We start from the raw sequence: 57671 nt of genomic DNA, 5'->3' as shown, positions 1-57671 counted from the left end.
GGCCCGGCGGTCCGGCGGCTCGGGGTGGATGTCGTGCAGCACCAGAAGGTGACCGAGGAGCTCGTCCTCCACCAGGACCTCCCGCAGGGGCTGCGCCGCGTGGTCCAGCACCCGGGCGAGGGCCTCGCCGTAGACCTCGGTCAGCAGCCGCACCGCCTCCATGGCCGGTCCGGGAGCGGATTCCAGTGCGGCGAGTGCCTCGTCAAGGCGGGCGAGCCGCGCCTCCACCGCCGGGTCCGCCAGCCGTACGGTGGTGTCAGCCATGGTCGGCTCCGTACGTCGGCGAGTGCACGGTGGTCAGGGTCTTGCCCTTGCCCATGTACATGTGGACGCCGCACGGCAGACAGGGGTCGAAGCTGCGGACCGTGCGCATGATGTCGACGCCCTTGAAGTCGTCGGGCCCGTTCTCCTCGAAGATCGGCTGGCCCTGCACGGCGTCCTCGTACGGGCCCGGGGTGCCGTAGATGTCACGGGGGCTGGCGTTCCACGGGGTGGGCGGGTACGGGTGGTAGTTGGCGATCTTCTTGTCCCGGATCACCAGGTGGTGCGAGAGGACGCCGCGTACGGCCTCGTGGAAGCCGCAGCCGATCGACTCGTCCGGCACCTCGAAGTTCTCGTACACCTTCGTGTCGCCGCTCCTGAGCATGCCCATGGCCTCCTCCAGGAACTGAAGGGCCATGGCGGCGGCGTAGGCGATGAAGTACGGCCGGGCGCGGTCCCGCTCCAGGGTGTTGCTCCACTTCGGGATGCGCCACTCCAAGGTGGTCTCCGGCAGCTTCTCCCCCTTGGGCAGGGTGATGCGGATACCGCCGCCCGTCGCCTTGACGTACGGCGTGTCCACCAGGCCGCTCAGGGCGGTCGACCAGAGCCGGGCGAGGGGGCCGCCGCCGGTGTCCAGGGCGAGGTGGTCGCCGGTCTCCTGGTGGTACCAGCGGGGGCTCATCACCCAGCTGTAGTTGCCCTCGAAGTCCCGCTTCTGCGGCACCGGCACGGTGGTCTGGTTCCACGGATGGCGCATGTCGACCGGGTTGCCGAGCGGGTCGTGGGTGACGAAGGGGTCCTCGTTGACCCAGTCCTCGTAGAACGAGCTGCCCAGCATGATGCGCAGGCCGAGGTTGATGTCGATGAGGTTGTTGGTGACCAGCTTGCCGTCCACGATGATGCCCGGGGTGACGTACATCGCCTTGCCCCACTCGTTCATCGTCGCGTACCGGTAGTCGACGACGTCCGGGTTCTGGAAGGCGCCCCAGCAGCCCAGCAGGATGCGGCGCTTGCCGACCTCCTCGTAGCCGGGCAGCGCCTCGTAGAAGAAGTCGAAGACGTCGTCGTTCATCGCCACCGCCTTCTTGATGAAGTCGATGACGCGCATCAGGCGGCTGAGGTAGTCGGTGAAGGTGTTCGGCTGCGGCATCGTGCCGACCCCGCCGGGGTACAGCGTGGAGGGGTGCACGTGCCGCCCCTCCATCAGGCAGAACATCTCCCGGGTGATCCGGCTGACCTTCAGCGCCTCCTTGTAGACCTCGCCCTCGAAGGGGTTGAAGGCCTTCATGATCTCGGCGATGGTCCGGTAGCCGTGGATGTCCCCGCGGGGGGCGTCGGTGCGCTCGGCGCGGGCCAGGACACCGGGGTTGGTTGCCTTGACCATCGCCTCGCAGAAGTCCACGAAGACCAGGTTGTCCTGGAAGATGGTGTGGTCGAAGATGTACTCCGCCGCCTCGCCGAGGTTGGTGATGTGCTCGGCCAGCTTCGGCGGCTTGACGCCGTAGGCCATCTGCTGGGCGTAGTTGGAGCAGGTGGTGTGGTTGTCGCCGCAGATGCCGCAGATCCGCGAGGTGATGAAGCCGGCGTCCCGCGGGTCCTTGCCCTTCATGAACACCGAGTAGCCGCGGAAGAGCGACGAGGTGCTGTGGCACTCCACGACTTCCCGGTTGGCGAAGTCGATCTTCGTGTAGATCCCCAGGTTGCCGATGATCCGGGTGATCGGATCCCAGGACATGTCCACGAGCTGGGCGGGTTTGCGTCCCGTGGACCGGGAGTCGGTGGTGGTCATCTGCGGTACTGCCCCTCGCTGTTCGGGTTCGGCTGGTGGATGGCGGGATGCGGGACGGGCGCGGGCGCCGGGGGTGTCACGCGCGCCAGTGCGGGTCGTAACCGCTGGTCAGCTCGCGCTTGTTGTGGCGCCACTTGGGCTCGCGGTTCACCATGTCGTTCGTCAGTCCGCGCAGCCGGCGGATGACCGCCCCGTACGGTCTGATCACCATCGTCGACAGCGTGCCGCCCGGGGGCTCGTCCATGAACGGCATGAAGGCGTCGGGGAAGCCCGGCATCGTGCAGCCGATGCAGATGCCGCCGACGTTCGGGCAGCCGCCGATGCCGGCCATCCAGCCGCGCTTGGGCACGTTGCAGTTGACGACCGGACCCCAGCAGCCGATCTTCACCTGGCACTTGGGGGAGTTGTAGTCCCTCGCGAAGTCACCCTGCTCGTAGTAGGCGGCCCGGTCGCAGCCCTCGTGCACGGTCTTGCCGAACAGCCACTGCGGACGCAGCATGTGGTCCAGCGGCGGCGGGGGAGCGGCACCGGCCGCGTGCTGGAGCACCCAGATCAGGGTCTCCATGAAGTTCTCCGGCTGGATCGGACAACCCGGCACATTGACCACCGGCAGTCCGGAGCGGGCCTTGAACTCCCACCCCAGGTAGTCCGCGAGGCCCATGCACCCCGTCGGGTTGCCCGCCATCGCGTGGATACCGCCGAACGTCGCACACGTACCGGCCGCGACCACCGCCCAGGCCCTGGGCGCCAGCTGGTCGATCCACTCGTTGAGTGTCTGCGGCTCGCCCGTCTCCGGGTCGTTGCCGAACGACGTCCAGTAGCCGTCGCCCTCGATGATGTTCTGGTTCGGGATGGAGCCCTCGATGACGAGGATGAACGGCTCCAGCTCACCGCGCGCCGCCGCCCGGTAGGGGGCGAGGAAGTCCTCACCGCCCAGGCTGGGTGAGAGCACCTTGTTGACGAGGTTCACCTTCGGCAGCCCCGGGATGAGCCCGAGCACCACGTCTTCGATGGACGGCTGGCCCGCGGCGGTCAGCGACACCGTGTCGCCGTCGCAGCTCATGCCCTCCGAGATCCACAGGATGGTGATCTCGTCGAACCCCTCCCGGGCCTCGGCCCTGGCGGGCTCGCCGCCGACTTCGGTGGTACCGCTCTGTGTGGTCATCTCTGGCCTCCGTTGTGCAGCCGGTCTCGAGAACCGTTCAGGCCGCGGCCGACGGGGCCGCGAGGGTCGGTGCGGGGGGTCCGCCGGGGGTGCCGGCCGGCCGGTGGTGGCTTGCGGGCCCTTCAGGCGTGGGCATCGGACCGTCCCCTTTCGGGGTGGTCGGCCGGGCGCGCGGGACGCGGGGCTTGCGACCCGGCCGGGCCGCTCCGGTCCGGTGCGTCCGCGACGGCGAGCGGTTCGACCTCGTTGGGCCGGAAGTAGTGGAACCGGCCGTACCAGCCGTGCAGTTCGGCGGCGGGGTCGTCGTCCACGGTGACGGCCAGGTGGACGCTGCCGTCCACGTCGTGGAAGAGCGCCGAGACTCGCGCCGACCGCCCTTCCAGGAACATGTCCTGGGCGTCGGCGCCCCGGACGCGCGGGCGCAGCCGCACCCGGCTGCCGCCGCCCACCGGCACCCCGTCCACCAGCACGGTGTCCGTCGTGGGGAAGAGACCGTCGTCACCGCCCTCCTGCCACCAGGCCGGCCGGGCCGCAGCCGGTGCCGGAGCCTGCGCCGGGGCCAGCGAGCGGATGGTGCCGTGCAGCCGCGCGAAGACCTCCTGCGGCATGGTCTCCACACGGTCGACGATCCGGGCGGCACGCGGATCGGTGGCCCGCGCCTCGGCCTTCTCCTCGTCGGTCAGCAGCATCGTGCGCAGGGTGAGGATCTCGTCGATCTCCGCCGCGTCGTGCAGATCGCCGGGACTCTCCGGCGCCACCTGCGGATGGTCCGGCAGGATGATCGGCGCGGACAGCAGGGACGCGGCGGTGGCCCCGTCCTCGCCGCCGGACTGCTGCGGCGCCCCGCCGAGCACCGGGAACGTGAAGGCGTTACGGCAGCCGCGCACCGCTTCCGCGAGGCCGGCAGGCGGATCGATCAGCGACACGAACTCCACGCCGTCGCCGACGAGAAGGGTGTGCGTGGCGAGGAGTGCCTGACCCAGCACCGCACCGCGCGGGGCCGCCGGATCCGGCGCCCGGCCGGTGTTCTCGGTACGCACCCGCAACCGGTACAGCTCCGGGGCCAGGGGCTCGGCCACGACCGTCGCCCCGGCCCGTACCTCCTGGCGCCGCCGCGCCGTCCGCCCCGCTCCGGCGGGCAACGGCTCGTACTCGGCACCGGCCGGTGCCCCCACGGCGACGGTCCGGCCGCCGTGCAGAAGCTCCGCCAGGGTGAGCACCAGCTCGGTCTCGCGGGGCACCGCTTCCTCGAAGGACAGATGGGTGACGCCGTCCGCCGTCCGCAACGACTCGACCGGCCGGTGCCCCCCGTCCTCGTCGGCCGCCTCCACCTGCTTGTGCTGGAGCTGCAGGTAGCGGACCAGCACCCGTACGGTGGCGTCCTCGCGCCGCGCCCGGACCAGGCACTCGGTCTGCTGGTACCAGGAGTCGGCGGAGCCGGAGAGTCCAGGCACGACCGGACCGTCCCGCTCCACCCAGTTCCGAGGCAGCAGTACGCCGAATTGCCAGCGGACCCGGTTCTTCGCCGAGGACCGGCGGTACGGGTAGAGCAGGTATCCCTCGTACAGCACGGCGTCCGCCACGGCACTCAGCGGCGCACAGCCCTCGCCGACTCCGTCCACCACGCTCGCTCCTCGCCACTCCTGGTCCGCGCTTGTCTCCCCACGGTCACACCCACCACGCCGGCCCGCCCCTCCGGCGCACCGACATTGGGCCGGACAGGGGAACCGCCGCCTCGACAGCGGGCTGCGGTGACCGTGCGGAGGCGGGGGAGGGGGCGGCCGGGGGCGAGCAGCGCGGCGCCGGCCTGATCGACTGGCCGGCGCGCCCTGATGATCCGCAGGTGAGGGCAGCCGCCCGACCGGCAAGGGCCCTGCTCCAACGGATGGAACCGATGATTGTCGAGTTCCCTCTGATGAAGTGGCTCGCATACGTTGGTATGGCGGACGGTCCAGCCGGCACGACCCGCTGCGTCCTGGTGGAGAAAGGTGGTCGCGTGTCCCTCACCGGAACGTCGTTCTTCATCGTCCTGGTCGCCGCGACGATCCTGGTGATGATCGGGACGATCGCCTTGTGGACCAAGGTCCGCGGACCGAGGCCGGTGCGGTGGCTGGCACATGCGGTGATGATCGCCGTGTGCCAGCTGACGGCCATCAGTGTGGTCGCCGCCTGGATCAACAACAGCTATGGACTGTACGCGTCGTGGGACGACCTGCTGGGCACCACGAACAACACGAACGCGGTTGCGATGCCCGGGCCGCCGGTGCAGCGGGCGAAGTTCACGCACAGCACCAAGGGCGGTGTCCTCGACACGTACTTCCACGGCCAGAAGTCCGACCTGTCCGGGCAGGTGCTGGTCTGGACGCCGCCGCAGTACGACGAACCGGCCTACCGGCACCAGCGCTTCCCGGTGGTGGTGCTGCTGCACGGGGTGCCCGGGTCTCCGCAGTCCTGGTTGGAACACGGCGGGATGCCGGGTGCCTTCGCGGACCTGCTGAAGCAGAACAAGACGCTTCCGTTCATCCTGGTGATGCCGGTGGTCAACCCGGGCAGCGTGGACACCGACTGCACCGACCTGCCACACCGTAAGGTCGCGACCTGGATGGCCCAGGACGTGCCGGACCTGGTCAATCACAGGTTTCGGACCATACGGGATGCCAGTGGCTGGGGCCTGCTGGGCTTCTCGACCGGTGGTTTCTGCGCCGTCAAGCTGCCGTTGCAGTATCCGAAGGTCTACGGTGCCGGCGCGGCCCTCGACCCCGACCCGCTGACCGGTGACGCGTCGGTCCTTCCGGACGCGAGGACACGCCGGCTCAACAGCCCGACCTCTCTGGTCCGGCACGTGAAGTCGCCCGTGAGCCTCTTCCTCGCCACTTCGCGCGAGGACCGCCTCAGCCCGCCCTCCTACATCACCGAGTTCCGCGCCGCCGCGGCTTCCTCGCCGGTCACGGTGCGGACCCTGTTCCTGCCGACCGGCGGCCACAACTACCACACCTGGTCGGCCGAGTACCCGCCGGCCTTCGCCTGGCTCAGCCAGTGGCTGGCCGCCCCCCACTGATCCGGATGCCGCGGACGCCGGAGGCAGGCAGCCCGCACGAGCGTTTCAGAGGACCTCCTCCTCCTCCGGGACGACGACCTGGTCGACCATGTACTGGATCCGCTCGCCGGGGAGAGCGACCGCCATGGCCCAGTAGTAGATGATCAGGCTGAACACCGCCGTCACGCCGATGTCCCACCACAGCGGGAACCACGGGTGCTTGAGCGGACCGAAGTCGCTCAGATAGACGATCAGCCCCATACCCACCAGGTAGGCCGGCAGCCACTGCGCGGCGCGCAGATCGAGCTGTGGGGTGATGGGGTTCATGTTGAACACCCTGTTGGCGACCAGGATCACGTAACCGATGAGGATGGCGACGCCCAGTTTCCAGTCGGTGGTCCAGCCCGACCAGAGGATCAGCAGGTTGGCGACGATGAAGGCGAGCGGCGACATCACACGGCCGCCAGGCAGCCGGTAGGGCCGGTGCGCCTCGGGCAGCCGGTTGCGGAACACCCCGAACGACAGGGGGGCGCCGGCGTACATCAGCACACTCGCGCTGGTGATCAGGCCGACCAGGGAACGCCAGCTGGGGAACGGCAGGAAGCAGATGCAGCCGATGATGAACGCCGTGATGAGACCGACCCACGGAACACCGCGCCGGTTGGTGTTCTCGAAGACGGACGGTACGTAGCCGTTGCGGCTCAGGCCGTAGGAGACCCGCGAGGAGCCCGTGATGTAGATCAGGCCGGTGCCGGCCGGGGAGATCACGGCGTCGAGGTAAAGAATGGTGGCGAGCCAGCCCAGACTGATGAGCGTGGCGACTTGCGCGAACGGTCCGCTCAGCGCGGTGAACGCCGAATTGGCCCAGTGATGGCCGATCTGGGAGGCGGGCAGCGCGGCGAGGAAGGTCACCTGCAGCAGGATGTAGATCAGGATGCCGAGGACGATGGACCCGATCACGGCCCGCGGGATGTCCCGTTTCGGGTTGGCACTCTCGCCGGCGAGCTGGTCCGCCTGTTCGAAGCCCAGCAGCGCGAAGATGATGCCGCTGGTGGAGACGGCGGACAGGATTCCCTTGGCCCCATAGGGGTTGAAGCCGTCGGCCGCGGTGAAATTGGCGGTGTGGAACTGAGCGATGGCGAAGACGAAGATCGTCAGCAGGGGGACGCCGACCTTCCACCAGGTCGCGGCGCTGTTGGTGCGGGCCAGCAGCCGGATGCTGAGGAAGTTGATGGCGGTGATGACGGCCATCAGTCCGACCGCGACGGCGATGCCCGGCGGGGTCAGGACGTGCTGGCCGCCCTTGATCTTCTCCCAGCCGCTCGCCCACGAGTAGTGCTGGCCGTAGGTGATCATCGCCAGCACCTCGATGGGCGCCACCGTGGCTGCCTGCAGCCAGGAGAACCAGCCGAACGACGCACCCGCAGCGCCGCCGAAGGCGTAGTGCGGGAAGCGCGCGGTGCCGCCCGAGACCGGGTACATGCCGCCGAGTTCGGCGTGCACCAGCGCGAGAATCAGGATCGCCAGGCCGCCGATGGCCCATGAGATGATCGCCGCCGGTCCGGCGGCCGCCAGGGCGCCTTGTGCGCCGAAGAGCCATCCGGATCCGATGATGGACCCTTCCGAAGCCCAGATGAGGCCGATGAAGCCGATCTCGCGCCTGAGGCCGGGCTTGTGTGTCCGTGGACCGGGTTTCGCCTCTGACACTGTCATGACCCACACCCCCTCGAAAGGGTGGCACCTGCATCACCATGCTGCCACGCGGCCCCGGCGGGGTCACCAGTCGGCCGCCCCGCATTGTTCCTGTCCAACAACTTGCAGCCGCCGGAGACGGCCGATCGCACGGCGGCCAACGTGCCAGGGCGGTAGCAGAGGTAACAGTTGGTTGCAGGAGGCAAGAGTGACCAGTGATGCGAACTTTTGGAATGGCCCGCCGTACGCCGGTGGGCGCCGGACGAGGATGGCCGCCCCTCAAGGCGCGGCGGGCTCTCCGGTGATGTCGGCGGGGGGCAGTGCGGCCAGTGCCTGCAGGGCGCGCAGGAAGCCGCGCCGGTCCTCCTTCGGAAGCCGCGTCAGCAGCCGCTCCTCCCGCTCCCGGATCGCAGACTGCGCCGCGTCGCGCACCCGGCGCCCTTGGGCGGTGAGCGAGAGCAGACGGGCGCGCCGGTCGCTCGGATCAGGCTGCCGACGGATGAGCCCGCGCTCCTCGAGGTCGTCGAGGACGCCGATGATCCGCGTCTTGTCGGCGCCGATGTCCCGGGCCAACGCGGCCTGGGTGCGCACGGGTTCGTCGTCGAGCCGTAGCAGCACGCCGTAAGCCCACATCGTCAGTCCGTGTTCGCGCAGCAGCGGCAGCTCCGCGGCCACCAGCGCGCGACCCAGCGGAACGATCATGGCCGCGAGGTCAGGGCGCTTGTCCGATCCGGTGTTCCCAGCCATGGAGAGACCATACTCGTTGACACACCATAAACATCTGCTTACCGTAAGCGGATGCATACCAAATTATCCTCTGTCAGAGCCTTGGACGCCCGCGCCGTACGCGACAGCGTCGCCGTGGTCCGTCGCGCGACCTTGGAGGACCTCGCGCGTCCCACCCCTTGCGTGGCGTGGGATCTGGGCGAGCTGATCGAGCACATGACGGTCCAGCACCGGGGTTTCGCGGCAGCGGCACGAGGGGAGGGCGCCGACCTCGCACAGTGGAAGGCCGATCAGCCAGGGCCGGGAACCATCCGGCGGTACATGACCGCCGCGGACGCGGTCATCGAGGCCTTCGCCCAAGTGCGCTCCGCCGACCAGGACTTCACCCTGCCGGAATTCGGCACCGAGTCCGCCTTCCCAGCGGTCCGGGCCATCGGCTTCCACCTCCTTGACTACGTGGTGCACGCCTGGGACGCGGCCCGTGCTCTCGGCCTCCCCTTCACTCCGGCCCCCGACCTCCTGGACGCGACCCTCCCCATCGCACTCGCCGTCCCGGACGGCGCTCACCGCCTACGACCCGGCGCCGCGTTCGCCACGTCCCTTCCCGAGCCCGTCGCCCGGGACCCCCTGTCCCGCATCCTGCTCCACCTCGGCCGATCACCCTCCCGGGCCCCTCCGCCGCAGCGTGCTTCCACCGACCGGTGAGCCGGCAGGCGTCCCCTGAGCCGGTATAAGCTGGGCGTTCTGAAGGGCCGTCAGCTGGACGCGGGACTGCTCGTACTCCGTTCGCCGGCGTGTTCGGCCGGCGTCGGCCGGCCGCAGCCGAAGGCGGACTCCACGAAACACTGGTGGTACGCCGCCTCAGTGCCCTGCCGCAGGGCACGTTCCATGGCTGCCGGGGCCGGCGGCATCCGCCGGGACCATCCGTCGCGCAGGAGCGACACGACGAACCCGGCGAGGAAGGCGTCGCCGCACCCCATCGTGTCGCGCAGGGCACCGGGGTCGGCCGCGCGGGTCGGCGCGGTGAGCGTGACGCGGCCGTCGTGCACGAGAGCCCCGTCCAGGCCGCGAGTGGCCAGCGCCAGCCCCGCACCCCGGCGGGTCACCTCGGTCAGCAGCGCCGCCGTGGCCGCCTCGTCCAGGTGCGAGCAGGACAGCAGGGCCAGGTCGACGTGCGGGCAGACGCGGTCGAGGTAGGCAGGTGTGCGGTACTCCTCCTCGTCGGAGAAGTCGAAGCTGATCAGCGGGCCGGCCGCGGCGAGCCGGGGGAGTTCGGCCTCGGTGCCGGAGTAGACGCTGGAGTGCACGAGCGTGAACGACGCGGCGTAGGCAGACAGGCCGGGGTCGAGGACGAGAGGTTCGCGCACCAAGTCGCCGCCGGGGTCGTAGCCGAGGAAGACCCGGTCGCCGCCTTGCACGTGCAGGGTGGAGACCGAGGTGGCGCCGTGACGCACGACGCTGCGGTCCACGGCGACGCCCTGTGCCGCCACCGCCGTGCGCAGGAACGCGCCGAGGTCATCGTCACCGAACACTCCCAGATAAGCGGAGTCCAGGCCGAGTCGTCGGGCGTAGACGGCGACGTTGACGCAGTTGCCGCCGGGGTAGTCGGTGCCGCGGTCCACGAAGCGGTCGATGGTGTTGTCGCCGAAGCCGAGGACGTTCATCAGGGTCTCCCGAGACGCGGACGCGGCGTACGACGGACGCGGCGCCCGCCATGGGCGCGCCGGTACCGGGGCACCGGCGCACGGGGTGGACGGACGGGGGGAACCGAGCCGACGGGTCAGTAGTCCATGACGCGGTAGTAGCGGCGCAGGTCGAGCGAGTGGTCCCGGACCCGCTCCAGGTGCTTGCTGACCCGGTCCATCACGGTGTCGAGCACCAGCGGGGCGAGCAGTCCGCGGAACTGCGGGCTGATGCCCTCCAAGGGGTAGTCGCGGGTGTCGAAGACGGTGACGTTCTTGGAGACGCGCTTGGCGAAGGCCTCGGCCCGGTCGGTCAGCGCCCGCGTCTCGTCCTCCCCCTGGAAGACGACGACGCTGGTGTCCTCCTCCAGGAGTTCCAGCGACCCGTGGAAGAACTCCGCGCTGTGCACCCGCGTGGTGCGCAGCCACTGCATCTCCTCGAGGATGCACATGGAGTACAGGTAGGTGAACCCCCACAGGTTTCCGCCGCCGATGAGGAAGTGGTAGTCGTCGTCCTTGTGGGCCTCTGCGAAGGCCGCCGCCACCGGCTCTGCCTGCCGGGCGACGTCCACCAATACGCGCGGCAGGTCCGCGAGTTCGGCGGCCAGGTCCTCGTAGCCCTCGAACTCGCCCCGGCGGGAGAGCAACCGGCCCATGAACAGCAGCAACTGGACGTCGAACGGCCAGGCCTTGGGCGCGGAGATCAGCGCGGTGTCGACGTTCTGGGCGACGGGGGAGTCGGGGATGCCGGTGAAGCCGATGGTGTGGGCGCCCCGGGACTTGCAGTAGTCGATGGCGCGCAGGCTGTCCTCGGTGGTGCCGGAGACGGAGGTGAAGACGGCGGCGGTGCGTTCGCCGAGGCGGGCGTCACCGGATGCGACCAGTTCGGCGGCGACGGCGGCCCTCACCGGCAGGAGCGAGGAGCGCCGGGCAAGGTGTTCGTAGGGCCACATCTGCGCGTACGTCCCGCCGGCGCCCACGAGGAGGACGTTGTCGTAGCCCTCGTCGATCAGGCGGTCGACGAGCTTCTCGATCTGGGGGCGCAGTGCCACGAGGCTTTCCGTCTGGGAGACGAACTCGGCTTCGTTGAACTTGAGCACGGTGAGATTCCTTTGAGGTTGTTCCGCACCGGCCGGCGGGTGCCGGGGAACCGGTGTCCGAGGGGCGCGGGGGACCGGAGCGGGTCAGACCGCGCGGCGCCGCGAGAACAGGACGTTCGCGCCGGCGATGATCAGGCCGCCGATGAAGATCAGCGTTCCCATGACGTTGACCTGCGGGGGGACGCCGGTGCGGCTGGCGCTGTAGACCCACAGCGGGAAGGTGACCGTACGGCCGGCGTTGAAGCTGGTGACGACGTAGTCGTCGATCGACAGGGCGAAGCACAGCAGCGCGCCGGAGGCCACACCGGGCAGCAGCATCGGCAGGGTGACCAGCCGGAACGCCGTCCACGGGCCCGCCCCCAGGTCACGGGCGGCCTCCTCCAGCGTCGGGTCGTGCCCGGCCATGCGCGCCCGCACGGTGATGGCGACATAGGGGATGCAGAACGCCACGTGCGCGATGACGACCGTCCAGTAGCCGCGGGGCACGCCCATGACGATGAACAGCGACAGCAGGGCGGCGCCGAGGGCGATCTCCGGTGCCGCGATGGCGGCGAACATCAGCAGGTCCACCGAGCCCCGGCCGCGGAAGCGGTAGCGGCCGAGCGCCAGCCCGATCGGGGTCCCGAGGAGGGTGGCGACGACGGCGACGACCAGGGCGATGGTGAGGCTGTTGACCAGGGCGGAGGTCAGATTGGGGATGGCGAACAGGTGCCGGTACCAGGTGAGGGTGAAGCCCTGCCAGGTGAAGTTGACCTTGCCGGCGGTGTCGTTGAAACCGAAAAGGATCATGACGGCGATCGGCAGCAGCAGCCAGGCCAGCACGAGCAGGGTGTACAGGGACAGCGTGGGGCGGCGGTGACGCGCCTGCCGGACGGGACGTGACCGAGGGGTGGCGGGGGAGAGGGTCTGTGAGGTCATCGCGCGGCCGCCTCCAGGACCTCGTCGGTGCCCAGGGCCCGGGCGTAGGTGAACACGGCCAGCAGCAGCGCGCCCATGAGAACGAAGGACAGGGCGGCGGCGCCGGGATAGTCGAGATTGGTGAAGTACTCGGTCTGGATGATGTTGCCGATCATCGTGGTGGAGGGGCCGCCGAGGATGCCGGCGTTGACGTAGTCGGCGGAGGCGGGCACGAAGGTCAGCAGCACTCCTGCGAAGACGCCGGGCAGCGACAGCGGCAGCACGACGCGCAGGAAGGTGGCCGTCCGCGAGGCGTACAGGTCGGTGGCGGCCTCGATCACCTTGGGGTCGACCCGCTCCAGGGCCACGTAGACGGGCAGCACCATGAACGGCAGGAAGTTGTACGTCAGTCCTCCGATCACCGCGTACGGCGTGGCCAGCAGATGGAAGTCCGCGGAGAGCACGCCCATGTCCTTCAGCGGTCCGAGCAGGACGCCGTGGTCGGCGAGCACCACGTTCCAGGACTGGGTGCGGATGACGAAGGAGACGAAGAACGGCAGCAGGAGCAGGAAGAGGAACGCCGACTTGTGCCGGCCGGCCCGGAAGGCGATCCAGTAGGCGACCGGGTAGCCGACGAGGGCGCAGGAGACGGTGGCCGCGGCGCCGTAGACCAGGGAACGCACCAGTTGCACGTGATAGGTGTGGACCACGTCGGCGTAGGTGCTGAAGTGCCATGTCTGGCGGAAGCCGTCGATGAAGTCGCCGGTCTGCAACGACAGCGACACCATCACGATCACGGGGGTGATGAAGAAGGCGGCCAGCCACAGCCAGCCCGGCAGGATCATCCAGTAGGGGGCGAGTGCGGCCCCGGGACGGCGCCGCCGCCGGGTCAGGCCTGGTAGATCGGTTCGAACAGTGCGTTCCACTGCTTCTCCTCCTCCTCGTCGAGCACCCGCAGATGGCGCAGCTTCGCTTCGTCGCTCTTGGTCGGGAAGACCAGGGGGCTGGTGCTCAGCGCGTCGAGCACCGTGTGCCGCTTGCCGGTGGCGGCGGCCGCGTCGCGCGCGATGACCTGCTGCGCGTCGGGGACGGGGCAGACGAACTGCACGGTCTCGCTGATCTTCGCGGCGACCTCGGGCCGGTAGGCGTAGTCCATGTAGGCCAGGGCGTCGACGGGGTGCGCGGCCGTCGAGGGGATGCACAGGTTGTCGGTCCACAGCAGACCGCCCTCGTCGGGGATGACGAACTCCAGCTTCGATCCGCTCTGGTTGGCCTGGAAGACGTCGCCCGAGTACACGAGCGACGCCGCCAGGTCACCGCGCTGGAGCGAGGACTGGTAGGTCGCCGTGGAGTAGGAGCGGACCATGCCGGCGTCGCGCTGTGTGCGCAGCCAGGCCGCTGCCTTGCGCCAGTCGGCGGGGGTGGAGGTCTCCGGGTCCACGCCGACGGCGAGCAGGGCGACGTTTCCCATCTGCACCGCGTCGTTCCACATGCCGACCTTGCCGCGCAGCTTGGGGTCGAGCAGGTCCTGCCAGCTGGTGATCTTCCGGCCGACCTGGTCCGGGTCGTATCCGATGCCGGTCATCCCGGACTGCCAGGGGACGGTGTACACGTTGCCGGGGTCGAAGGAGGAGTTCTTGAACGCCGCTCCGCCGTACCGGGCGAAGTTCGGCAGCCTGCTGTGGTCGAGCGGGGCGAGGTAGCCCAGCTGGATGTACTTGGTGAGGTAACTGTCGCCGCCGACGACCATCAGGTCGTAACCGATGCCCTGGCCGGAGGCGAACTCGGGCTGGATCTTGCCGAACCAGGAGGCGCTGTCGTCGATCAGCTCGTTGTACGTGACCTGGATGCCGCTCTCGCGGGTGAAGGCGGTGAGCGTGGGGTGCTTGCTCTGGTCGGCGGGGTCGACGTCGATGTACTGCGTGTAGTTGACGAAGTCCAGCTTCCCGGACCTCTTCCTCCCGGCCCAGAAGCCGCTCACCGCCTCGGCGATCTCGGCCTTGCCGGTGGGGACGTGCACGCGGGCGCCGGGGACGCTGCACGCGGCGAGCGGGGCCAGCGCGGCGGTGCCGAGCGCGGCGCGCAGCAGGGCGCGCCGGGACAGGCCGCGTGGAGTCGGTGTGCGCGGCCGGGGCGCGAAGGGTGTGGAGTGCTCGGACATGGTGTCTGCCTGTCGTCAGCGCGAGGTGAGGGAGTCCGCCGGCTCCGCGGCGGTCGCGGGGGCGGGTGCGGTGGTGAGCAGGTAGGAGTGGTCGGCGGACCAGGAGAGCCAGACGGTGTCGCCGCGGGCCGGGTTGACGGTGGCGGTGCCGTCGTTGGGCTGGAAGACGGTCATCTCCGCGCCGACGGCGGTGTCCACGGTGTAGCTGGTCGAGGTGCCGAGGTAGACCACCTCCCGGACGGTGCCGCGGATCCGGCTGGTCGTGTCGACGGGAGCGGTGGTCAGCGTGACCTTCTCCGGCCGCACGGTGAGTTCGACGGCCGCTGCGGCGGTACGGGTGCTGCCGCGCAGCGGGACCGTGATGCGCTGGCCGTCGCCGAGGTCGAGCACCCCGGTCCCCGCCTCCACGGAGGTCAGCCGTCCGCAGATCAGATTGGAGGTGCCGATGAACCCGGCGACGAACGCGGTGGCGGGCCGTTCGTAGACCTCCTGGGGCGGGGCGACCTGTTCGACCAGGCCGTGGTTCATCACCGCGATCCGGTCGGACATGGTCAGGGCCTCGGCCTGGTCGTGCGTGACATAGATGAAGGTGATGCCGACCTCGCGCTGGATCCGCTTGAGCTCCAGTTGCATGGACTGCCGCAGCTTCAGGTCGAGAGCGCCGAGGGGTTCGTCGAGCAGCAGGGCACGGGGCCGGTTGACCAGGGCGCGGGCGAGCGCGACGCGCTGCTGCTGGCCGCCGGAGAGCTGGCGGGGGCGGCGGTCGGCCTTGTCGGCGAGCTCGACCGTGCGCAGCATCTTCTCGACCCGGTCGCGGATCTCGTCCTTGGGTAGGCGCTTGCGGCGCAGTCCGAACGCCACGTTGTCGGCGACGCTCAGATGGGGGAAGAGGGCGTAGGACTGGAACACCATGTTGATGTCGCGCTTGTTGGCCGGCACGCCGACCATGTCGCTGCCGTGCAGCAGGATCTGTCCGCGGGTCGGTTCCTCGAAGCCGGCGATCATCCGCAGTGTGGTGGTCTTGCCGCAGCCGGAGGGGCCGAGGAGCGAGAAGAACTCGCCCTCGCCGATGGAGAGGCTGACGCCTCGGACGGCCGCCGCGTCCCGGGCGCCGCCGAAGTCCTTGACCACGTCGACGAGGGTGATGGCCGGGCCTGCGGCCGACGGCGGCGAGAGGGTGTCGGTTGCCATCCGTGAAACCTCCGGTGATCGGGGCGTGGGACCAGGACGACCGCGGGCACAGGTGTGTCGTGGTCGGCGGCCCTGGGAAGGGCGGGCGGGCGGGGCGCCGGTGAGTTTTGGTAACGTTACCAACGGGCTCGTACCTTACCCACCCGCAGCCGCCGCCCGTCAATGGTTGAATGGCGGCAGATTTCATCGACCCCGTCCTCGGCGTTGGCCGAGCCGTCACTCACGAAGAGACCGCCATGCCGAACACCCCACGGCCGCCGCGACGCGTCACCATCCCCGACGTCGCCCGGCACGCCGGCGTGGGACAGGCCACCGCCGCCCGGGTCCTGGGCGGATACGGCTCGTCGAGCGCGGCCACCCGGGAGCGGGTGCTGGCCGCCGCCGCCGAACTGGGTTACAGCACCAACGCGGTGGCCCGGAGCATGATCAGCGGACGCACCCACACGCTGGGCGTGGTCGTCGCCGACGTCGAGAACGCCTACTTCGCCCGCGCGGTGCGCGGGGTCACCGACGTCGCGGCCAAGGCCGGCCTCCAGGTCGTCCTCGCCAACAGCGACGAGAACGGCGAGACGGAGAAGTCCGCGGTGCAGATGTTCATCGAGCGGCGCGTGGACGGCCTGGTCGTGGCGCCCGCGGCGGCCGACCACGAGCACCTCGACAAGGCCGTCGCCTCGGGCATTCCGGTGGTCCTCCTGGACCGTGTGGTGAGCGGCGCCGCGCTGGACACGGTCGTCGTGGACAACCGGGGCGCCGCCCAGGCCGCAGTGGCCAGGTTCACCGACGCCGGGCACACCCGCATCGCGGTGATCACCTCGGCGTCCCCCGACGAGAACACGGCGCGGCTCGCGCCGGGCGCGGACATCTGGACCACGACCGAGCGGCTCACCGGCTACCGGCAGGCACTGCGCGCCGCGGGCATCCCGCGCGGAACGGAGCTGATCAGGCACACCGGATACGACCGGGCCCGGGCGCGCTCAGCTGTCCTGGAGCTGATGTGCTCCGAGAACCGGCCCACCGCACTGTTCACCACGGACAACGTCGCCACGCTCGGGACCCTCGACGCCCTGCTCGACCTCGACGCCCGCATCCCCGACGACGTCTCGGTCATCGGCTTCGACGACGCCGAGTGGGCCACCCTCGTCAGGCCGCGGCTGAGCGTGGTCAGCCAGCCGGTGCAGGACCTGGGCAGGCTCGCGGCGGACATCCTGATCCGCCGCATCGACGGCTCCACGGCCCGGCCCCGCCGCCACACCCTGCGCACCACCTACGTCCCGCGCGAGTCGACCGGCCCGGCCCCCGCGCACGTCCGGCCGCTGCGAGCGCCGGGGGAGTGACGGAACCGGCCTCCGCACCGGCCGCAACCCGCCACCCCCCGGCCGTGCGGTGAGCCGGGGTCAGCCCGCGGCCAGGACGTCGACGACGAAGACCAGGCTGGAGCCGGCCGGAATCCCCTGCTGGGCCTGGGAGCCGTAGCCGAGCGCAGGGGGTACGACGACCAGCAGCCTGCTGCCCACGTTCGCGCCCACCAGGGCCCGGTCCAGGCCCTCGATGAGGTTGTGCCGGCCCACGACCACCGGCGTGGGGCCGGTCGTCCAGGAGGCGTCGAACAACGGCGCGTCGTCCGTGCCCCGGTTGCCGTTCCAGACCGCGCCCGCTCGCCGGAGCACCACCGTGCGGCCCGCGCCGACCCGTGGTCCCGAGCCGTCGACGATCCGGCGTACGACCAGGCCCGCCGGCGGCGCCGTGTCGGGTACGCCGATCGAGACGGCCAAGGCGCCGGCGCGGACGCTCGGCAGACCAGCACCGGCGGCGTGCTGCCGGCCGTGGACGGTGGCCCTGGCCGGCACGGCGTCGACGATGTCCACCGCGAAGACCACCGTCTCGGTCGGGGACACCCCGAGGGCGGGGTTGCCCGAGGTGCCGTAGGCGGCCGAGGGCGGCGCCACCACCAGGACGCGGCTGCCGACGCTCTGCCCGCGCACGGCCGCATCCAAGGCGGGCAGCACCGAACCGGTGCCGACCGTGAACAGCACGGGGTGAGCGGGCTTTCCACCCCCGGCGAAGGTGGAGGGCAGTTCCTTGCCGGCCTTCCACGCGCGAGCCGAGTAGTCGACGACCGCGATGTCGTGGTCGGCGACCACACGGCCGTGACCCGTGAGCGCGGGGGCCACCACGAACTTCCCGGTCGGGCCGGCCTTGGGGAGGGTGATGACCGGCTTCTTCCCGAAGTCACCGCTCACCTCGGGCAGTACGGCGTCGGTGTGCACCACGGGCGGCACCGGCCGGCGGGCCACGGACACGGTCGGAGCCGGCAGGGGACGGCGGCTGTCGTGACCGGTGGGTGAGGTCTTGGTGGCGCTGCAGCCGACGAGGGCCAGCGCGCAGGCAAGCAGAGGGAGGGCGATTTTGCGCATGTTCTTTCCCGGTCTACGTGGAAGGCGGTGACCGCCGCTTCGGATCAGCGGCGCTGCTTGGCGGCCTGGCGCGTGTGCAGCAGCCCGGCGAGCCAGGCGCCCGCCAGCAGCGCGCAGGCGGACTCGATGAACGCCCTGGGGCCGTCGCCACCCGTCGTGAGGTCGGCGACGTAGAGGATCGCGAACACGGATCCGAAGACGAACAGGATGACGGAGGCGGCGCCGAAAGCGGGTCCTCGCTTCATCGTGGGTCCTTGAGGGGTGTAGGGGGAGGGGGATGGGGAGTGCCCGCCCGGTGGCCGACAGCGGCCACCGGGCGGGCTCACCGCTTCGCGGTGGTGTCAGCAGGTCAGCAGCGGACGTACGCGTAGGACACGTAACCCACTGGGTAGGTGCCGACCCACTTCTGTGTGCTGAACAGCTTCAGGCACTTGCCCCGTTCCTTGGCCCGGTACGCCGCCCACACGATCAGTGCGGCGTACAGACCGAGAATGGCGGCCACGGCTCCCGCGTACACGTTGATGCACGCGATGATGCCGGCGATGAAGCCGTAGGCCGTGAGGACGTACGGGCCCTCGTTGGCCATCTTCTTCGTCGCCCACCAGTTGAAGTAGACGCGGACGGAGGCGCCGATGTGCAGGCCCGCGTCCCAGCCCCAGTAGTCCCAGTACCGCCACGAGTGGCCGACGACCTTGCCGAAGAAGTAGTGCTTGGTGCGCCAGCGGTGCCACTTGCCGTCGAGGTCGACCTGGTTGATCGGGTCGGCGCCGGCGTATTCGTAGGCGTTGTCGCTGCCGCCCGGGACCGGGTCCATCGACAGGAAGCGTCCCTGCGTGGGGTCGTACAGGCGAACGCCCATCAGCACGGCCCCGGCCGGCGTCTCGGCGGAACGCGCCTCGCTGCCGAGCCAGCCGTAGCGGGCGGAGGCGCTGCCGGCGACGGGGTTGCCGTACTCGTCCTGGCGCAGCACCGTCGGCGCCTGGGTGGCGTCCAGCGGAAGCGTCAGACCGATGTCGCCGTGCAGGCCCGCCAGTTGGAGGACGACACCTCCGGTGGCGCCGGTGACCGCCTCCAGTTTGCCGGTCAGGCCGTGGACGTTGCGGGTGATGAGGCCGGAGGAGTTCTCCGTCACCCAGTCCGGGCTGTCGTCGGCCGAGCCGTAGTGGTTCGTCTTCTGGCCCGTCTGGGTCCACGTGCCGTCGGTGTTCTGCGTTTCCGTGGTCCACGAGGCCAGGCGTCCGGCCGCGTCGAGGTCCCACGTCTGACGCTGGGTGCCGGCGGTCTGCCGGCGCACCAGGTCGTGCGCGTAGTACTCGATGGAGGTGCCGCTCGCCTGGGAGGTGGTCCGGCCGAAGGCGTCGTAGGCCACGCCCGTGCCGACGATCCGGTCGGCGCTGTCGTAGGCGCTGGTCACCGTGGTGGCGCCGGTGTCGGTGCAGCCGTCTCCGGGTGCGCTGACACTGGTGGTCAGACCGGTGCGGTTGGTGTTGCCGTCCAGGGCGTAGACGCGCCGCGTGCAGGTCTGGTCCGCGGCGGTGTCGTCCGTGCGGGTGAGCCGTCCGGCGTTGTCGTAGGTGTAGTTCTGCTCGGTGGTGTCTCCTGCCGTGCCGTTGTGGTGGACGATCTGCCCGTGCGTGGAGAAGTCCGCGGTGTCCGCCAGCACGATCGCGCCGTCGGTGTCACGGGTGTAGATCCGGGAGGTGTTCTCGCCGATCTCGTTGAAGCCGAGGTTCAGCGTGTAGCCGCCGGGCAGGGTCTCGGTCGTGAGCTGCCCGTCCGGGCCGTACGCGGCGGTGAAGGTGCCCGCCACGGAGTCGGTCAAGGACGTGGGAAGCCCGCGGGGTTCCTTCGTCGTGTCGTAGGCGTAGGTCGTCGTCGACGGGGACGAGTCGCTGACCTTCAGCGGACGGCCCAGGACGTCGTACTCGGCGGTGCGGGTGTTGCCGGCGCCGTCGTTGTAGGAGATGACCCGGCCGAGCTTGTCGTAGACCGTCGTGATGGTCTTGCCGTTGGACGTCACCGTGGTGGTGCGACCCGTCGCCGGGTCGAACGTGTTGGTGGTGTCCGGCACCGCCGTTCCCACGCCGCCGGTGAGCGACGCCTTGACCGTGCGGCCGGCGTTGTCAGCGGTCAGAGTGGTGGTGCGGGTCACGCCGTTGGCGGTCTCGGTCACCTTCGCCGGGTTGCCCCACCAGTCGTACTCGACGGTCCGGGTGGGCACCTGGCTCGGGTTGGAGCCGCCTCCGGTGACGGCGGCGGCGGGCGCGGTGGAGCACTGCAGGTCGGCCCACTCGGGCCGGCCCTGGCAGGCACCGGTGCCGGTGGCCGACCAGTAGGTCGTCACCGTCGCCCCGGCGTCCGAGCCGTTCGACTTCGGCAGGGTCGCCTTGACCACCCGGCCCTGGGCGTCGTACGAGGTGGTCCGGGTGAGGTTCAGACCGCCCGCGTCCTTGATGGTGGACGTCTGCAGACCGGAGGCCCAGTCGTAGGTGGTCTTGTCGACCCGGACGTCGGCGTCGGACGGGTAGCCGTCGACATGCGCGCCCACGCTCACCTGGGTGGGCAGATCGGACGCGTTGGCCGATCCGTCGGTGGGGCGCCCTGCGTCGTAGGCGGTGACGGTGTGCGTGCGCGCGGCGACCTCGGTCCCGGCCGGCAGGTCGGTGCCGCCCGTGCCCGCCTTGAGGGCGGAGGTGAGGGTGGTCAGATGCAGCGGCCCGAACTCCTCCAGCTGCAGACGGCCGTCACCGCTGTACACGTACGAGGTGGACAGCTGCTGTGCGCGCTCGGCCGGGGAGGCGTCGCTGATGCCCAGCAGAGTGAGCCGGTTCAGGTCGTCACCGGAGGTGGCCAGCGCCAGCCGGCGGTCGCTCGCGGAGAGCTCGCGGACCTGGTTGCCGAGCGCGTTGTACTCCGTGACGTCGATGTGACCGCCCGGGTCCGCGGTGTTGACCCCGCGGCCGGAGGCGTCGATGTAGGAGATGGTGGCGCGCTTGTAGTCGCCGGCGGACAGGGTCCGGCCGTCGTTGGACGCGACCGTGACATCGGCCGGGAAGACGGCCGTGGCGTCCGTCGGAACGTCCGTCTGCCCCCAGGCCTGCACATCGGTGGCGCCCATCGGGTACGGCGCCGTGGTGCCGGTCAGCGGGACGTCGTAGACGACGTTGGTGTCCGCGCTGCCCTCGGTGACGTCGGCGCTGCCCTGGTGCAGGGCGGGGCGGGACGTCTTGAGCAGCATGCCGTCACCGGCGGTCGCCGCGTTGCCGGCCTTGCCGTAGGAGAAGGTCCACGGCAGTTCACCGGGCGGCGTCAGCTTGGTGACCCGGCCGGCGCCGTCGTACTCGTAGGCGGTCTTCAGCGACGGCGTGATCTGCGGGTTCCACGCCTCGCGCAGATGCCCGGCCGTGTCGTAGGCGAAGGTCTGCACCGCGACGGCCGTCGACGCGGACGCGCCGGGCGCGGTGGAGCGCAGCCTGATCTCCTTCACCTGGCCGGCGAAGTCACCCAACGCCGAGGACGTGGCCGTCGTCGTCGTTGCGTAGACGTACTCCAGCATCCGGCAGCCCTTGGTGGCGGGCGTCGCGGCGCAGGTGTCGGCGGAGACCGCCGAGGTGGGCGCGATCACGTACTTCGGCCGGGCGAGGGTCTGCGTCCCGGAGACGACCTTCTCCGAGACGACCATGGTCGTCGAGTTGGAGGTCGGCCGGTACGACGTGGTCGCCTGCCATGTCGTCGCGGCGGGGTCGACCTTGGCGAACGACGTGGTCGTGCCGGCGGTGTCCTTGAGAGTGAACGAGCCGGTCAGCGACCCGGTCAGGGTCAGCGACTCCGAACCGGGCTCCGGCTTCCAGCCACCGGCGTTCGTCGCGGTGAAGCCGATGCCGCGGCCCTGCGAGTCGACCAGCTCCACGGAGGTCGCGGACGTCTTGCTGATGCTGTTCCACTCCGACCCGCTGGCGTCGGCAGTGATGCCGGAGATCCAGTCCGGGCCGAAGATGGCGGCCTGGCCCTCGATGCCGTCGTCGGTCGTCGCCCGGCGGGACGAGGTGCTGCGCGAGGCCGTCAGGCCGAAGCCGCCCGCGTCGTTCTCCGTCAGGGAGAAGTCACCGGTCAGCAGGTTCACCTCGCCGGGACCGACCTCCTGGGTGGGCGCGTCGCCCGCCTCGCGGTCCACGGTGACCGTGACGGGCTGGCTGTAGCCCGTGGTCGTGCCGTCGGTGAACGCGGCACGGATGTCGATCGGGCCGTCCTGCGCGATGGAGGTGGTGATGTTCCACGTCAGCGCGGCAGGCGCACCGTTCGGCGCGGGCAGCGGCCACGAACTGACCGCGGCGCCGCTGGAGTTGACGCTCACGTCGGCGAGCGGCACGTTCTGCCACGTGTCCGTCTCGCCGCGGCGGTACTGGTACGTCACACCGGTGTAGCTGGTGCGGCCCGTCGAGGTGAGCGCGACCCGGCGGGCCGGCCGGTCGCCGTCACGCGGTGAGACCATCGCGGCCCCGTCGGCACCCACGCCGAACCGGTACTCGGTCGTCGTCGTGGACAGGTTGCCGCCGGAGTCGATCGTCTTGGCGTACAGGCTGTGCCAGCCGTCGCCCGGCTGCACGGTCACGGTCAGCGGGTCGCCGCCGCTGCCGTCCGTGGTGTCGTCCACCCGGTTGGGTGCGTTCGGGTCGTCCAGTCCCCAGTAGTAGCCCTGACCGTCCGTGGAGGTCGTGTCCAGGGTGCACTGGGCGCCGCCGGCCGCCTTCGCCGTCCATGTGTCCTTGGCGTACGGCGTGCAGGAGACCGTCGGCGCCACCGGCTTGGCCGTGTTGAGGACGAAGGTGGTGTAGCCCGTCCAGGAACCGTAGTCCGTGCCGTCGTAGCCGCGCACACGGAAGCGCAGGTGCGCACCGGCCGGGAAGGCGTTGGCCGAGGGAATGGTCAGCTGCGCGGTGCCACCCGAGGCCACGGACGCGGTGGTGGCCGTGTAGGTGTAGGTGGTGTCGTTGTAGGCCGGGTCCGGGGTCACCTCGAACTGCGCCTTGACCGTGCTGCCGTCGGCGTCGCTCGTCTTCGCCGAGAGGACCGGCGTCAGGGAGGTGACGTAACGCTTGCCGTTGTAGGCGTTGGCGGCACTCGGCGAGATGGCCGCACTGGCCGGGACGGCCGGGTACGAGTTGTACGTCACCGTCAGGTGCGGCTCGACGGAGTTGTCCCCGCTGATGTAGTTGGCCGAACGGAAGCGCCGCCAGGTGGTCGGGTCGGTCTCGTCGGCACCGGCGATCCGCAGGCCGTAGTTGGCCGAGCCGTTCGCCCAGGCCTGCACGATGGCGTCGATGTCGAAGTTCATCGTGCCGCCCGGGCAGCTGGAGCTGTAGCCCAGGGCAGCCTTGTTGACGACCGCGCCGGTGGCCGTGGTCGCGGGCTGGGCGCTCCAGGTGACGGCGGAGGAGCTCCAGTCGGCGGTGACCCGCCGCACCTCGGTACCGGCTCCCGTCGTGGCGCACGTCGAGGAGTAGTACGAGTACAGGGCGAGGTTCGTGTCCAGGATGTGTTTGCCCTTGAAGGCCGACACGTCGAACTTCAGATAGGAGCGGGCCTTGTCCGCACCCGTGTCGTACGTGCCCGACTTCAGCTCGGGCGAGGAGACCTGGGAGTCCGGGTAGTCCGGCGTCTGCACCCAGGTGTCGGTGGTGACGGCGAGCGTGGACGTCGGGTCCACCGTGACCGGGTACTTCAGGTCCTTGCGGGCGAGGTAGTGCGCGTCCGGGGAGAGGACCAGGGTCTGCGATCCGTCGGCGGCCGTCTCGATCGTCGTGCCGACCGGGGCCACGTTCTTCGACTCACCGGAGCGGGAGTCCTTGGAGGAGTCCCACATACGGGGTGCGGGGGCCTCGGCGACCAGCCGGCCGGCGGTGTCCTTCAGCAGCAGGTGCCCCGACGGCGCCTTGGACAGCTTCAGGCCGTCCAGGTGCAGCGGGATGCGGTACGACACCGCGGCATCCGGTGCCTGGGCCAGGACGACGTTCTCGGAGAAGCCCTGCTCCAGGGCGGTGACCTCGAGCGTCTGGCCGCGTCCCAGGTCGTAGGAGGCGGTGGAACCCTTGAGCCGGGGCGCCGGGAGCTTGCTCTGCCAGCCCAGGGCGAACTTCGTCCTGCCCTTGGTCACGGAGGCCAGCTGGTCGTCGCCGCCGTCGGACAGCCGCACGTCCGCTGCCGCGGCCTTGGGCTCCACCGAGGGGCCGGTGTCCCGCAGCGAGGTGTCGATGTCCTGCCAGGCACCGTCCTTGTGGGTGCGTATCGGTCCCGCGTAGACCGACGTCTGCAGGGCGCCCGACGGCAGGGCCCAGGTGGTGGACTGCTCCGTGCGGGCCGACAGCACCTCGATGTTGCGCTTCTGCAGGCGCGCCATGAGCAGCGCGGACGCCTCGTCGGCGGCCTGCGCGGGGCCGTGTATCGCGGAGTTGTTCCCGGTCGGGGCCTGCGCGGACGCGGCGGCGCCGTCCAGAGCGGTCAGAGACAGGGCGAGGGCCAGACTGCCTGCCACGTAGCGCATGCGTCTGTCGCGCCAAAGCCGCCGTCTCGCCCAGGGCGAAGGCGGCTGATAGCGATTCATTCGGACTTTTCCAGCCTTTCGTCGAACGAAAGAAAGACGTTGAGCGGGAAAAGCTAGCGAGGTCGATATGGCGCGAAGATCAGCTAAAAAAGGAGCCAGCGGACATCTTCGGAAGTCACGACTTGATCACAACTGCTCAGTAGGGGAACCTCCTCAACTCCGTGCCTGACCAGGCAAGTTGAGGCGGACTGTCGGAGGTTTTGCCAGAGCATGGCCAAGCGATTGCCCGGCGATGACATCGCCGGGGGAAGGGCATCAGGAAAGGTACCGGAATGTCGAATCCGCCCCAGGTGCATGGAATGCATCACTCTCCGCTGAAATCCATGCCCGGCTGGGGAGGCGGCGGGTCTGCCGCCTCCGGGACGTGGCGTGTCAGGCGATGCCAGGGATGCCCCGGGCCTGGAATGCGGCCCGGACCGTGTCTGCCGCGTTCTTGCCGTACATCTTCTGCGCCGTCGCGACCGTCGTGTTCGCGGCCGCCGCGAAGCTGGTGTCGGGGGCGAAGCCGAACTGGGCGTTGACGATGATCCGGTCGGCGACGCGCGCGCCGAGCGCGGTGCGGATGTCGAACAGTGCGCGGGACCAGATCTCGCCGTCCGCGTGGACCTCGCCGACCCGGTCCGCATACGTCTTGTCGGAGTCGATCCGGCGCAGGCAGTGCGGGGCGTCGGTGTACATGACGGAGTCCCAGTCGGCGACGCAGGCGACGTCGGTCTTCACCGGCCAGTTGTAGCGCGCGGCGGCGTGCTGGCCGACGGCGACGGCGAGATAGTCGCCGAAGGCCTCGCCGATGGAACCGGCCTCCAGGGAGGTGCCGAAGCCGGGCACCTGGGCGTTGTGCACGGCGTGACCGTACTCGTGCACAATGACCTCGGCGTCCTCGGCGTCGTCCACGCCGCCCTTGCCGAAGCGGATCTCCGCCTTCTTGTCGCTGAAGAAGGAGTTGTCGGCGCCGTATTGGTTGATGCGAACCGGCTGCACCCGGTCGTTGGCGCCGGGCAGTTCGCTGCCGAATCCGAGGCCCTGCAGGTACTCCTGTGCCTCGTTGACCCAGAAGTACGCCATGACCTGCTCGAACTGGTCGTCGTGCCGGTTGTACGAGGCGGCGTCGGCAGCTCGTGCGGAGGCGCCGGTGTCGGAGCGGACTGCGGCCCAGCGGCCGGAGAGGCCGCCGCTGCCGTCCAGGTTGCGCAGCGCGACGGTCGCGTAGGCGGTGACGGGAACGGCGTCGGCGGCATCCTTGGCGTCGGTGAGGGTCTGGTCGCCCGACGACTGGACGGGGTTGACCATGAACACGCGGGCCTGCGGTCCGGGCACGACGGGGGCGGTTCCTACGGCGGAGGCCGAGGCGGCCGTCATGAGCAGGGCAACGGTGGCGGTGGCCCCGGCGAGCAGACCGCGGGGTGTGCGGTGAGCCATGTGCATCCTCCGGTTGCGGAAGGCGAGGTTACGGTGATGCGGCGTGGGCGCGATCTTTGCGCACAGCCCGGCTCTTGAACAGGCCCATGACGAAAGCGTGCTCCTTTGCGCCGAACCAGCCGCGGACGCACGGACGCCGTCGACGCCCCGACGGGATCGCCACCCGAGACGCACCCGTCCTGCATCACGGCGAGGGTCTAGCGCCCCTCACTCGGGACATGCGCAGCGAAGCAGGAGCGGGCGCCGGAACGTGAACGCGCCTGACGCACGTCACGGAAGTACGACACCGGACGGGGCGGGGGCAGTTGCTCCGGCTCGTCCTCGCCGGCCGGGTTCCCCTGACCGGCGGCCCGGTGTGTTCGTCCTCGCCCGCCGCGGGGCGCACGTTGCGGCGACAGCAGCACGTATGCCGCCGAGCCGATCCCGAAGGCGAGGCGGATGAAGCCCTGCACCGAGGACGACGGGACCAGCAGGGCGCTGCCGTAGAGGGAGATGAGCGCGATCCAGCTGACCCACGGGACCAGGCGGCGCTGGCCGATCACGTCCCAGATCAGCGTGCCCAGCAGAACCGAGGCGTTGTAGTACGTGTACACACTCGGGTCGAGCAGGATGCGTGCGTCGACGGCGAGGAAGACGACCGCCGGCCAGCGATTCCGCCGTACGGCGAGCGCGCCCAGGGCGGCGCCGAGGGCCATCTGGGCGGGGCGGTCCCACCAGGGGGTCACGGGGTCGTCGACACCGAACCAGCGCAGCGCTGACGCCGGCTGGTTGGGGATGGTGAACCGGGCCGCGTGCAGGGTGTCCAGGTGGGTGAGGTAGAACGGCAGCCAGGCGACCGCCACCAGAGCGAACGCACAGCTTGCCGAGCGGAGGCGGGCCGGGCGGGGCAGTGCCAGGAGCAGGGGCAGGAAGCCGACCGCCCAGGGTTTCGAGTCCACCGCGAGCGCGAGGAACACCCCCACCGCCGTGGCCTGGCCGCGGACCAGCGAACGGACGGCGAAGGTGGTGAAGAACAGGGCCAGGACGTCGTCGAGGTGGGCGAAACGGACCGAGACCTCCACCCACATGGGGATGAAGGCCGCGCCGGCGATCAGGACGCGTTGCTGCAGGCGGCGGTGGTTGAGGCCGGTGCCCCGGTTGTGGTCGGCGGCGGCGCGGCCGACCAGGACGAGCATGTACAGCCCCAGGCCGGACATGAACGCGTCGGCCAGTTTCTCACCGACGTCGGCAGGGAACGGTGAGAAGAGCCCGGCCACGACGAAGCTGACGGGGCCGATCTGCAGATCGGGGTGGTTGGCGTAGAGGGCGAGACCGCCGCCGGGCTGTTGGCCGAAGAGGAGTTCCTGGCCTTGGCGCAGATAGTGCCAGGACACGGCGCCGTGGCGCTCGGCCACGGCGAACCACACGGCCGTCCATAGGGTGAGCAGCACGATGTGCCATCGCACCCGGTAACGCCCGATCCACACGTTCCGTCCCTCCCTCACCGGTCAACCGTCCGTCCGGCGCCCGACCCATCACAGCATCACCTGGTAAGAGCGCCTTCGACGGGCCTCGGTTCATCGGTGAGACCCCACCGCGCGGATGTCAGTGGCGGGCTTACCCAGCGCTTACTCGGCACGGACGTGCTCACCGGGTCGGTCAACGGACGGCGTGGGCCCGCGTCCAACACGAGCGAGCCCCACCCCTACGACCCCTGCGGTACGGCGCGGAAGTGACGGAAGAAGAGCTCCGAGTTGTCCACCCGGATGCCCACGCCGCCGGGGGACACGAGCGGACCCGGAGTGGGGTCGTCGGCGCTCAGCACGCTGCGGTCGTCGACCCTGAGCTCGAGCCGGACACCGCCGAGGTGGTCGACAGCGCTCGCGGTGACCTTGTGCCAGCCGTCGTAGGAGAAGGCGTGGGCTACGGCCATGACATCTACCGCGATCAGGTCCGCGCCCGCGGCTTCGTGCCGGCCATCACCCGCCGCGGCACCCTGCACGGCATGGGAATGGGCACCTACCGCTGGGTCGTGGAGACGAGTTTCGCGTGGCTGCACGGCTTCCGACATCTGCGCATCCGCTGGGAACGCAGGGCTGACATTCATGAAGCGTTCCTCAAACTCGCGTGCTGTCTCATCGCTCATCGACAACTCAGGGCATTGCGCTGGTCCTGGGACTGGTCACGCCATGGATGTCCGTGGCTCATGCGATGATCCGGCCTCATGAGTGACCGATCACTTTCGCCCGCATGGCTGGCCTCGTGGACAGACAGAGTCTCCAGGGCTGTCACATCCATGGCAGGCGAGTTGGAGGATGGGCACGGCTTCCCCCTGGGACCAACGAGGTTCGGTCGGCTGACCGCGATGATCAAGCCGCGGCTCCCAGGCTCGCCCAGACGGCGTGATGTCGCCAGGCTGACCGGGCAGCAGAACAAGTACGTGGGCCGCGAAAGCGAGGACGACCAGGGGCAGCGCCTGCTGCGGATCATCCGCAGAGGCACGGAATCGAGCCCCGCCGAAGCGCGGCGTGCGTCGTTCTGGGATGGTGCAGTTGAGATCCGAGCTGTTGTCAGGTAGGAGGCTGCATTCGGATGCGTGGTGGAGACGCCTGCGCCAGCTCCACCACGCATGAGTTGAAGCTGAGGGTGCGATCGATCCTCTGGTTCGCTAGAGGTTCTCTATGGCCCACCGTGCTCCCGAGAAGTGGTCGTCATTCACTTCTACGCTGAGACCGACGGTGCCGAATGCGGTTCGCCCGTCCAGGAATCTTGCGCTGCCCGATCCCGTCCCCAGGCACTTGAAGTTAACAAGCGGGGGATGGTCCTGAATAAAGGCCCATTGCGTCCCGGAAAACGGCGGAGCGGTATCTGGGGCAAGACCCACCGTGCCGTTGGCGGTGCGTCCGTCCAGGAAGCCGCCGCACGGTCAGCCGTCCCTGGCCGCAGTCAGCGAGTTGCTCGAAGTAGCGGTTGACGATGCCCTGGTCGCTCATGGCTTGCGGGACGCCCATGAACAGTTCCTCGGTGCGTGCCCCCGCCTCACGGTAGGCGCGCATCTTCTCCTCCACGACCTGGGTGTTCTGCGTAGTCTCCTGGATGATGACGTGCAGGCAGTGGTCGCGAACGTACTGTCCATGCCGGCCCGTCGGCGCGGGTCAGGCCGGCCATCAGCGTGTCGTCGCGCGCCATCAGTTCCGCGTAGGCGGGTGGTAGGGCTTGTACAGGTCGCTGTCGGCGTCCACGAACCCGCCGTGTCGGTTGAGCTGGGTGGCCACCATCTCAGTGACCGGGCTCTTGCCCGCACCGGGCTGTCCGACCAGGAATACCACCGTCGGCGTCTCCTGCGACGCCCGGCCTTCCAGCACGTCGGGCACGATCGCTCGCGCAAGATCCGCCGGAAGAGTCCGCGACCTCTGATCAGCTCCTCGCTGACTCAGACGTTGGGGACGTGCAGCTTGTCCCAACTGGTTTTGCCGGGAATGCCGTTGGCATCGTCACCTTGGAACCCGAGTTTTTGCTGCCAGGCGGCGTAGGACTTCACATCGCCCGGGCCCCAGACGTCGGCGTTGGCGTCCGACTGGTACCGGTCGCAGCCTTCGGCGACGAGCCGGTGGTGCATTGCGGCGATGATCGGCGGTTTCTGTCCGGTGTGGAAGAACGACGCCCCGGGGAACGGCGGGATGGTCGCGGAGCGTGGTACTCCCGATAACGTAGTGGTCAACGCGAGTCGCTATGGCAGCTTCTGGGAGAAGTCGGCCGTGGTGATTCGAGACATTGCCGGTAGTCACATGTTCGACAATGGAAATAAGCGAACTGCTCATACTGTGGTATCCCAGCTAATGGATCGCAACGGCATTACCAGCGGGCCAACCTCGGACGAGCCGTGGAGTGTTATATCAGAGTCGCTACTCCTAGAAAGGCAGGCCACAGCATGGATGTTGGGGAGATTGCCTCGATGTTGCGAGGGTATTGAGGGGAGTAGTGATGGTGGATATTGAGCTACTAATGGATCAACTGGGGAGGGCTGGCGTCAGCGTCCTCCTCAAGGTTGACCATGAGCGCATGCAAACAGGGCATAAGCCCTGGACGATGGTGATGTCAGGTCCAGGGTTGGGTGGACGCGAATTGATTCGCACGGACGCGCCCACTCTTCAGAATTTCCTGAAGTACTGCCTTCGAGAGCTGAGCACGTGTCCCGGTGATTGGGGATGGCTGGAGCTGTATTCGTAGGTGAAATGAGAGGCCCCGCCGGAAAGAATTTCCGGCGGGGCCGCCGCCGTGTTTGACGGCAACGTCCCAACCTCGGCGAAGGGCTGCGCGATGACCAGTCGCGCACGGAGCCGGTCCGACGGGCCGTGGAGGCCTTCGTCCACGGTTTCGTAGCCTCCCTGCCCACCGGCAAGATCAACACCTTCGGACACCACACGCTGCCCGACGCCGTGATCGTCAAGCTGCGCACCACCCGGCCCGTCAGCTTCGTCGCCGCCTTCGAGGACCCGGTACGCGGCGAGAACGAGGGTGCTGCAGGTAGTTCGGGTGAGTGCCGGGCAGCAGTGGCCGTGGAACGATGCGGGGCGCGATGGGCATGCGGGGGATGCCCGGGGCGAGCATGATCTACGTGGCCCTCATCAGGCACAGCCAGCAGACGTCACCTCGCCGAGTGGAGATCACAGTCAGTATGCAGAGGCGGAGGCCAAGACTCGCGAACAAGCCCTTCATCCTTTTGCCCCGTCCGTTGAGCGGGCCGCCGCTGCCCCGGTGAGGCTGGCCTCAGGGGATGGGCATTGGCTCCCGTCCACAGGCAGGGACGGTGAGAAGCGCATGCTGGGGAACACAGGCCGACCGCGGATTGTGTGTGCCATTGATGCGCGTATCGGTGCGGCGGCGTCTTTCGCCAGGGCTTGGGGCCGGCTCGGCGGGCGTGGTGGCGGCGCCCGGCTGTGCGTCCTCATGGTGGGGCTATGCCTGCTGGCGCTGGTTGCCGGTGCCTGCGCCGGGTCCCCCAAGGACGCGGCACATTCGGGCGGGGACCCGATCGACCCACGCATCCAGAAGATCATGAACAAGCCGGTCTACCGGCATGGCCAGTTCGGCCTTGTGGTCGTCGACCCGGCGACCAAGCGCACCGTCACCTCGCTCAACGCCGATCGCCTGTTCATCCCCGGCTCGACGACCAAGTTGTTCACTGTCTCGACGGCCTGGGACACCTTCGGCAGCGAGCAGCGCACCACCACCCCGGTGTATGCGCAGGGCGAGGTCAGGGGTGACACGCTGGAGGGAAACCTGGTGCTCGTGGCGTCGGGCGACCTGACCATGGGCGGGCGCACTAAGCCGGACGGCACGCTCGACTTCAAGCCTGTTGATCACACCTACGCCGCAGCGGTCCCTGGCCATGCCGCGCTCACCCCTGAGAACCCTCTCGCCGGTCTGGACAGCTTGGCCAAGCAGGTCAGAGACCGTGGGATCACGCACGTCAACGGTGACGTGGTCATCGACAACCGTCTGTTCGCCCCCGAGCCCGCGTTCACCACGAACCCTTCGCCGATCATCATCAACGACAACATCATCGACATTTTGAGCACGCCCACCGAGCCCGGACATCAGCCCACGTTCACCTGGCGCCCCCAGACCGCGCGGAACTCCATCTCCTACCACGTCAAAACCGTGGCTAAGGGGCAGCCCAGCGCCATCACCGCCACAGCGGGGCCCAACGGCGTGATCACGGTGACCGGGACCCTGGCCGCCGACGCCGCGCCGTACCTGGCCATCGCCCCGATCACGGACCCTGCGGCCTTTGCCCGGACCGCCCTGATCGAGGCCCTGCGCCGGGCAGGCGTGAGCGTCGACGCCGCCCCAACGGGCCCCAATCCGTCGCCCCCGGCCCAGCCCCCGCACGGCAGCCCGGTGGCGAAGTTGGTCTCCCCGCCTTTCTCGCAAGAGGCCAGACTCATCCTCAAGGTCAGTCACAACCTGGGCGCCGATCTCCTGGTCTGCCTGCTCGCCGTCCACCGGGGCAGCCACAACTGCCAGGACGGATTCGCCGTCATCAGGGCGTTCGACACCAAGGCGGGCGTGGACCTTGCCCAGGCCTCCCAGGCCGACGGACAGGGCGGGGTACCCGGCGACGCGTTCACCCCGCAGGCCTACATTCCGTTGCTGACGTACATGTCGGGCCAGCCACAGGCAAGGCAGTTCCGTGAGGCTCTGCCCATCCTGGGCACCAGCGGCGATCTGTCCCTGTTCGGCACGGACAGCCCGGCCAAGGGAAAGGTCTTCGCCAAGACCGGCACCCAGGCGGCCGTAGACAGTCTCACCGGACAAACACTTGTCACCGGGCGGGCCATGGCCGGCTATCTCGATGCGGGCGGCGGGCACTACTGGCTCTTCGACGTCGTCTTCAACGACGCCAAAGCGGCGTCCACCGACGAACTCCTCTCCATCGCGAGCGACATCGCCCAGATCTCGGCCCTGCTCCAGCAGGACGCCGCAGCCACGGCAAGCGCCACCGCCTCCAGCCCCTGAGCCCGTCAGCAGCCGGGTCCGCGGACCCGGACGCGCGAGACGGGTTGACCTGCTTGCGGCGGAGGATGGCGCTCGATCACGCATGGATTCTCTTGTTCCGGGCTTCGAGTATGGAGGCATGAACAAGAAGGCACCCACCGCACTCATCCTGTGCGGCACCGGCCGGTCCGGCTCGCTGATGGCTGACACGCTCGACCAGCGAGGAATCAACCCCCAACCGCGGCGCGAAGCGGAGCGGACGTCCGCTTCCCACGGGACGATCCGGCCACCCACTTGGACGCCCAGGACGGCGTTGAACCGCCTCTATCCGGTGACAATCACCGCACGTATCAGCTACGCAGGCCAGGTCGGCGCCCTCCAGGACCTCGCCGAGGCAACCGGGGCGCCTCATGTCACCTACCTGAGCGTCTACAACGCCGACCAGGCCCCGCCGGAGGTCGACATCGCGGCCGTCCAAGCCGATCTGGCATCCCGGCAGGGCATCACGCACTCGGTCCTGCGCCCCTCATGGCTGATGCAGAACTCCACCGACTAACACCTCCCGCTCATCGACGGAGCCTTCATGATCCCAAGCGGCGGCGGAATGGAGGCCTTCGTCGACGCGGCCGACACCGCGGCGGTGGCGGCGGAAATGCTGGCACACCCCGCGGCCCACGCCGGCGCCGTCTACTCGCTCACCGGTCCGCAGGCCCTCACCGTCCAGGAGGCCGCGGACATCATCGCCTCCGTGAGCGGGCGCCCCATCGCCTACAACGACCTTGACCAGGAGACGTGGATCAACGGCGTGCTCGCGGCGGGCGTTCCCGCCGAATACGCGGTGATGATGCGTTGGCTCACCGGCGCCGTCATCGCCGCCAACGGTGCCACGCCCACCGGCGACGTCGAGAAGGCCACCGAGCGGCCGGCCACCATCTTCCGCTACAGCGACTATGGGGACTACATCACGCTGCGCAGCGCGGAGAAGAGTCACTGGTTCCCGCACGACAAGTGCACTGGCAGCGGCTGGCCCTGAACGCAGCCTCACACCCCAGCCCCGAGAGCGCTTACCCCCATACCTCCGGGCCGCCGCCGCGCCATTCGATGTCGTCGGAGCGGATGACGTCGAGGTCGTCGATGCCTTCCAGCCCGGCCTCCTGGAGCCGGTAGGCGCGCCCGAGGATCGTGCGGTCGGCGCGCACGCGCCGCCCGCCCTGGTTGTCGGGTGGATACACGATCACCGAGGCCATGCATCCAGCCTCCCGCCGTGCACTGGGTGGCGCATGGTGTGCTGCGCCGGCGGTGTGGCGTTCGTAGGCTGGTGGTGCTCGGGGCTACGACGGAGGTACTTGTATGCCCCGGACGATCTGGAGCGGCGCGATCAGCTTTGGCCTGGTCACGGTGCCGATCAACGTAGTTGGCGCGACGGAGGACCACAGCATCCGCGAGGACGGCGGCCGCGTCTGCGTGAAGAAGTTCTGCGACCTCGAGGACCGCGAGGTCTCCAGCGCCGAGATCGGCAAGGGCTACGAGGTCACCCGCGAGACGAAACACCAGCCGGCCCAGATCGTGCCGATCTCGGACGAGGAACTGAGCAACCTGCCCTGCCAACGGCGAAAGCGATCGAGATCGTCGCGTTCGTCCCGGCCGCGGACATCGACCCGATCCAGATCAGCGACGGCTACTACCTGCAGGCCAGCGGCCAGGTCGCTGCGAAACCGTACAAGCTCCTCGTCCAGGCCCTGGGACGCTCAGAGAAGGTCGCCATCGCCAAGTACGCCTGGTCCGGACGCGAACGCCTGGGCATGCTCCGCATCCGCGACGACGCCCTGGTCCTGCACGCGATGCGCTGGCCCGACGAGATCCACAGCCCCGCCGAGCTCCTCCCGCCGCCCGTCCAGGTCTCTGACGAGGAGATCGAGCGGGCGCTCGCCCTGATGGAGACCATGACCGTCGAGGATCTTGAAGAGCTCGACGCTCACGATGAGTACACCGAGGCCATCGCACAGATCATCGAGGCCAAGCGGGAGGACAAGCCCCTCCCGCAGGCAGCGGAGGCAGAGGAGCTGGCCCAGGTCCTGGACCTGATGGCCGCACTGAACGCCTCGGTGGAGAAAGCACGCGAGACCCGCGGCGAGCACGGCACCCACGCCGAGGTGCACGAACTACCCAAACCGAAGAAGAAGACCACAGCGAAGAAGCAGCCCGCCAAGAAGACAGCCGCGAAAAAGACGACCGCGAAGAAGACAAGCAGCCGCAAGCCACGCAGCGCGTGACCTTTTGCTCGCCTGCCGCGAACGAGCCCTTTTACGGGTCCGGAGCGGCCCCACCTGGCTTCGAGCGGCCCTGGTGCTGTCGTTGTCGGCGGCGGCACTTACCTTTCTCTGCATGACTGATCAGCAGTGGGCGGGCTTCCGTCAGCGGGTTGAGGCTTTGGCGGCGTCCCCTGCAGGCAACGAGGTGTTCGGAGCCCTGGGGCACAAATGGGTCCTCGAGGACCCCCTCAGCCACGCCGAGCTCGCAGAGCTGGAGACACAGGTGGCGGTGCGGCTGCCGGAGGAGTTCCGTACCTTCCTCCTCCGCGTCGGCGTGGGTGGCGCCGGCCCGGCCTACGGAGTGTTCCCGGTCCGGCGAGTACAAGGCCACTGGCGGTGGGAGGGCGACGGTGCCGAACTGGCAGACCTCTCCCGGCTCGCCGAACCCTTTCCCCAGCAGGGCCCCGACCCGAAGACGCTGGAAGAACTGGCGAGCCAGTGCCCTGAAGAAGAGGACTACGAGGAAGCCGAAGACTTCGACATCGCCGTGCAGGCGTGGGACGAACGCTTCGACTCGATCATGTTCAACCCCGACCGAACCGTCGGAGCCATCGTCATCTCCCACCGCGGCTGCGCCCTGCGCGATTGGCTGGTGATCAGCGGCGCCCATCGAGGCACGATCTGGACCGATGACCGTGCGGACGAAGTCGACCTCGCCCCACGTCTCAACAACGACGGGACTCCCGTCACCTTTGCCCGCTGGTACACCGACTGGTTGCACCACGCCGAGCGCACGGCGCTGGGAACGCCCTAGCCGAGGGACTGTTCGGTGGCGCGGCAGGCCGGGCAGACGACCAGGGCGTGCGGCCCGTACCGCACGGTCACCCCTGACAGCGCGCGCAGTACCCCACCTGGCTCGGCCGGCACCCAGCAGCAGCGCCGCGGTGGCCCGGTCCGTCGTGGGATCGATACGTCTGGCGCACCGGCCATGCTCACGACGCTACGGCGCCGCCGCCCCCACCGCCCGGGGACACCGGCCGGACAGCGGGGCGCGCCCGCCTACGTCGGCTACGAGGCGTTCGTGAACGTCCAGGGCTCCAGTAGCTGGACGAAACTCGGCAACGGGCGCACGCTCGTTCAGCGCCGTTCCACGACCGGCCCGATCGAGATCGGCTCCACAACCCGCATCTGCGGTCCGGTCAACGCAAAAATCACCATCCGCGTCCACGTCCGGCCGGCCGGAGGCGCCTGGTCAAACTGGAGCAGCGCCGCGACCTCGCAGTGCCAGACCTGACCTCACCGACGACAAAGCCCCGGGATTTCGGGTGGCTGGGGCGGGTGGCTGCCGGGGGCCTTCGCCGGCCCCCGCTACCACGTCAGGGCCGTGGAACGCCGCGCGACCCCGGCTGGCTTGCTCCGCCGGGGCCGCGACGTCTGTCAGTGCCGGTAGGTCACTTCACGGGCTTGACGTAGACCAGGGTCTCCAGCTTGTTCAGACTGTTCCACAGGACCTCGATCTGGGTGTGGGTGTCGGGGACGATCACGCTGCTGTACTTGTTGGACGGGTCCCAGTATTTGTTGGTGTGGTCGTTGAACACGGTCACGGCCTTCTCGCCCTTGATGGTGGTGGCGACGTCGGCCTTGTGCAGGTTCAGGCCGTCGGTAGCCTCGAAGCCGAGGGTCGAGTCGTAACCCTGGAGGCGGGGACTCATCAGGGTGCCGTCGGACCACTTCAGCGGTGCAGGGTGGGCGTCGACCGGGAGGATGAGGCCGGCACCCGGGTGGTTGGCGACGTTGTTGTCCGTCTGCGAGGAGTCCCACAGCCAGATCAGCAGGCCGTTCTGGTAGGGGTAGTGCTCCACCCAGTCCGGACGGGTTTTGCTGAAGCCGAAGTTGTACGGGCCGGTCTTCAGCGTGGTGTCGAAGGACTCGTACTGGCGGTTCTCGACCAGGTACTTCTGGTCGTAATCCTTCGAGAACTTGCCGGTGATGCAGGAGAACCCGGCCGCGGCCCAGCCGTTGTCGACGTTCTCCGCGCCGTCGGTGAGGACGTTCGCCCCGTCGACGGTGATCGAAATGTCGTCCAGGGCCAGGCCCTTCATGTGGACGCCACCGTCGGTGGTGTTGTGGAAGCGGACCTTGATGTTCTTGCCGGCGAAGGCGTCGAGCGGGAAGGAGAGGTCGCCCCAGTTGCCGCCGGAGGAGCCGTTGATGGCGTTGTTTGGGAGAGCGACGTTGTTGAAGGTGCCGGGGACGGAGGTCCAGGTGGCGCCGTTGTCCGCGGAGACCTCGAGGTAGGCGTAGTCGTAGTCGGTCTCCAAGTCGTACCAGGCCTTCGCGGTGAGCTTGGCCGAGGTTTTCCCGGTGAGGTCGAGGCCACGGGTCAGGGTGACGTTGAGGTTGTCGGCGCTACCGCTCCACCACTCGTTCGCACCGGCGAACGGGGTGTTGATCTCGGTGGTGACGGTCTTCTTCGGCAGATCGACGACCAGCGCCTGGGGTAGGCGGTTGTTGTACTCGACCGGGCCGAGCCGGCTGAGCTTGTGCTCGCCGGCCATGGCCTTGTCGAAGTCCAGCCAGCCGAGCTGCAGCTTCGACCAGACGTCCAGGTCGTTCGGCATGTCGCCGATCTCTTCCTTGCCCTCGCCGAGCCAGGAGCCTGACGACATCAGCGACCAGAAGCCGACCGAGTTGTCGATGCCGGTGCCCGTGGTGTCGTAGAGGTCCGGCAGACCGAGGTCGTGGCCGTACTCGTGAGCGAACACGCCCAGGCCGCCGTTCTCCGGCTGCATGGTGTAGTCGCCGACCCAGATGCCGGACGTGCCGACCGGGGTGCCACCGAGCTTGTTGTTGTCCGGGCCCTGCTTGCCGGCCTGGTTGCCGTACACATAGGAGCGGTGGGCCCACAGGGCGTTGGTGCCCTGTGCGCCTCCGCCGGCGGACTGGTCCTCACCGGCGTGCACGATCTGGAAGTGGTCGATGTAACCGTCGGGCTCGTTGAAGTTGCCGTCGTGGTCGAAGTCGTTGCGGTCCCACTGGTCGTACTGCGCGATGGTGGCCTTGATCTGCTCGTCCGTCTGGCCCTTGGCCTTCTGGTCGGCGACCCAGGCGTTGACGCCGTCGCGGATCAGGTCCTGCGCGTTGCCGCAGTTGTGCTGGCCACAGTAGTCCGAGCCGTAACGAGCCTCGTTCCACGGCACCCGCACCCAGTCGGTGACCTGGCCGTCGACGGAGTACCGACCCGAGGACTGCTTCTCATAGAAGGTCTTCAGCGAAGGCTGCGACTTCGAGAAGTACATGTCCTGGAAGTGGGCCTGGTTGTAGTCGGCCCGCCAGGCGGTCGAGTTGTCCTTCGCCGGATCCGGCTTGGCGATCTGGTTGTGCAGCGGTCCGGGCTCGCCGCCGTACTTCGCCGTGCCGTTCGGCAGCTTGGTGGTGTTGTCCACCTGGTCGCCGAACTCCACCAAGATGGTGAAGATCTTGTCGGTGCGCTCGCGCTTGAGCTCGACGTACTTGTCACGGCCGAGCTTCACGCTGGTGGAACCGCCATGCTGCTCGATCTTGGCAGTGCCGTTCATGATCTGCTCGACGGCGGCCTGCCGCTCGGCCTTGACCTCGGCGGTCTTCGGGCCGGGCAGGTCGTAGTCACCGCCCTTGGCGTTGACGGCTACGTCGGCCGGGTCGTGCGACTGAGTGACGGGCGCGGCGGCGGCCATACTCGGGACTATGCCCGCGCCGAGCGCCGCGGCGGCCATCACGGCGGTGCAGGCCGCAGCGGCTCTCTTGGATATCTTCAAGGGGTAACGTCCTCGCCTTACCGGCGTTGCTCTGGGCATGCGCCGGTGAACCAATGAAAGGAAGGTGGAGGACATTCGATCCGTGTGTGAGGAGAAACGGAATCAGGGAAAACCCTCGCGTTGCGCCGAGTTCACAGGCCGGGAGCCTGGGACAGGCGTGCGGACGCCCTCGAAAGCCGCTTCTTCGACAAGAGATGCCGGGGCCTCCATCTTCCGGCGTCTGCTCCATGTCGAGGAAGAGAAGACGTGGGCGGCGAGACCGCGCTGGGCCTCCTCTTGGCGTACGACAACGGCGGCCAGGGTCGGCTCCGTCTGCCGTGGCGGGGCCACCCAGCGGTGGGCTTCGAGGGCGCGGCGGTAGCCGGCCGACGCGTCCTCCCGCGTCTTCATCGGCCCAGCCGGAACCACCGGGCGTGGTGCCGGGTCGTCGTGGTGGCGGCGTGGGAGACGGATCCAGCACGTGCACGGCTCACACGTTCACGTCGGACGCCTGCCGGTTGTCCGCCGCGATCAGCTTCGGCACGAGCCAGCGGGTCTTCGTGCCGTACGCGGGGGCGTCGGGAACGACTTCCAGACGGCCGGACTCATCGAACACCACGGCCTTCACGTGCCGGGCGCGCTTGAGCGCGGCCGCGCTGAGGATGGCCTCCCACTCGGCCAGGACACTGCCGCCCGTTGTTGGCCTTCCCAGCCGTGGCTGATGGATCATCGTGCTGGCACGGCATCACCCTGTGTGGCAGGGGCGGGGTTATCGATTACGGCAGAGGGAGGGGAGTTCGTGGAGGCACGGATGTGGGACGGCTTGGTCCGTGTAGTGAAGGAGACGGACACCGCAGCACTTGGCGAAGGGGAAGCGCCAAATCAATAGATCGTATAGTTGCGCGGTGAGTTGGTCGGGCTGATCTGGACCCAGCTTCTGAAGGCTAGTCAGGTTACGCTCGACGAGATCGCGAACATCGCCGCAGTGGCCGGCGCCGACGAGGTCGCCACCTCCTGTGAACTCCTGTCGTCCCGACGCCGTGCCTGAACATCGTGCTCGCCAGTCTCGACGGGCATGTGTCTTACGCCAGTTCCCCCCTAGCGAGCAGCTCCTGTCTCGCGGCCTCGAGAGCCCGATCTGGGTCGGTGGCACCAGTTCGCCGCATGCTGCGGCGCAGGGGCCTGCCTCCCGTCCGGAGCCGGGCCCACCGTGGGGAAAGCAGCCGGGGACCGCTCGCCTCGTTCCGCGAGCGACCCCCGGCCGGTCCTGCTACGGACGTGCTCAGTTGGTGTTGAGCGTCAGCCCGAAGTACTTGAGAGTGTCGTCGAGCGGCTGGAAGTACGAGGAGCCCTTGGAGTAGACCCCGTCGGTGCACTTCTGGTCGATCGGACCACCGGAGGTCATGCCCTGGGCCTGGTTGCCGGAGATGTACGCACCGCCGCTGTCACCTCCCTGGGTGCAGACGGTGGAGGTCGCCAGGCCGCTGAGGACCGTGTCGGGGCCGCCGTTCAGGTCCGTGTAGGTAACGGTGTTGTTGTAGGAGCCGACCTTGCCGCAGGTCCAGCCGGTGGTGGCGCCGGACTTGCAGATCGCGGCGCCGGACGCGGCACGGGTGCTGCCCTTGACGGCGACCGTGCTGGTGGCGCCCTTGCCCCAGGTGCCGACGGCGGTGGCAATCGAGTAACCGGAGTTGACGGTCGCGAGGCCCATGTCGACGCCGCTGCTGCCGAGCTTGTAGCGGGTCTTGTAGCCCTTGGCGAAGGCCGTCCCGCTGTAGCGCAGGGTGGGCAGGTTGGCGACGCAGTGCCCGGCGGTCACCAGGTACTGGTTGCCTGCACTGTCCTGGGCGCCGTAGCCGACGGAGCACCAGCTGGTGGTGCTGTTGATCGTCATCTTGCTGCCGGGGTAGATCGTGCTCTGGGCTGCGAGCTTCTCCTGGCCCCGCACGATCCGGACGGCGGAGCCGTGCTTCGCGGCCGCGGCGAGGAACGCCGCGGCGGCGGCGCCCCGGTCGTCGTTGACCTTGACGATCACCTTGTCGGCGGCCAGGTCCACGGACCAGGCGACCACCCCGGAGGGGACCTTCTTCGCCGCGAGGGCGTCCAGTTCGGCCTTGACTCTGTCGAGCGCGGCCTGGCCCCGGGTAGGCACCCGGGCGGCGAGGCCGGCCTTCTCGATCCTGGCCGCCTCGGCTTCGTTGTCGGCGTTGACGGTCAGCCTGCCGGAGGCGTCGAAGAAGGCGCCGTCGCCGGCTATCCCGCTCTTCCTTAGCCGGTTGAGCGTGGCCTGCTGGGCGTCCTGCCGGTCGAGGCGGTCGACCGCCGCCTCCTCGCTCACGCCGAGCGAAGCGGCCAGTGCCCGGACCATCTCCGGCTGGTAGCGGGGGGCGGACTCCGTGTCCTGCGCTTGCGCCAGGGACTTGGTCCCCATGACCGCCGAGGCCGAGAGCGCGATGCCCACTGCGGCCAGGCGGTACTTACGAGAGTTACGCACGTTGATTCCTTTCGGATGACAGGGAGGAACCCGATGGGGAGTTTCGCCAGAAAGCACCAACAAGGCTCCGGCGAGAGGAGGTTCCTACCTGGCGGAGAGTTGCCGACTCGCCGCTGGCCGAACTATTGCGTAGCGCTCGAGTGAATTTCAAGACACTTGCCGACGAAACTTTTCAGCCTAACTCTCGAGTGCCTTGTCGCGTAATGCAAAACCTAACGGGCTGTCAACCCGCGGCCTCAGAGCTCTTGCTACGAGAATGCCAGCACGGCGGCAACTGGAAATTTCCAATGGGCCGAACCATAGAGACTCTCGCGTCCGTCGATATATCAGGGAGGCGGAAACACGGATACGCAGAAAACCCATACGCGCGGGACCAACGCCCGCTCTGCGGCGAGCCGGATGCGGATGGGCAGTTGACCGTTTCCGCGCATTCAGGACCTGCGCCGGTTCATAGGCCAACGGGGGCCCCGACGGGGCCCGAGCAGTGCGGACCGCGCGTCTTCACCGCGCCGACGTCGGGTCGGCCGCCCTGGGCATCGTGCGCGAGACCTATGGCACGGGGCCGCTGCGCAGAAAGCGGGGTCCCCTGGCTCCGTCGGCATTCGGACGGCTGAGGGGCACGCGGGCTGCGTCGAAGCCAGGCGTCCGACTGGACAGCAGCGACTGTGAATGCCCGGGAGCACGACGGACATGGTCCGAAACGGACGCTACCGCCTGCCCCGACGGGGCGGGCCTGGCAGACGGTGCGGTCGCTTCGCCAGTGCGAGTGGTCTGCTGGGGGAGTCGTCCCGCCTGGTACGGGCGGTTCGCGTGCGGACGCTGGGGCCCTGTCTGCCTGTCCGCGTCGGATCGGGGCGGGTCGTTCGTGCGCCCGGGGTGCCGCCCCCGGACAGGGCCTCTCCCGCTCGAGCGAGGCCGAGAGTTCAGGGAAGGAGCTGCTCGGGTATTCCGGTCGGGAGGCGAGGGTGTGTGCCGGGCCCGACGGGAATGGTCTGATAGGCCCTGGTAATGCTTTGTAGGGGGTCTTGTCGTGGTGGGGGGTAGTTCGCTGGCTGTATGAGGGCTGAGGAGCTTGCCGCGATGCGGGGCCGGTTGGAGAGAGTTCGCGGCGGGAGGTGCTCGCGCCGTTGGTGCGCCGGGAACCAGCGGGCGAAGGGTGCGTTATATCTGCGGGGGCCGCTGCTGGACAACCGCGGGCTGATAGCAGCCCTGGGCCTTGACCACGTCGAGGGCCGTTCGTTCGCCGGCTGGCAACGGCACGTCACTCTCGTCACTGTCGCCCGCCTGGTCCTCACCGAACAGCGCTGACACCCAAAAGTGCTTGCCAGGGCCTGCCTCTCTACCAGGCCCTGGGCCTCCTCCAGTACGTCATCGCCGCCTGGGGTGGCACCCGCCCGCCTGCCAACAAACGTTCCCGTGGCATCCTTACGACATCGCCTGTCAAAGCACTACTAGGAGGCGCCTTCCAGCTGGTGGGCGAGGTTGCGTCGGGAAAGCGCCCCTGTCTTGCGCATGGCGCGGGCGATGTGCTGCTCCACCGTTCGGGGAGAGAGGTGGAGGGTCGCGGCGATCTCGCGGTTGGTCAGGCCGGAGACCGCGAGCTGGGCCACTTCCGCCTCTCGGGGGGACAGTTCGTCGGCGTGCGAGGGGCGGCCCGGAGGGCGTCCCCTCTTCACCGGCTGGCAGGTGCGCAACATAGCCCTGGCCCGTGCAGCGTCCCAGACGGCGCCCAGTTCGGCGAAGCGCCTGGCGCAGGCCTCCAGCTCGGCGATTGCCGAGGGCGCGGCGGGGCGGCCGGAGACGGGAGGCGATGCGGAGGTCTCCCCCGTCTCCGCGGCCTGGCCGGCGCATGCTTCGGTGCCCGTTTCGACGTCCGCCGCGAGCACGCACCGCGCGGCGCCCTCCGCCGTCAGCTCACGGTGGTAGGGGCGGGGCAGCGCCGCGTAGGCTGCTGCGGCCTCCCGGTACAGCTCGGCGGCCCGCAGCAGGCCGCCCCGCCCCTCCCCGCTCAGCGCTTCCGTCTCGGTGAGTACGGCCCGACTCCACAGCAGCGCGGCCCGTGCGGCGGGCGCGTCGCCCCGGCCGAGCCCCTGGGAGAAGTCCCGGACCATGGTGCGAGCTGCGGCCCTGTCACCCTCGCGTGCCAGCGCCTCCACAGCCCACGGCGCGAGTTCCGCCGCCCACGGCCAAACCCGTTTCCCTGCCACCACCGCCCAGGCGACCCGCGCCTGCTTCGCTGCGGCCTCCACCTCCTGGCGGGCCAGGGCGAGGCGGACCACGGCGCCGGCCGCCGTCGCGCCCAGAGGCACGGGCAGCTTCTCCATCCCGAACGTCCCCCGCTGGGACAGCCAGGTCATGACCTCTCCCCAGTCCCCCTCAGCGAGGGCGAGCAGGCCCCGCACGACGTAGGCGTCGGAGGCGAGGTACTGCATGTCGGCGGTCACGGCGATGAAGTCCTCGCACCGCTCGGCGAGTCCGGACCACCGGCCGGTGCACCACTCCTGGAGCAGCCGCGTCCCCAGCACACCTTGTTCGGTGTAGGGGGCGCCGCTGCATTCGGACAGGGCGCGTCCTTCCGCAAGCAGGTCTTCAACCCGTGAGTGGAAGCCGAGCCAGACCGCGGAGTCCGCGGCGTTGCACAGACCGCGGGCCGCCTGCCGGACGCACGCAGGGTCGGCCTCCTCCCCAGGCAGCGCCTTCACCAGTTCCCACGCCTCGGGCTCGGCGCAGCTCATGGCGAGTCCGATCCGGTTGGCCAGGACCGCCGTGCGCATGGCGTCGTCCCCGCTGGCGTCCGCGGCGGCCACGGCCTCGGGCAGCCACCTCCGGTGCTCGTCGAGGGAGTTACCCGGCCAGTAGGGGGTGACCAGCGCTGCCATTGCGCGCGCGGCCAGGCCGGGTCGGACCTCGCGCAGTTCGGCGGCGGCGGTCTCCAGGACCCGCCATCCCTCGGGGAAGCGGCCCATCTGGTTGCACAGCATCAGGCCCAGGTCGAGGCGCAGCTCTCCGCGCACGGCCGGGGGGAGGTCGGTGTCCCGCACGATCTGCGCGAGGACCTCCACGGTCTGGTCCGAGCGCAGTCCGGTCACCGCGCTGCGGGCGAGGAGCGTTGCGAGGCGGGCTCGGCTCTGTGGGAGCAGGCCGGGTGTGGCCAGCGTCCGCTCCAGGAGCGTGACGGCCTGCTGGTGCTGGCCGGACGCCGCCGCCGACTCGGCCGCCCGCTCCACCGCCCTGAGCCATCCGCGGATCTGGCCGGCCGCCCTGTGGTGGCCGGCCACCACATCCCAGGGCACAGGCCGTCTGCGGCTCAGTATGTCCGCCGCCCGCTCGTGCAGGTCCTGGCGCACGGGCCCGGGCACGCAGGCCCGTACGGCCGGTGCGGCCAGCGGGACGGCGAAGCCGTAGCGGCCCTCGGCGGCCTCGGCCAGGGCCGCGACCTCCAGGGCCCGCAGCAGGGCGCTCTCGCCCGTCGGGGTTCCGAGGCCGGACACTGCGATCAGCTCGTCGCGGGCGACGGGCCCGTCGAGGACGGCAGCCGCCCAGACCACCGGCCGGTGTGCCGGGGACAGCGCGTGCGTACGGCTCAGCACCAGTTCCGCGAGCCGGGCCGGCACGCCGGCCGCCTCCACCTCGGAGGCCGTGCCGGTGAACGGCGGCCGCTGTTCCCTCAGTTCGGCGAGGAGGTCGACGACCACCCGGGGCACTCCGCCGGTGAGCTCGTGCAGCCTGCGCACCGCCCCGTCCGTGCAGGTGCCGCCCAGCGCCTCCGCGGCGGCGCGGCGGACCCTTTCCTCATCCCAGGGCGCCAGGCGGTGCCGGAGCACCGTCAGGTCGGAGGGGTACGCCGTCGGCGGAGCACCCAGCGGCAGGCCGGGCACGGGCAGCTCTTCGGGGCGGTAGGTCACGGCTGCCGCCGAGCCCGGTGCGAGGCCTTCGAGGACCCGGCGCAGCCGGCTCAGCTCGTCCTCGTCCGCCCGGTGGACGTCGTCCACCAGCCACAGGGCCGGCCTCAGCCGGTACGCGTCCTCCTCCGGCTTCCCCAGCCCTTCCGGCGGGCCGCCGCCGGCTCCGCACCGCCACCACATTTGGGCCGTGTCCGCCGTCCTGGGCAGGTCGGCCAGTTCCCGGAGTAGATGGCTCTTTCCCGCGCCGGCGGTGCCTTCGACGAACAGGAGCACCGGGTCGGCGCTTCCGTCCGCGAGGGCGCGGGCCAGGGGCCGCAGTGCGGAACCACGCGTCTCGCTCACGCCGTCATCCTCGCTCTCCTCCTTCTGGGCGGCCCGATCTCCCGGGCGGCCTGGATACACGGTGGCCAGAGCGCAACGCCGTAGGCCCGAAGGGAAAGGCGTAGGCCGTGCCGCCTTCCCGTCGAAATTCCGTGCGTCGCATTCCACGCCCGTACCCGGACGATCGGTCCTCGCGAGTCGATTCCGGCACCGTATCAAGGCGGCAACGTCAGCACTCAGGCGCGAAAACTGACCTACTACCGCCGCCCCCGCATGAAAGGGAAAGCTGATGAAAAGCGGTGGCGGGCGGTGTGGTTCACGAATGGTCGTGCGCGCGCCCCACATTCCCCGGTGGTGAGCGCACGGGCACGCGGAAGAGGTTTCGGCGACGAGTGCGCTGCGGAGTACGCCCAACCGACTGCCGAAAAATCAGGGCACGGTCCTGTCCGCTTCTCGGTCGTACCTTTCCGTGATTATTGGATGGCGGCTTGGTCAGAAGACGGACAGGCCGGTGAGTGTGGTGAAGCGGTCGAGGGCCGCTACGCCTGCCACCGAGTTGCCTCGCCTGTCGAGTCCGGGGCTCCATACGCACAGGGTGCACACACCGGGTACGACCGCGATGATCCCTCCGCCGACGCCGCTTTTGCCCGGTAATCCCACCCGGTAGGCGAAGTCCCCGGCGGCGTCGTACGTGCCGCAGGTGAGCATGATCGCGTTGACTTGTTTGGCCTGGCTTCGGGTCAGGAGTGCCGAGCCGTCGGCCCGGATGCCGTGTCGTGCCAGGAAGCCCGCGGCGAGGGCCAGGTCCGCGCGGGATGCCTCGATCGAGCACTGCTGGAAGTAGGCGGCCAGCAGGCCGGGAACCGGGTTGTTGATGTTGCCGTAAGAGGCCATGAAATGGGCTAGGGCGGCGTTGCGGTCGCCGTGGGCTGCCTCCGAGGCAGCGATCGCCGGTGCGAAGTCAATGGCCGGGTTGCCGCTTTCGGTCCGCAACAGCTCCCTTATCCGGCCTGCCGCGTCCCCGGTCAGTGTCTGGAGCCGATCTGTGACGACCAGGGCGCCAGCATTGATGAGAGGGTTTCGGGGGACGCCGTTCTCGTACTCCAGCTGCACCAGGGAGTTGAAGGGGTTGCCGGAAGGCTCGCGGCCCACGCCTTGCCAGATCCGTTCGCCGTCCAGGGAGAGCACCAGGGCTAGGGCGAAGACCTTGGTAAGGGACTGCGTCGAGAAGGGCTGTCGCCAGTCGCCGACGCCGTAGACCGTTCCGTCGGGTTCGGCGACAGCCATGCCGAAGCGCCGGGGATCGGCACCGGCGAGCGAGGGGATGTAGTCGGCGGGACTGCCGTGTTCGTCGAGCACGGCGGTCTCTTTTCCGATGCGGTCCAACGCGGCGCCGAAGCGTCCGGTTCCGGCCGGGGACGCTGGGTCCGTATGAACACAGGAGGAGGTGTCGGGCATAGGTCATTCCTCAAGGGCGTGTATGGGCGGAGCGGAGGACGACCGCGAGGCACGGGGCGCTCGGTCCGGGCCCGGACCGCATCGACGACCGCGCCGCGACAGCGGTCGCCCAGCCCCGTAGGTTGTTCGGCTCCCCGCGCTCACCGTCTCCACTGACGCAAGCGTGCGGAAGCTCTCCTCCGTCATGAAAACGGCGGCCGGCCGGATCAGCGCCTTTGGGCTCACACGTTCCCTTTCCCGCGCGGCCCACGGAGCCTTTTACGATCCGTGTCTCTACGAGCGTCAAGGGCCGTCCTTTCTCAGGCTGCCGCTGCCATGATCGGGCAGTGGGCGACGACACGGGTGCCATCTGGCGTGACGTCTGCGGCCCACCAGCTCGTGCAGGCGGTGACGAGCGCCAGGCCCCGGCCGAAGGCGGCGTCTTCGTCCTCGGCCACCTGCCGAGGCAGGCGACGGTCCATCCAGTGCCCTTGATCTTTGATCTCGACGGTCAGGGTCGTCCCATCGAAGGAGACCAGGACCGTCACCTCGGCGCTGCTGCTGTGGAGCACCACATTGGTGACCAGCTCGCTGACGACCAGGAGCAACGTGTCGGTGGCATCAGTCGGCACCCCCCAATGACGGACAGAGTCGTGGACGAAGCGACGCGCGGCCGGAACGCTCTCGGGGGTCACCGAAAGTGCGCACAGGGCTACCACCCGGTCGGACTCGTGAGGGGTGTTGCCGTGCTGCTCACGGTCGGTTATGGCGGGGGTGCGATGCTCGGTGGTGATCACGGTGGCTCCTGAGGTGTTCCACAGGTCGTGGCTGATGGTGCGCTTCTACGTGCCGGTCGCCCGACACGGGGACACGGAGGAACGCATGCGCAACGGTTCCGTGCCGCGCCGTAGGGTCTGATCGAACGACGGAGCCCTCCCAGCGCGGCCTCACGTTCTGGCGGTGACATCGCGCGGGTTTCAGCGGGCGCCGCCACGGACACGCTGGCGAACCGACGGTTCCGGGCGATGGCACTGGACCGCCCCTTGCGGCGGGCTGATCGTCATACGCTCATGCTCGCCACCGGCAGCCCGCAGAGACATCGGGGGAATCCCTCGTCCTCGCCCTCGCCGCCCCGCAACAGTTATCGCCATCAAGACAGCCGTACCGATCTGGTGTACTGAGGCAGCCAGCAACAGCGAGCCTTTACTCGCCCGCACTCCTTCCGACGGCACGGGCCAGAAAGAGGGCCTTCCCTTGGCGCCACCCCGGTGAACCGCCGGGACCAATGCATTGTGCGACACAGTAGGTCCGCCTACCGTGATGGAGTGGATCCTGATCACACGAGGGGCCCGAGTACCCCGGTAAACAGCGAGCCCTTGGCTATCGTCGAAGCGTGTGATCGGGTCCACCGTGCCCTGCACGACGTCGGCCGGGCCGCAGTCGTCGGTCCATGGGGGAGCGGCAAGTCCACCCTGCTGCGGACCATCGCCCGCGAGGCCGTTGACCAGGGCCGGCCGACCCTCTTCCTGAACCCGCTCCGGGACTGGGCGAACCAGGCGTACAGCGGCCTCGGCCACCTGCTCACGCTGCTGAAACCCGGCACCCTGGACAGCCTCGCCGCGCAACCGCGCGCCCACCTGGAACGGATGCTGCCGTGGAACGCTCCCGTGCGGCCATCCGACCCCGCGCAGGTCCGGACAGCGCTGACGTCGCTGTTCGCCGGTCTCGCCGAGAACAGCAGCGTCCTGCTGCTGATCGACAATGCGCAATGGCTGGATCAAGCCAGCCTCGCCGCCCTGTCCCACCAGACCCAGGCTTTGGCTCCGCAGCTGCTGCATGCCGTCGCCGCCGAGCGCACCGCCACCGGCCCCCGCGCCGCCTGGCGCCTGTGCGGCCACCACACGCCCGTGCTCCCGCTCACCGGCCTGAGCGTCGACCAGACGGCCGATCTCCTCGACGCCCACTCCCTCCCGGTACGCTCCGCCACCCACGTCCACCACCTCACCGGCGGCAACCCGGCACTCACCCAGGCCCTGCTGACCGATCTGGCCGCCCGCCGAGACGGCCTCACCATCCACCCCCTCGCCACACGGGCGGCCACCCACTGGCTCCAGGAGATCAGCCCATCGGCCCTCCCGTCCCTGCGGTTCGCGGCGCTCACCGACATCCCCCTCTCCAGTCTTCTGCGCTGCTGCACCAGCGGGAACCCGGACTTCGAAAGCCATCTCCTCGAGGCCGAGACCGCGGGCATCCTGACCATGAGGGCCGACGGAGTGCCTATCTTCCCCGCTGGTCTGCTCCAGGAAGCCGCATTTGCCGACCTCTCCCACGACGACCTGCGAGGTCTCCACCAGACACTCGCCGATGCCTTGGACGATCCTGCCCAGGCCGTCCGTCACCGCCTCCTCGCCCTCGACGCACCCGACGAGGCCGCCGCAGCCGAGGCGGAACAAGCCAGCGCTCTGGCCCGGTCGAACGGCGAGCGCGACCTGGCGGCGGAGCTGCTGCTGCTGGCCGCCGAGCACACCCCCGCCGACGGGCGGGCCGAGCGGCTGCGCCGTCTGGCGGTCGCCGCCACCGACGCCGTCGCCAGCGGCCGTGTGGAGGTCGCCCACCGCGTCCACCACGCGATCACCGCCGCCCGCCCAGGGGCCGAGGAACGCGTCACCGCGCTTCTGAGCATCCTCGACACCAGCGGACAGGCCCTCCACGAACTCGACGACATCCTGGCCCGCGCCCGCCAGGCGGCCCAAGGCGACCCGGCGCTCCAGGCCCGGGTGGAGCTGCGGGCCGCGATCAGGGCCAACATCGGCGGCCTGGGTGCCGAGGCCGCCCGCGACGCCGCAAGCGCGGCGGTGGAATTCGCCGAGCAGACCCCGGACCGGGTGCTCCGAGCCACCGCCCTGACCCAGCTCGCCCGGATGCAACGCACCGCCGCGGACCCCGCGGCCGCCGACACCCTTGAGCGCGCCCTCGCACTGGACGTACCCGTCGAGGTCACCGGCGTCCGGGCCAGTCCCCAGTACCTGGCAGCGTGGTTCGCGGTCCATGACGACCGCCTGCACGAAGCGCGGGAACGGCTCGTCGAGTTGCTGGCCGTCGCCGAGCACAGCGGCGACACCGGGGACCTGGACCTGGTCCTGCGCAACCTCGCCGAGGTCGCGGCCCGCTCCGGCCAGGCCGCCAAGGCTGTCGCAATGAGCGAGCGAGTCATCGCCATGTGTGCTGAGGCCGGTATTTCCCTGGGTCCTCCCCGGTACAGCGCGTCCGTCGCCCAGGCCGCGGGCGGCAGTTTCCAGCAGGCCCTCGTCTACGCACGCCAGGGCCTCGCGGTCGCCCGCGACGAGCACGACGCGATCTTCATTCCGCGTAACCTCTTCGCCCTCGCGGTGGTCCAGCGGATCAGCGGCGACACCCGCTCGGCCGTCGAGAACCTGCGCGAGGCCGGCCGACTGCAGACCGGCTGGCAGGTCGCCGACCCGCGCATCCTGCCCTGGCAGCCCGAACTCGCCGAAGCCCTGGCCGCCGACGGCGACCCGCGTGCTGGCGGTCAGGTCCTCGACGAACTCCTCGACCAGTGCCAGGGCACACGGATCCTCACAGGAAGCGTCGGTGCGGCGGCCACGCGGGCGCGAGCCCTGTGCGCCGCGCGCCTCGGCGAGACCGACACCGCCGTCGGCCTGTTCGGCGAGGCTGCCGCCCACTTCGCCGCCCTCGGCCTGACGCTGGACCAGGGCCGTACCCTCGTCTCCCTCGGCCGCCTCGAGCGGGGCCGACGCCGCCCGGCCGCCGCCCGCACCACCTGGCAGGAAGCCAAGGCCCTCTTCCACCACGCCCAGGCCCGTCCCTGGATCAGCCTCTGCCAGGACCTGCTGAACCGGCTGCACGGTGCACCCCGCGACGCCGCCACCGGTACTGCCACAGCCGTCGGCGAACTCACTGAATCCGAGCGGCGTCTGGCCGCCCTCGTCGCGGGAGGCGCCTCCAACCGCGAGACGGCGGCCCAGCTCTTCCTCTCGGTCAAAACGGTGGAGGCGATGCTCAGCCGCATCTACCGCAAGCTCGGCATCCGCTCCCGAACTCAACTCGTCCGTGCCCTCCACGCCCCAGAAAGCCCGCCACTTCCTCCGCAAGCGGACTGACCGCCCACCAGCGAATGTGCGGTCCTCGCCAAGGGGCGACGAGGCTGGTGGGTGAGCAGATGCGCGGCGCCCTCCCTCCGGGCGGAGCAATCTGAGTTTGTTGCCGATCGGACTCGATTATGAGCGGCCTCTCCTGACCCGGCTTCAGCGTCGCCCCGGTCGCCGCGGCCGGTATGCGGATCCGACCGTCATGACGTGGGTATACGGGACCGGAGACCACGCACGACGTCAGGGGTCCGTACCTCTGCGTCGCCGCCTGCCACACGGATCGAGGGACGCCTGCGGAACTTCGCCTGCGTGTGCCCGCCGCAGAACTCAAGCTCGTCGTCTGCCTCAAGGTCGATCGACAGATCCTGCTGGAACTGCTCGCCGAGTACGGCGACAGCGAGGAGAACCCGATCCCGGTAGCGATCGAGACCTCCCGCGGCCTGCTGGTGGCCGTCCTGCGGACCGGCAAGCGCAAGGTGTTCGCCATCAACCCGATGGCCGCCGCCCGCTACCGAGACCGGCACAGCGTCTCGCGCAAGAAGTCCGACTCCGGCGACGCCCTGGTCCTGGCCAACATCCTCCGCACCGACATGCACGCCCACCGGCCCCTGCCCGACGACTCCGACCTCGGCCGCGCGATCACCGTCCTCGCCCGAGCCCAGCAGGACTCTCTCTGGAACAGGCAGCAGCTCGCCAACCAGCTCCGGTCCCTGCTGCGCGAGTACTACCCCGCCGCCCTGGCCGCCTTCGCCACCTGGACCAACGGCCTGTGCCGCCCCGAGGCCCGAGAACTCCTCAAGACCGCTCCAAGCCCGTCCCGGGCCGCGCGTCTGACCCGCACCCAGATCCAGGCCGCGCTCAAGCGAGCCGGCCGCCAGCGCGGCATCGAAGCAGAGGCCGACCGCCTCCGCGAAGTCTTCCGAGGCGAGTGGGCCCACCAACCCCCGCTGATCGAGGACGCACTCGGCAAGCAGGTGCTCGCCCTCCTCATCCAACTGGACGCCGCCTGCACCGCCGCCGACCAGCTCGCCGAAGCCGTCGAAGAGACCTTCCCCCAGCACCCGGACGCCGAGATCCTGCTGAGCTTCCCCGGCCTCGGCACCCAACTCGCCGCCCGCCTCCTGGCAGAGATCGGCGACGACCGCACCCGCTTCGCCGACGCCCGCGGCCTGAAGGCCTACGCCGGCTCCTTACCCAGCACCCGCGGCTCTGGCAAGAAGTCCGCCATCACCAGACGCTGGGCGAAGAACGACCGGCTCAACCACGCCGGCTACCTCTGGGCCTTCGCCTCCCCACGGGCGTCCACCGGGGCGAACGCCCACTACCGGCGTCGACGCGAACAAGGGGATTGGCACGCGGCCGCCCAGCGCAACCTCTTCAACCGCATGCTCGGACAGCTTTACCACTGCCTGAAGCAGGGCACTGCCTACGACGAGTCGCTCGCCTTCGGCGCCTCTCCCACCGAGGCCGTTGTTGAACCGGTCAGCGGGGAGTGAGACAGGCTTCGAGAGCGGCTCGCTGTCGTGGCGGCAGATGGTCGCCGAGAGGGGTCTTGCGCGGGCTGTGATCGCCCTCGCATATCCAGCTCTGCTCGTCATCGTCGAACCACCACTCCTCGGCGCCCCACATGGGATGTCCCTGAAGCAGCTGTCTGGCCAACGCCTCGCTCGCCTCGGGCGCACCCTGTTCGACCAGAGCCTCGACCACTGCCGAAACGGCCTCCTCCGGAACCGCCGCTTCGCCGAGGACCGGCAGAAGAAGGAAGAGACGGGCGTGAGGGTCGGTGACGCCTGCCGCACCCGGTGGTGCCTCCAGCAGGGCGGCGAGCTCGGGCCAGCACAGCCCGGGGCCGATGCGGTCCTGATCGTCGCTGGCCAGGACGAGATCCTGGCTCCAGTCGGGATGCGTGAGGAAGTAGCCCGTAGTCGTGAACTCCTCGCCGCTGTTGAAGTGCACGACGACCGTGAAGCCGCCGGCCAGTGGCACCGTGAACATGGGCCACGCCGAGGGGTCGTGGAGCGTGTCCAGCATGGCCTCCGCGTCGCCCGCGTCCGACCCGAAGGCCTCCGGCGTGAACCCCTCAGCCAGGTCCGCCAAGTATGCAGGCCAGAAGCCTGGCTCATCCAGGAGCGGGTGCCCGTCCACGACGGGCGACGAGGAGTACCAGTGCCGTGCCATCACCATGCGGGGATTCTCTCCAAGCGCGGTCGGAGCTGTTCGAAGACCCCGGCCCTCACGGCCGACCGGGTTGACGGCATAGCAACGTGAGGTGTCTGCCTGGCTCTCGTCCGCCCCGCTGCTGGGGACGGCGAGGACCGGACAGGCCGTCAGCCGCACGGCCTCACCATCCAGACGTGATCGTCAGTGGTGACGTTGTGGAACTCAGTATCGATGGGCACAGCTTGCGTTTGCCGCCCAAAGTTGATCAACTGCTGCTCGAGCAGCGGAAAGTAAGCGTGGAACGCTGGACTATCAACCAGACAGCCAGCACAACACCGTGGCTCTTCCCCGGCCAGGAACCCGCGCGCCCATCCGGTCCGAATACCTCGGCCTACTGCTCCGACGTCGCGGCTTCGAAGGCCTCGCCAGCCGCAACAGCGCCCGTCTTGCCCTGGTCTCCGCCGGCATCCGTGCTCGCTGACCTCACCGGCACGAGCATCAGCAACGCCACACGGTGGACCGGATACGCCAGACGCGAGTGGCTCGACTACATCGCGTCCCGCACGCAGATCTGACTGCTCCCCGGTCGACGGCCATGGTTCAGAGAGACCATCACGAGATAGGGGGCGGTCATAGCACCCCTGCGCATTCGTCGACAAATGCGCAGAGCCGACGAATAAGGCTCAAGAAGAAGGGGGTGGGGTCCGAGTCGCCCTTCATGTGAGGTGCATCCTGGAGCCACTGCTGCCAAAGGCCCCCCGGTTCTCGGAAGCGGTCGGCTTCACCACCTCCAAGGTTCAGGTCGATGAACTGGAGAGCGCCCATGACGACGGTCTGGTCGTACGCGAGGTCAGGGCGGCAGAGGTAGCGATCCAGGTAGGCGGCGAGCAGATCAGCGTCGCGCGCCGTTCCGAAACTGGCCAGGGCTACGCAATAGGCCAGCCCAACACAGCAGACTTCGCTGGCCAGCAGGAGTGCCCCGAGGTGCTCGCGGAACTCGGTCCGGCGGCAGACAGCTACGAGCCAAGCCGCAGTTCTCCGCTCACGCCAGCCGCCCTCAAGAAGCTTGGCGACCTCATCTGCGGTGATGAGTCCCGCGTCCTCACGAAGGTCTCGCATAAATCGGTCGCACTCAGGACTTTGCATGCGCAGCAAGCCACCGCCGAGCTTCAGGTAGCGTCGCTCGGGCGTGACGTAACGACGAACCAATGCCAGCAACTCAGCATCGTCGTGAGGATGGCGTATCACACTGGTGATCTTGCCTTGCCACCTCGGAACAGAGCCAGTCCTCCGTTGCCCCGATGCGAGTGAGTACGGCAGTTGGCACCTGTGCTGCAGTATGGCTCAGACCCAGGCCCCGTAGGTCAGCCACCGTAGAGGCCACACTCGTCGAGGCCCCCGTAAACGTGCGCTTCGAGGCATTGCGGGGCGTCAAGACCCACGGCCTCACCCCGGTACACGGCGATGAGGGAGTCCTTGCCCCGCCACCAAGAGTCGGCCACACCCTGTACTTCGGGCACCGGTTCGAATGCGCCGAGATCCAGTGCGTCGACGGCCTTGCGCGTGACCCTTGTGACGGTCGTGGCCCAGCGGCGGGCATGAGCGGCGAGCGCCAGAGATTCCACCCATCCGTCAATGTTGGCATGCAGGCGCGTCCACTGGTAGGCGTCGATGCCGAACGCACCGTCGGGGCCGATCATGAAGCTGTAGGCCATGGACACCCGGCAGTCCCCTGCCGGAAACGACCAGCCTTCCGCGGGCACGTCCTCGGGGCAGTCGGCGTTCAGGACGCGCGGACCGCCCTCGTAGAACGGGGCCGGCGGCAGGGCAAGGCCGCCCCAGCGGTCCTGGAAGGCAGCGGCCCGCTCAATCTCCGTAGCGGGGATCCCATGCTCTACCCACGCGTCACGGTGTCGCCGGATGTCCTGCCGGCGAACGCGTATGCCCTCCGTCTCGATGAACCGCTGGGCCCTGCGGCTCAGGCCGGCAGGCGCGAACGGGACGGACGATACGGGCTGGTCAGCCACTACCGCTGCTCGCCGTCTCCGGAGTGGAGCACCGCCGACGCAATCTCCCGTACGCGATCCGGGCTGATTCCTGTGCACTGCTCGATGGCGAGGGGGTGGTCGGTGGGCTCCAGCTCGACGAAGGGGCGTTCGCCGACCGGACGGGTATGGACGCGCGTCTTCAGGTTGAGCGTCGTCGCCGGGTATACGGGAAGATCGGTGGTGAGCCAGCCGAAGTACGGCTTCTCAGCCTCGCGGCCAGGCCTGTCCCACAGAGCCGAGGCTCGGGAGAAGCTCTCTCGGCTGAGCGAGACCCAGACGCCCCAGGAGAACACCTCGGCACTGCCGATGACCGGTATCTCGATCAGGCCCTTCACGAAGTAGTGCTGCCCGCGAACCACGCACTGGTCCGCAGAGAGCAAGCAGTCCTCGGCGTCGGCGAAGGCCGGCTCCCACACAGCGGGGGCCTCGGCCGTGTAGTTCATCGGCAGCTCAGGGTGGTGGGCCCCGCAGCATGCGCAGGTGAACCCCACATCACTGGTCATGGGCCCGGAGCCTAGCGACGGACTCCAGCTGTAACCGAAGGGGGCTTACTCGGCCACCGTTCTGCGCGGGCAACTACCACGCTCAGTCACGGCTGGCTCCCCCGAGGACAGGCGAAGGCACGTGGCTTCCTTGGCGCCGGAATACCGGCCGCAGGCTGCCCTGTTCCCGAACCGTCCTTCTCCGTTTTCGCCGGCTGGCTCGGCAAACCTGACCACCGACGAGATCACCGCTATCACCACCCTCAGCACCGCGTCCCTGCTCATCCGCAGTGCCGAGCGTCGCAGCCCCCGCACCGTCCAGAAGACCATCCTCAGCGGCCGGGGAACATTCACCACCCTCCTGCGCGGCGTCCGGCACACCTACATCGACGGGTACCTCGCCGACCTGCCCGCGGGAACCGTCCTCGACCTCGTTCGCGATTACGACAACCCGACTGACCCAAACGCCATGAGCAATGCTCGGAACCTGTGGATCGGTGCCGGGAGGGATGCGGAGGGCGTACCTTCCCGAATGATCCGTAAGGTCTCCGAGTAGGCCCGCGTTGCAGCGCGGGTCGGGAAGGCACGCCCGTGCTCAGCGTAGTCACCGACGACGGCTCCACCCAGTCCGGCTCCCTGATCGACGAGATCGTCCGCGAGGGCGCCCGCCGCATGCTCGCCGCCGCATTGGAGGCGGAAGTCAACCAAGGGTGTTCTCGGGAGCGTGCTGGACGGCTTCGACGGCCGTCCAGCGACGGGCTCTCGTAGTGGCTTTGTATCCCAGTGCGGGGTCGTCGCACACGCTTCGGGGCCGGGGCGAGTGCCACCATCTATAAGACCCACCAGGCATGGGTAGGATCACGCCGCACGCCGAGCGGACGGTTCGAGTCACGCCGCGCACGGCACAGGCGAAACATCGGGGGCGCATGCGATGAGTACGCACGGCAATGGGCAGTGGGGTCCGACGGGCGGACCTGGATACGGCCCCGGTGGACAGCCGGGCTCAGGTCCCGGCCCTCAGCCTTCCCCCGGAGGCGCACCCCATCCGTACCCCGGCGGTCCCGGCGTGGGGCCCTATCCGCCGCAGCCCGCCCCCGTGCCGCCGCAGGGGTTTCCGGGACGTCCGCAGGGCTGGGGCCCGTACCCGTCACCACCGCACGGCGGTGGCCCGCAGCATCCGTTCCCGCGACCGCCCCGGCCGCCGCTGACGCGCGGGCAGCGGATCCTGAAGTGCGTCTACAACCCGTTCTACGCCGCCCAGCGGGCCTTCCGCCCGTCGCGCCCGGACGCCGTCGAGGACCTGACGGTACGCAAGATCCAAATGTGGCGGACCGGGCTCGGTGCCGCCGCCTGGCTCGTGCTGGTCATGTCGTACAAGCCGGTCGACACCGCCAAGGGTGCCGACGCCGTGGCGAGCGACAAGTTCGACCAGAGCTGGACCAGCACACTCTTCCTCGTGTGTGCTTTCCCGTTCGTGATCGCCCTGTTCGCGTTCGCCGCGCAGGGCGCGCTGCGTCGGCTCTATCTGCGACGGTCCCTGAAGCCCTTCGGGGCGGTGGCGGCTCTGATGGGGTCCATGGCAACGTTCCCGCTCGCCGTCGCGCCCGATCCGGCGACCACTGGCTTCCGTGATGCCATCGGGATTCCCGGCATGGTCGTCCTCATCGTCCTCTGCACATGGTCGCTGGGATTCGCCTTGTACGGGATCGCACTCTGCCTCAACCACGTGTTCCGCACCGCCGATATCCACGAGGTGCTGCCGCCGGTTCTCGCCACCGTGCTGGCGTGGGTGATGGCCACCCTCGACGTGATCAATAACGCGAACGCCGAGGTTCCCGTCCTTGCCCGGATCGTGTTTCTGCTCGGCGCTCCGGTGTCGGTGACGGTGTTGTCGGGCTGGGAGTTGTACCGGCTGCGGAAGTACCACAACCTGTCCCTGCGACAGGCCCTCGGCCGCTAGGTCGTGTCCGCAAAGTCAGGGCAGCCAGAGCAGGAGGCAGGCGAGGGTGACCATGGCTTGGTAGTGGCGGGCGCGTTTGTCGTAGCGGGTG

General features: G+C 69.3%; 43 protein-coding genes and 4 pseudogenes (1 of these 47 running past the window's edge). 16 read left to right on the top strand and 31 right to left on the bottom strand.

From position 1 onward, the window contains the following. The 4 genes from ACZ64A_RS23065 to ACZ64A_RS23050 form a co-directional block, all read right to left on the bottom strand. Positions 1 to 264: the 5' end (the start) of a NifU family protein gene (locus ACZ64A_RS23065; protein ID WP_469812668.1), read on the bottom strand. The gene continues 291 nt to the left of window position 1, outside the view; 264 of the gene's 555 nt are visible here — the first part of the coding sequence; it begins with the start codon at positions 262 to 264; its stop codon lies off the left edge, out of view. Further along, positions 257 to 2050, bottom strand: coding sequence for a nickel-dependent hydrogenase large subunit (locus ACZ64A_RS23060; protein WP_469812667.1), 1794 nt, complete (start codon positions 2048 to 2050; stop codon positions 257 to 259). The genes ACZ64A_RS23065 and ACZ64A_RS23060 overlap by 8 nt, the downstream gene beginning before the upstream one ends. Before the next feature lie 76 nt (positions 2051 to 2126). Continuing rightward, the gene (locus ACZ64A_RS23055) at positions 2127 to 3215 is read right to left on the bottom strand and encodes an NADH-quinone oxidoreductase subunit B family protein (RefSeq protein WP_469812666.1); all 1089 of its coding nucleotides are present in this window, start codon (positions 3213 to 3215) and stop codon (positions 2127 to 2129) included. Positions 3216 to 3337: 122 nt separating this feature from the next. Next, positions 3338 to 4840: a hypothetical protein gene (locus tag ACZ64A_RS23050; protein WP_469812664.1), complete on the bottom strand. Its 1503-nt coding sequence runs from the start codon at positions 4838 to 4840 to the stop codon at positions 3338 to 3340. Positions 4841 to 5211: 371 nt separating this feature from the next. Between ACZ64A_RS23050 and ACZ64A_RS23045 the strand changes: the two genes are divergently transcribed. Further along, complete coding sequence (locus tag ACZ64A_RS23045; RefSeq protein WP_469812663.1) at positions 5212 to 6273, top strand: alpha/beta hydrolase; 1062 nt, start codon at positions 5212 to 5214, stop codon at positions 6271 to 6273. Between the two features lie 45 nt (positions 6274 to 6318). Here ACZ64A_RS23045 and ACZ64A_RS23040 read toward each other — a convergent pair whose 3' ends face one another. Together ACZ64A_RS23040 and ACZ64A_RS23035 are read right to left on the bottom strand one after the other, a co-directional pair. Then, on the bottom strand, positions 6319 to 7965 hold the full coding sequence (locus ACZ64A_RS23040; RefSeq protein ID WP_469812661.1) for an APC family permease: 1647 nt from the start codon (positions 7963 to 7965) through the stop codon (positions 6319 to 6321). Positions 7966 to 8223: 258 nt separating this feature from the next. Beyond that, the gene (locus ACZ64A_RS23035; protein WP_469812660.1) at positions 8224 to 8691 is read right to left on the bottom strand and encodes a MarR family winged helix-turn-helix transcriptional regulator; all 468 of its coding nucleotides are present in this window, start codon (positions 8689 to 8691) and stop codon (positions 8224 to 8226) included. A gap of 51 nt (positions 8692 to 8742) precedes the next feature. Here ACZ64A_RS23035 and ACZ64A_RS23030 point away from each other — a divergent pair, with 51 nt between their 5' ends. Continuing rightward, the gene (locus ACZ64A_RS23030) at positions 8743 to 9375 is read left to right on the top strand and encodes a TIGR03086 family metal-binding protein (protein WP_469812658.1); all 633 of its coding nucleotides are present in this window, start codon (positions 8743 to 8745) and stop codon (positions 9373 to 9375) included. A gap of 50 nt (positions 9376 to 9425) precedes the next feature. On the opposite strand, the gene ACZ64A_RS23025 is transcribed toward ACZ64A_RS23030, so the two are convergent. The 6 genes from ACZ64A_RS23025 to ACZ64A_RS23000 all read right to left on the bottom strand — a co-directional run bounded on the left by ACZ64A_RS23025 (position 9426) and on the right by ACZ64A_RS23000 (position 15701). Further along, positions 9426 to 10334 (bottom strand): PfkB family carbohydrate kinase, encoded by a 909-nt coding sequence (locus tag ACZ64A_RS23025; RefSeq protein ID WP_469812657.1) that lies wholly within the window; start codon positions 10332 to 10334, stop codon positions 9426 to 9428. A gap of 116 nt (positions 10335 to 10450) precedes the next feature. Next, the gene (locus ACZ64A_RS23020) at positions 10451 to 11452 is read right to left on the bottom strand and encodes an SIS domain-containing protein (RefSeq protein WP_469812656.1); all 1002 of its coding nucleotides are present in this window, start codon (positions 11450 to 11452) and stop codon (positions 10451 to 10453) included. An 84-nt stretch (positions 11453 to 11536) separates the two neighbouring features. Beyond that, positions 11537 to 12370 carry an ABC transporter permease gene (locus tag ACZ64A_RS23015; RefSeq protein ID WP_469812654.1) on the bottom strand — a complete coding sequence of 278 codons (834 nt, stop codon included), beginning with the start codon at positions 12368 to 12370 and terminating at the stop codon, positions 11537 to 11539. Continuing rightward, positions 12367 to 13194, bottom strand: coding sequence for an ABC transporter permease (locus ACZ64A_RS23010; RefSeq protein WP_469813216.1), 828 nt, complete (start codon positions 13192 to 13194; stop codon positions 12367 to 12369). Before ACZ64A_RS23010 ends, ACZ64A_RS23015 begins: the two co-directional genes overlap by 4 nt. Positions 13195 to 13238: 44 nt before the next feature. Then, entirely contained in the window at positions 13239 to 14510 is a 1272-nt protein-coding gene (locus tag ACZ64A_RS23005) for a polyamine ABC transporter substrate-binding protein (RefSeq protein ID WP_469812652.1), read from the bottom strand. 15 nt (positions 14511 to 14525) lie between these two features. Further along, positions 14526 to 15701, bottom strand: a complete 1176-nt coding sequence (locus ACZ64A_RS23000) for an ABC transporter ATP-binding protein (protein ID WP_469812651.1) — start codon at positions 15699 to 15701, stop codon at positions 14526 to 14528. Positions 15702 to 15937: 236 nt separating this feature from the next. Between ACZ64A_RS23000 and ACZ64A_RS22995 the strand changes: the two genes are divergently transcribed. Continuing rightward, entirely contained in the window at positions 15938 to 17035 is a 1098-nt protein-coding gene (locus tag ACZ64A_RS22995; RefSeq protein ID WP_469812649.1) for a LacI family DNA-binding transcriptional regulator, read from the top strand. A gap of 60 nt (positions 17036 to 17095) precedes the next feature. Here ACZ64A_RS22995 and ACZ64A_RS22990 read toward each other — a convergent pair whose 3' ends face one another. The 6 genes from ACZ64A_RS22990 to ACZ64A_RS22965 all read right to left on the bottom strand — a co-directional run bounded on the left by ACZ64A_RS22990 (position 17096) and on the right by ACZ64A_RS22965 (position 28047). Beyond that, positions 17096 to 18115 carry an FKBP-type peptidyl-prolyl cis-trans isomerase gene (locus ACZ64A_RS22990; RefSeq protein WP_469812647.1) on the bottom strand — a complete coding sequence of 340 codons (1020 nt, stop codon included), beginning with the start codon at positions 18113 to 18115 and terminating at the stop codon, positions 17096 to 17098. A gap of 44 nt (positions 18116 to 18159) precedes the next feature. Further along, entirely contained in the window at positions 18160 to 18360 is a 201-nt protein-coding gene (locus tag ACZ64A_RS22985; RefSeq protein ID WP_469812645.1) for a hypothetical protein, read from the bottom strand. Between the two features lie 104 nt (positions 18361 to 18464). Further along, positions 18465 to 24647: a DNRLRE domain-containing protein gene (locus ACZ64A_RS22980; RefSeq protein ID WP_469812643.1), complete on the bottom strand. Its 6183-nt coding sequence runs from the start codon at positions 24645 to 24647 to the stop codon at positions 18465 to 18467. A 441-nt stretch (positions 24648 to 25088) separates the two neighbouring features. Beyond that, entirely contained in the window at positions 25089 to 26135 is a 1047-nt protein-coding gene (locus tag ACZ64A_RS22975) for a M4 family metallopeptidase (protein ID WP_469812642.1), read from the bottom strand. Between the two features lie 197 nt (positions 26136 to 26332). Next, complete coding sequence (locus tag ACZ64A_RS22970; protein ID WP_469812641.1) at positions 26333 to 27565, bottom strand: hypothetical protein; 1233 nt, start codon at positions 27563 to 27565, stop codon at positions 26333 to 26335. Between the two features lie 254 nt (positions 27566 to 27819). Continuing rightward, positions 27820 to 28047, bottom strand: coding sequence for a hypothetical protein (locus tag ACZ64A_RS22965; protein ID WP_469812640.1), 228 nt, complete (start codon positions 28045 to 28047; stop codon positions 27820 to 27822). Here ACZ64A_RS22965 and ACZ64A_RS22960 point away from each other — a divergent pair. Then, positions 28036 to 28329 (top strand): annotated as a pseudogene (locus ACZ64A_RS22960) (transposase); the annotation flags it as partial. The gene ACZ64A_RS22965 and the pseudogene ACZ64A_RS22960 overlap by 12 nt on opposite strands. A gap of 973 nt (positions 28330 to 29302) precedes the next feature. On the opposite strand, the gene ACZ64A_RS22955 reads toward ACZ64A_RS22960, so the two are convergent. Then, positions 29303 to 29479: a zeta toxin family protein gene (locus tag ACZ64A_RS22955; protein ID WP_469812639.1), complete on the bottom strand. Its 177-nt coding sequence runs from the start codon at positions 29477 to 29479 to the stop codon at positions 29303 to 29305. A gap of 68 nt (positions 29480 to 29547) precedes the next feature. Continuing rightward, on the bottom strand, positions 29548 to 29733 hold the full coding sequence (locus ACZ64A_RS22950) for a peptidoglycan-binding protein (protein WP_469812638.1): 186 nt from the start codon (positions 29731 to 29733) through the stop codon (positions 29548 to 29550). A gap of 679 nt (positions 29734 to 30412) precedes the next feature. Between ACZ64A_RS22950 and ACZ64A_RS22945 the strand changes: the two are divergent. The 4 genes and pseudogenes from ACZ64A_RS22945 to ACZ64A_RS22930 form a co-directional block, all read left to right on the top strand. After that, positions 30413 to 30673, top strand: a pseudogene (locus ACZ64A_RS22945) (type I-E CRISPR-associated protein Cas7/Cse4/CasC); the annotation flags it as partial. A 262-nt stretch (positions 30674 to 30935) separates the two neighbouring features. Next, positions 30936 to 32636, top strand: a complete 1701-nt coding sequence (gene dacB / locus ACZ64A_RS22940) for a D-alanyl-D-alanine carboxypeptidase/D-alanyl-D-alanine endopeptidase (protein WP_469812636.1) — start codon at positions 30936 to 30938, stop codon at positions 32634 to 32636. A gap of 118 nt (positions 32637 to 32754) precedes the next feature. Then, positions 32755 to 33171 (top strand): Rossmann-fold NAD(P)-binding domain-containing protein, encoded by a 417-nt coding sequence (locus ACZ64A_RS22935; RefSeq protein WP_469812634.1) that lies wholly within the window; start codon positions 32755 to 32757, stop codon positions 33169 to 33171. 27 nt (positions 33172 to 33198) lie between these two features. Continuing rightward, positions 33199 to 33648 (top strand): hypothetical protein, encoded by a 450-nt coding sequence (locus ACZ64A_RS22930; protein ID WP_469812633.1) that lies wholly within the window; start codon positions 33199 to 33201, stop codon positions 33646 to 33648. A gap of 31 nt (positions 33649 to 33679) precedes the next feature. Here the strand turns inward: ACZ64A_RS22930 and ACZ64A_RS22925 are convergent, their stop codons facing one another. Beyond that, positions 33680 to 33862 (bottom strand): hypothetical protein, encoded by a 183-nt coding sequence (locus tag ACZ64A_RS22925; protein WP_469812632.1) that lies wholly within the window; start codon positions 33860 to 33862, stop codon positions 33680 to 33682. A gap of 103 nt (positions 33863 to 33965) precedes the next feature. Here ACZ64A_RS22925 and ku point away from each other — a divergent pair. The 3 genes and pseudogenes from ku to ACZ64A_RS22910 all read left to right on the top strand — a co-directional run bounded on the left by ku (position 33966) and on the right by ACZ64A_RS22910 (position 36161). After that, positions 33966 to 34888, top strand: a pseudogene (gene ku, locus ACZ64A_RS22920) (non-homologous end joining protein Ku). 112 nt (positions 34889 to 35000) lie between these two features. Beyond that, positions 35001 to 35681, top strand: a complete 681-nt coding sequence (locus ACZ64A_RS22915; protein WP_469812630.1) for an SMI1/KNR4 family protein — start codon at positions 35001 to 35003, stop codon at positions 35679 to 35681. Between the two features lie 174 nt (positions 35682 to 35855). Beyond that, a complete protein-coding gene (locus ACZ64A_RS22910) occupies positions 35856 to 36161 on the top strand; it encodes a hypothetical protein (protein ID WP_469812629.1) in 306 nt (101 codons plus the stop codon). 157 nt (positions 36162 to 36318) lie between these two features. Here the strand turns inward: ACZ64A_RS22910 and ACZ64A_RS22905 are convergent, their stop codons facing one another. From ACZ64A_RS22905 to ACZ64A_RS22880, 6 genes are all read right to left on the bottom strand, one after another. Next, on the bottom strand, positions 36319 to 38622 hold the full coding sequence (locus ACZ64A_RS22905) for an immune inhibitor A domain-containing protein (RefSeq protein ID WP_469813214.1): 2304 nt from the start codon (positions 38620 to 38622) through the stop codon (positions 36319 to 36321). 511 nt (positions 38623 to 39133) lie between these two features. After that, positions 39134 to 39373, bottom strand: a complete 240-nt coding sequence (locus ACZ64A_RS22900; protein ID WP_469812628.1) for a hypothetical protein — start codon at positions 39371 to 39373, stop codon at positions 39134 to 39136. A 552-nt stretch (positions 39374 to 39925) separates the two neighbouring features. Continuing rightward, positions 39926 to 41137: a S1 family peptidase gene (locus ACZ64A_RS22895; RefSeq protein ID WP_469812626.1), complete on the bottom strand. Its 1212-nt coding sequence runs from the start codon at positions 41135 to 41137 to the stop codon at positions 39926 to 39928. Between the two features lie 1451 nt (positions 41138 to 42588). Next, on the bottom strand, positions 42589 to 45384 hold the full coding sequence (locus tag ACZ64A_RS22890) for a helix-turn-helix transcriptional regulator (RefSeq protein ID WP_469812624.1): 2796 nt from the start codon (positions 45382 to 45384) through the stop codon (positions 42589 to 42591). Between the two features lie 471 nt (positions 45385 to 45855). Next, positions 45856 to 46821 carry a glutaminase gene (locus tag ACZ64A_RS22885; RefSeq protein WP_469812623.1) on the bottom strand — a complete coding sequence of 322 codons (966 nt, stop codon included), beginning with the start codon at positions 46819 to 46821 and terminating at the stop codon, positions 45856 to 45858. 299 nt (positions 46822 to 47120) lie between these two features. After that, positions 47121 to 47597: an ATP-binding protein gene (locus ACZ64A_RS22880; protein ID WP_469812621.1), complete on the bottom strand. Its 477-nt coding sequence runs from the start codon at positions 47595 to 47597 to the stop codon at positions 47121 to 47123. Between the two features lie 579 nt (positions 47598 to 48176). Here ACZ64A_RS22880 and ACZ64A_RS22875 point away from each other — a divergent pair. Further along, complete coding sequence (locus ACZ64A_RS22875) at positions 48177 to 50942, top strand: helix-turn-helix transcriptional regulator (RefSeq protein WP_469812619.1); 2766 nt, start codon at positions 48177 to 48179, stop codon at positions 50940 to 50942. 347 nt (positions 50943 to 51289) lie between these two features. Continuing rightward, a pseudogene (locus tag ACZ64A_RS22870) lies at positions 51290 to 52426 on the top strand (IS110 family RNA-guided transposase); the annotation flags it as partial. On the opposite strand, the gene ACZ64A_RS22865 reads toward ACZ64A_RS22870, so the two are convergent. After that, entirely contained in the window at positions 52413 to 53114 is a 702-nt protein-coding gene (locus tag ACZ64A_RS22865; protein ID WP_469812618.1) for a hypothetical protein, read from the bottom strand. The pseudogene ACZ64A_RS22870 and the gene ACZ64A_RS22865 overlap by 14 nt on opposite strands. A gap of 170 nt (positions 53115 to 53284) precedes the next feature. Here ACZ64A_RS22865 and ACZ64A_RS22860 point away from each other — a divergent pair, with 170 nt between their 5' ends. Continuing rightward, positions 53285 to 53665 (top strand): hypothetical protein, encoded by a 381-nt coding sequence (locus ACZ64A_RS22860; RefSeq protein WP_469812616.1) that lies wholly within the window; start codon positions 53285 to 53287, stop codon positions 53663 to 53665. Positions 53666 to 53720: 55 nt separating this feature from the next. Here the strand turns inward: ACZ64A_RS22860 and ACZ64A_RS22855 are convergent, their stop codons facing one another. From ACZ64A_RS22855 to ACZ64A_RS22845, 3 genes are all read right to left on the bottom strand, one after another. Beyond that, positions 53721 to 54338 carry a DUF6000 family protein gene (locus ACZ64A_RS22855; RefSeq protein ID WP_469812615.1) on the bottom strand — a complete coding sequence of 206 codons (618 nt, stop codon included), beginning with the start codon at positions 54336 to 54338 and terminating at the stop codon, positions 53721 to 53723. Between the two features lie 116 nt (positions 54339 to 54454). Beyond that, on the bottom strand, positions 54455 to 55117 hold the full coding sequence (locus ACZ64A_RS22850) for a hypothetical protein (protein ID WP_469812613.1): 663 nt from the start codon (positions 55115 to 55117) through the stop codon (positions 54455 to 54457). Then, positions 55117 to 55581: a DUF2199 domain-containing protein gene (locus ACZ64A_RS22845; protein ID WP_469813213.1), complete on the bottom strand. Its 465-nt coding sequence runs from the start codon at positions 55579 to 55581 to the stop codon at positions 55117 to 55119. Before ACZ64A_RS22845 ends, ACZ64A_RS22850 begins: the two co-directional genes overlap by 1 nt. Positions 55582 to 55762: 181 nt before the next feature. On the opposite strand from ACZ64A_RS22845, the gene ACZ64A_RS22840 reads away from it, so the two are divergent. Together ACZ64A_RS22840 and ACZ64A_RS22835 are read left to right on the top strand one after the other, a co-directional pair. Then, positions 55763 to 56176 (top strand): hypothetical protein, encoded by a 414-nt coding sequence (locus tag ACZ64A_RS22840; RefSeq protein ID WP_469812611.1) that lies wholly within the window; start codon positions 55763 to 55765, stop codon positions 56174 to 56176. A 540-nt stretch (positions 56177 to 56716) separates the two neighbouring features. Beyond that, entirely contained in the window at positions 56717 to 57580 is an 864-nt protein-coding gene (locus ACZ64A_RS22835; protein ID WP_469812610.1) for a hypothetical protein, read from the top strand. Positions 57581 to 57671 lie beyond the last annotated feature (91 nt).

This window comes from Streptomyces sp. NPDC104814 (assembly GCF_055583185.1).
Note: the sequence above shows the minus strand (reverse complement) of the source record. Positions and strands in the feature narration are given on the sequence as shown.

Coding starts and splice junctions, on each gene's coding strand:
- ACZ64A_RS22885 (WP_469812623.1), bottom strand. CDS start 46,821: ATGCCCGACACCTCCTCCTGTGTTCATACGGACCCAGCGTCCCCGGCC.
- ACZ64A_RS23040 (WP_469812661.1), bottom strand. CDS start 7,965: ATGACAGTGTCAGAGGCGAAACCCGGTCCACGGACACACAAGCCCGGC.
- ACZ64A_RS23055 (WP_469812666.1), bottom strand. CDS start 3,215: ATGACCACACAGAGCGGTACCACCGAAGTCGGCGGCGAGCCCGCCAGG.
- ACZ64A_RS22910 (WP_469812629.1), top strand. CDS start 35,856: ATGCTCACGACGCTACGGCGCCGCCGCCCCCACCGCCCGGGGACACCG.
- ACZ64A_RS23010 (WP_469813216.1), bottom strand. CDS start 13,194: ATGATCCTGCCGGGCTGGCTGTGGCTGGCCGCCTTCTTCATCACCCCC.
- ACZ64A_RS22990 (WP_469812647.1), bottom strand. CDS start 18,115: ATGCGCAAAATCGCCCTCCCTCTGCTTGCCTGCGCGCTGGCCCTCGTC.
- ACZ64A_RS22950 (WP_469812638.1), bottom strand. CDS start 29,733: ATGCACCACCGGCTCGTCGCCGAAGGCTGCGACCGGTACCAGTCGGAC.
- dacB (WP_469812636.1), top strand. CDS start 30,936: ATGCTGGGGAACACAGGCCGACCGCGGATTGTGTGTGCCATTGATGCG.
- ACZ64A_RS22915 (WP_469812630.1), top strand. CDS start 35,001: ATGACTGATCAGCAGTGGGCGGGCTTCCGTCAGCGGGTTGAGGCTTTG.
- ACZ64A_RS22900 (WP_469812628.1), bottom strand. CDS start 39,373: ATGATCCATCAGCCACGGCTGGGAAGGCCAACAACGGGCGGCAGTGTC.
- ACZ64A_RS22845 (WP_469813213.1), bottom strand. CDS start 55,581: ATGAACTACACGGCCGAGGCCCCCGCTGTGTGGGAGCCGGCCTTCGCC.
- ACZ64A_RS22975 (WP_469812642.1), bottom strand. CDS start 26,135: ATGGCTCACCGCACACCCCGCGGTCTGCTCGCCGGGGCCACCGCCACC.
- ACZ64A_RS22985 (WP_469812645.1), bottom strand. CDS start 18,360: ATGAAGCGAGGACCCGCTTTCGGCGCCGCCTCCGTCATCCTGTTCGTC.
- ACZ64A_RS22965 (WP_469812640.1), bottom strand. CDS start 28,047: ATGGCCGTAGCCCACGCCTTCTCCTACGACGGCTGGCACAAGGTCACC.
- ACZ64A_RS22935 (WP_469812634.1), top strand. CDS start 32,755: ATGAACAAGAAGGCACCCACCGCACTCATCCTGTGCGGCACCGGCCGG.
- ACZ64A_RS22905 (WP_469813214.1), bottom strand. CDS start 38,622: ATGGCCGCCGCGGCGCTCGGCGCGGGCATAGTCCCGAGTATGGCCGCC.
- ACZ64A_RS23005 (WP_469812652.1), bottom strand. CDS start 14,510: ATGTCCGAGCACTCCACACCCTTCGCGCCCCGGCCGCGCACACCGACT.
- ACZ64A_RS23000 (WP_469812651.1), bottom strand. CDS start 15,701: ATGGCAACCGACACCCTCTCGCCGCCGTCGGCCGCAGGCCCGGCCATC.
- ACZ64A_RS23025 (WP_469812657.1), bottom strand. CDS start 10,334: ATGAACGTCCTCGGCTTCGGCGACAACACCATCGACCGCTTCGTGGAC.
- ACZ64A_RS22995 (WP_469812649.1), top strand. CDS start 15,938: ATGCCGAACACCCCACGGCCGCCGCGACGCGTCACCATCCCCGACGTC.
- ACZ64A_RS23015 (WP_469812654.1), bottom strand. CDS start 12,370: ATGACCTCACAGACCCTCTCCCCCGCCACCCCTCGGTCACGTCCCGTC.
- ACZ64A_RS22930 (WP_469812633.1), top strand. CDS start 33,199: ATGATCCCAAGCGGCGGCGGAATGGAGGCCTTCGTCGACGCGGCCGAC.
- ACZ64A_RS22865 (WP_469812618.1), bottom strand. CDS start 53,114: ATGGTGATGGCACGGCACTGGTACTCCTCGTCGCCCGTCGTGGACGGG.
- ACZ64A_RS23060 (WP_469812667.1), bottom strand. CDS start 2,050: ATGACCACCACCGACTCCCGGTCCACGGGACGCAAACCCGCCCAGCTC.
- ACZ64A_RS23035 (WP_469812660.1), bottom strand. CDS start 8,691: ATGGCTGGGAACACCGGATCGGACAAGCGCCCTGACCTCGCGGCCATG.
- ACZ64A_RS22925 (WP_469812632.1), bottom strand. CDS start 33,862: ATGGCCTCGGTGATCGTGTATCCACCCGACAACCAGGGCGGGCGGCGC.
- ACZ64A_RS23030 (WP_469812658.1), top strand. CDS start 8,743: ATGCATACCAAATTATCCTCTGTCAGAGCCTTGGACGCCCGCGCCGTA.